Here is a 57,671-nt window from a genome sequence, read left to right as displayed (position 1 = left end):
ATTTTACCGCGCCTAGTTAACGCTCGTTCTGCGTCCGAGTTAGCAAAATGCTCTGCTTCACCGTGGCGCATTATGAATATTTTCATGTTCTGTCCTGTCTACGTAACATTTCGAAAGTCGATATATCCCATATCAGCGATACGCTACTTAGCGTTTGGCCCTCAATCCAGAGGGAGCCGCAGTCTATATAAATAATTATATCAAGTCACTTGCTAAAGAGTTCGACTTTCTTAACAATCTTGTTAAAAGAAAATAAATCACTGATAAAAATCGATAAAAGTGATTTAGAAGTCGCCAAAAAAGCACTTCATATCCCAAAATATGATCACAAGGTTTGCACGCCGAACCATCGGGTACATAATTTAAAAACCACCTTCTTTGGAGATGCTCCAGTGCATTTAAGCCCCAACGATGAACATCAATACCGTTACTTCACCTTACATAACGGATTGCGAGTGCTTTTGGTTCAAGACCATTGTGCTCAAAAAGCTGCAGCTGCACTCGCCGTTAATGTCGGGCACTTTGATGATCCTGCCGACCGAGAAGGTTTAGCGCATTACCTAGAGCATATGCTATTTCTAGGAACTGAAAAGTATCCAAAGGTCGGAGAGTTTCAGAGTTTTATCAGCCAACATGGTGGCAGTAACAATGCTTGGACCGGAACAGAGCACACCTGCTTCTTTTTTGACGTCGAATTGAATGCCTTCGAGTCCGCTCTAGATCGCTTTAGCCAATTCTTTACCGCCCCTCTATTTAACGAAGAAGCACTAGATAAAGAACGCCAAGCCGTTGATTCTGAGTACAAGATGAAACTCAACGATGATGCGCGACGCCTATACCAAGTTACCAAAGAGTTGGTTAATCACAACCACCCATTCTCGAAGTTTTCTGTCGGTAATATCGATACGTTAGGTGACAGAAATGGCGTTACTATTCGCGAAGAAATTCTCACATTCCATCAGCAACAGTACTCCGCTGACCTAATGACCCTGACACTGTCCGGCAATCAATCATTAGATGAGATGCAAAGCTGGGTTGAGGAGCGCTTCAGCTCAATCCCCAATCACAACCTTCAGGGCAAAAAGGTCCAGGTGCCCATTGTTGGCGAATTGAGTACTGGAGTTCAGGTACATGTAGAACCGATTAAGGATGTCCGCAAACTTACCTTAACCTTTCCTATGCCGAGCATGGATGAACACTACGGTGTCAAACCGCTGTCATTCTTCGCACACCTATTAGGTTACGAAGGAGAAGGCAGTTTGATGATGCAGCTCAAAGAGAAAGGCTGGATAACATCACTCTCTGCTGGCGGTGGCGCAAGCGGCAGTAACTACCGCGATTTCACGGTGAGTTGCTCACTAACTATCGAAGGCCTAACCAAAACAGACCACATCATCCAAGCGGTATTTCAATATATCAAGTTGATTGAACAACAAGGGATTGAAGAGTGGCGTTACCTTGAAAAACGTGCCGTTTTAGAATCCGCTTTCCGTTTTCAAGAGCCCGCAAGACCGCTTGATGTCGTCAGCCATTTGGTTATCAACATGCAGCACTATCAAGAGCAAGATGTGGTGTATGGCGACTATAAAATGTCGCATTTCGACGAAGATCTCCAACGTTCACTGCTTCCTTACTTAACCGTCGACAATATGCGTGCCACCATTATTGCCAAAGGCTTTGAGTATGACAGAGAGGCAAAATGGTACTTTACGCCCTACTCGGTTACTCCTTTTACGTCTGAGCAAGTTCAACGCTTCACCTGTATTAATCCCGGTTGGCAGTTTGAGCTACCCGGTAAAAACCCGTTTATTTGCTACGACTTAGACCCAGCAGAACTTGAAGGTGACGCTCAATATCCACAGCTATTGCAAGAGCTAGATGGTTTTAAGTTATGGCACCTGCAGGATCACCAGTTTCGAGTTCCTAAGGGTGTGGTGTATATCGCCATCGATAGCCCACACTCAGTAGCCAGCCCAAGAAACATCGTAAAAACACGCTTATGTGTTGAGATGTTCTTAGATTCTCTTGAAAAAGAGACCTATCAAGCTGAAATCGCGGGCATGGGTTACAACATGTACACCCATCAAGGTGGCGTCACACTGACACTCTCTGGATTCAGCGAAAAGCAACCACAACTGCTCAATATGATCCTAGAGCGCTTTCAGGCACGCGACTTTAGTCCAACACGCTTTGAAACCATTAAGCATCAACTTCTCAGAAACTGGAATAATGCGTCGCAAGACCGCCCAATTTCGCAACTGTTTAACGCGATGACGGGTATTTTACAGCCCAACAACCCACCTTATGCGGTGCTCATTGAAGCGCTCGAGACGATTGAAGTCGATGAACTATCTTCATTTGTTCAATCCATTTTAGCTGAGCTTCATGTTGAGATGTTTGTGTATGGTGATTGGCGACAAGCAGACGCTCACAAAATGGCTGAAACACTCAAGGATGCCCTACGAGTTCAAGATCAGGCTTATGAAGAATCGCTACGTCCACTGATCATGCTGGGTGAAAACGGTAGCTTCCAGCGTGAAGTAGTCTGCAATCAAGATGATTCAGCGATCGTGGTTTATTATCAATGCCCTGATATTTCGCCAAAGAATATTGCGCTATATTCGTTAGCCAACCATTTGATGTCCGCGACGTTTTTCCATGAAATACGCACCAAGCAGCAACTGGGCTACATGGTTGGTACCGGCAACATGCCACTCAATCGACACCCTGGGATTGTGCTTTATGTGCAATCGCCGAATGCAGCCCCTGCTGATTTGCTGGTCTCCATCGATGAGTTTCTCAACGCCTTTTATATGGTCTTATTAGAGTTAAACGACTACCAATGGCACAGCAGTAAGCGAGGCCTTTGGAATCAAATCTCAACACCTGATACCACATTGCGTGGAAGAGCTCAGCGCTTATGGGTCGCGATAGGCAATAAGGACTTGGAGTTCAATCAGAGAGAGCAAGTACTAGAAGAGCTCAAAGGGCTCACTCGTTCAGACATGATGCGTTTTGTGGTTAGTCAGCTTAAGCCACGTACTGCTAACCGACTGATTATGCACGCTCACGGCAACGCTCATAGCGAGGAAGGTAAGCTATCTGCAGGTGTCGAGATTGGTTCTATTGATGAGTTCCAGTTGCGCCCGAAAGATACCGAGCTTGGCTAATAAGCGTGTTAGAAAATTAAAAGGTTGATGTGAAGGCATCAACCTTTTTTATTAGGCAAAGTCAAAAGCAGACCTCCTATTACGCTCCTTCGTCGCTTTAGGAGATGACGTTAGTTTTGATTGAGGCACGTTTATCCAATGAACACCAATAGCTTAATCTCAACCTCTCATTTCTAGTTCCCAAGAAGGAGAAACAACTGAATCGAGAATCTCCCACACCGACCAACACTACCTGACACAACACATCACTCTCCGTCATTCCCGACAAGGAGGGACGACCGAGTCGGGAATCTCCCATACCGACCAGCTCTACCAAACAGAACACATAATTCCCCCGTCATTCCTGAGAAGAAAGAATGACAGAGTCGGTAATCTCACTCTTTTCACAATCATTAATAAAACAAAAAAGCCCGCATCAACTGCTTGATACGGGCTCAATAATTAGCGTACTAGAGAGTTACTTGTAAAAAGACTCATCCAAACCAGCTCGTGTCAGTAGGCCATCACATGGTGCGAAACGGTCACCGTACTTCACAGCAAAATCATTCATCATCTCAACCAGTGACTTAATACCAATTTGGTCCATGTAACGGAACGGACCGCCCAGGAATGGAGGGAAACCGATACCGAAAATAGCACCAATATCACCATCACGAGGACTACGGATAATGCCATCATCTAGACAACGAACCGCTTCGTTCAGCATAGGTAACACGCAACGCATTGCGATGTCGTTATCACTTAGCTTAGGCTCAGGTTGTAACTTAAGCAGCTTATAAACTGACTTATCGACTTCCTTCTTCTTACCTTTGTAGGTGTAGAAGCCTTTACCACTCTTACGACCTTTGCGATTGTCATTCAGAAGAATATCGAACACATCAGGACCTTGGAAACGGTCACCTAATTCATTCACTAGAATCGGGATGATCTTAGCACCGATATCCACACCCACCTCATCTAGCAAGGTAATTGGGCCAACTGGGAAGCCGAAATCCAATAAAGCACTATCCAGTTTTTCAATCGGCTCATTCGCGAGTAGCAGATGTGCCGCTTCATTCATGTACGGAGCAAGAATACGGTTCACATAGAAACCTGCCGTGTCTTTTACAACAATTGGTGTTTTGCCTTGTTTCTTCGCTAATGCTACTACCGTCGAGATAGTATCTTCTGACGTTGTTTCATGAGGGATAACCTCAACTAGCGGCATTTTTTCTGCAGGGCTAAAGTAGTGAAGACCGACCACGTTTTCTGGTCGCTGTGCCTTCTCTGCAATCTTATGGATTGGCAGTGATGAAGTATTCGTCGCGAAGATAGTCTCTGGCTTCGCATTTTGTTCAATGTCTGCAACCATTGACTGCTTAAGGTCAAGATCTTCAAACACCGCTTCGATCACAACGTCTGTGTGGTTGAAGCTTGTAAAGTCGATACCACCAGAAAGCTGAAGCATCTTACTTTCAAGACCTGCACGGCTCAGAATACGACGTTTGCGCTGCTTATCGAATAACTTGTAGTTGTAGTTAAGCGCGTTTAGGACACCATCATTTGATACATCTTTAATACGAACCGGTACTTTTGCTTTAGCTACACTCACATGGCTAATACCTGCGCCCATAAGTCCGCCGCCTAACACACCAACACGCTTAACCGCTTTTGGTTCTGCATCTGCGCCGTGTTCTTTCTTCATTTCTGTGGTTGCAAAGAAGATAGAGCGAAGTGCTTTTGACTCAGAAGTCATTACTAACTCAGAGAAACGCTTCGCTTCGTACTGAAGACCTTTTTCAAAGCCATTTTCTAGACCATAACGAATGACATCGAGAATCGCGTCAGCTGCTGGGTAGTTACCACGAGTTTTCTGATTGGTCTTCTTCGCAGCTTGTTCGAAAATCACTTTACGACCAAGGCTGTTACGAGAGATCAGCTTCTCTTTAGTCGAAGCTTGGCTCTTAGAAGCAAGGCGCTTACCTTTTTTACTACCCGTATTCTTTTCAACATAGCTTTTCGCTACTTCAAGCAAAATGGTATCTGGGACACAAGCATCCACAACGCCAAGTGATTTCGCTTTTTTAGCACGCAGCTGCTTACCAGTAAGAATCAGGTCGAGTGACGGTAGCAAACCAATTAAACGAGGCAGGCGTTGTGTGCCACCAGAACCTGGTAGTAAACCTAGCTGAACTTCAGGTAGACCAAGGCGCGTCTTATCTGAATCGGTACACACACGGTAGTCACACGCTAGTGCGAGCTCTAAACCGCCACCAAGACACGGACCATGAATTGCCGCAACAACTGGGTAAGGAAGATCAGACAATGCTTGGAACATCTCTTGACCTTGACGTGCTAGAGATTGTGCTTCATCAGCGGTTTTACACGCATCAAGCATTCGAACATCAGCGCCAGCAATAAAGTTATCAGGCTTAAGAGAATGAACAATTAGCCCTTTAACGCGGCTTTGCTTCTCTTTTAGCTGCTCAAAGATCGCTTTCATCTCTTCAGCAAAAGCCGCTTGTAGCGTGTTCATTTTCTCGCCTGGAACATCAATCGCTAACCAAGCAATGTCTTGGTCGTCGATGTTAAGAGAGAATGCGGTCGCTTTCTTTTTCGGTGCTTCAGTCACTGGAGTCGACTCCGCGTTAGTGACTGCTTCTTTTTCTGTTGTTGCATCAAGAGTCGTAGACATTATTCTACCTCCAAGATCATTGCTGCACCTAAACCACCAGCAGCACATGCTGTATTCAGTGCTAAGCCGCCACCGCGACGTTTTAATTCACGTAATGTTTGAGTCATCATACGCGCACCAGTTGCTGCGAACGGGTGGCCGTAAGCAATTGAACTGCCCAACACGTTGAACTTATCCATATCAATCTCACCGATCGCTTTATCACGGCCAAGGTTCTTCTGTGCGAACTCATCGCTGGCAAACATTTTCACATTCGCTAGAACTTGAGCTGCAAATGCTTCATGCATCTCGATAAGCGTAAGGTCCGATAGCTCTAAGCCAGTGTTTTTCAATACTTGCGAGGTCGCGTACGTTGGTCCCATCAGCATATCCGTTTCAACACCAATCGCTGAGAACGCATAGCCACGAATATAACCCAGTACTTCTAAGCCTAGCTCTTTCGCTTTGCCTTCGCGCATCAACATCACAGCTGCACCGCCATCAGTTAGCGGCGTTGCATTCGCAGCGGTCACACTGCCGTATTTTCTATCGAATGCAGGACGAAGCTTGGCGTAACCTTCGACCGTAGAGTCATGACGAATATTATTATCTTCCGCGAGGTACTTTTTGTACGGTGCCGGAAATGCCGTCATTACTTCGTCTTTAATCTTGCCTTCTTTCCATGCTTGAGAAGCCAAAGAGTGAGAACGGTGAGCAAGCGCATCTTGAGCTTCACGAGTAATACCGTGTGTCTTTGCCATCTGCTCAGCGGTTTGGCCCATCGATAAACCAGTCGAGTATTCAGCAACCGCAGGCGGAACTGGCATCAAATCTTTTACTGAAAGTGTTTTGAGAATTTTCAGTTTTTGGCCCATGGTTTTGGTTTTGCTCAGTGCTAATAAATTTGCAGCTAGCTTTTTGGAAACGCCAATAGGCAATACAGAAGAAGAATCCGCACCACCAGCAATACCGACATCAATCGTGCCAGCCATAATGCTTTCGGTCACGTTGACTGCTGCTTGAAAGCTGGTCGCACACGCTCGAGTCACACTGTAAGCATCGGTATTGATATCCATACCGGTACCCAACACGATTTCACGCGCGATGTTTGGTGCTTCTGGCATCTGAACAACTTGGCCGAACACGACTTGTTCGATTAGCGCAGGATCGACATCAGTTCTTGCGAGCATTTCACTCACAACCATTTTGCCTAAGTCGACCGCAGGCACTTGGCTAAATTCTGTGCTCTGACGAGCGAATGGGGTTCGTAATCCAGCGACAACGGCAACACGTTCTCCAGAACGCGTTTTGACTTCCTGTTTGCCCATGGTTTCTCCTTAAAGTTAAGAGGTCTGACCTGAAGCATTGTAAAGAAGTTGTTAATTAAATCAAACGAGCGTTTAAATAAACGTGATACGAGTATCTCACTGTTTGAAAATATAACTGCACATTCAGGCGAACCTTTTTGGGTGAAAGGTTGTCGTAAGAGACTAAACTATTGTAAGCAAAGACTGTTATAGCGGTGTAGGAGATTGGTTTTCTCGAGGCAAAAAAAAACCACACAAAGCTGTGTGGTCGGAATGTGTATAAAGCAATTAACTTGACGCCAATTGAAAATAATCAGTTTCCTGATTAGGAGAAAGTAAAGTCAGCCTTCAAAAGGAAGTGTCGTCTTGCTCAACATGCTAGCCACGAATGACTAACTAGACGACAAGGTGTACTATAACTTTTTCAGGGTCTTAGATTTTGAAGTAGATCAATTTTAATGTGATTTTACGAATTCCAGCCGCCGTTCGCTCTAAAGACGAAACAGACTATAAACGAAGCACAACGTATAGAGGACAGCTATACGCAGAGCAATTATGGAGGCTCGTGTGTCAATAATAAAAATGTTTGGAAAGAAAAAAGCCAAGCGTCCGGTCAACTCTGATATGGACAAACAAAGAAAATACGAAGCACTCGTACGTGCCTATCACCGTGACCTCTTTCGCTACGCCTATTGGTTATGCAAAGACAAAAGCATTGCCGAAGATTTAGTGCAAGAAACTTGCCTGCGCGCTTGGAAATCACTCGATAGCCTACAAGATGAAAAAGCCGCAAAATCTTGGCTGATTACTATCTTACGCCGCGAGAATGCTCGACGTTTTGAACGCAAACAGTTTGATCTGGTTGATATCGACGATCATGGTAATGATGCTAGTGTCAGTGATGACCCGCACCATCAACACCAATGGTTGCAAGTCCAGATCATGAAACTTGAAATTGATTACCGTGAACCTCTCTTCTTACAAGTGATTGGTGGTTTTAGTGGTGACGAGATCGCGGACATTCTCGATCTCAACAAAAACACGGTGATGACACGTTTATTCAGAGCTCGAAATCAATTGAAAGAGATGCTGGATACAGAAGAAGCAGAGAGGGGGCAACATAATGGATGATTTAGAATTTCGTCGTCGTGTATTGTCGGAACCTAAACAGCGTACACAAGATATTGTTGATGCAACCGCAAATAGCGAAGCCAACAGTAACTTTTTAGATGACGTACTATCGCTTGATAAACAGATCCACTCTGCAATGAATGTAGACGTGCCAGACGATCTTGCCGATCGCATTCTGTTCAATCAAACCTCAAGCGAAGAGAGCAAAGTAGTACGCCCTACTTTTGCTAGACGTGCAATGGCAATGGCCGCTTCCGTAGCATTTGTTGCTGGTCTATTAGTTGGCCAAGTAAACTGGGGAAATGCATTAGTGTCTCCAGCGCAAGCGAGCTTGGTTGATACGGCGATGAAACATGTTATCGATGAAAAGAGCTTTGTGAGCACCATCGATGAACAAGTTACATCACAGCAAATCAATGCAAAAATGAACCCATTTGCTTTTCAGTTTGATGAAGCTTTCCCATACCACGTCTATTACCTGAACCATTGTGGTTTTGGGAAGTCTAACGCAGTGCACATGGTATTCCAGGGTGAAAAAGGCAAAGTTACGCTATTTCTAACTAGCATCCCGACAGACAAACCGGTCGACTTTGACGAAAAAGGGATGTCAGGTTCGGTAATGCCGATTGATAACAGCAGTTTGATACTCGTCGGTGAGAATGGCGAGGATGTGTCTAAAATCTCAGAAAAGCTGACGAAAATGATCAAACCGATGAGCTAATCAACTCTCAAAGCCCCTCAATAAAAGGCCCAGCAATATACTCTTGATATTGCTGGGCTTTATTTATAAATAAAACACCAATCCATTCACAAAACCAATAACTCTAGAGTTAAAACTCTAAAAAACAGCATTTCGCACCATTTTCGTGCCAGATAGGCGTCATTTCCATAATTTTCCACTCAAATTTTCCAATGGTCGGATTTGTATATCGTATACTTGCGAATAGGATCAGCCACCATTGAGCAATTGCTCAAATTAATCGCCCTGTAGAGGCGGATATATAAAGGAATAAATGAATGACTACCAACAACACGCGTCTGTTTAAAAAGTCTCTTTTAGCAGTAACAATTACACTGGCGTCTTCGCAAGCGATGGCAGCAGGTTTCCAACTTAACGCACAATCAGCTACTGGCCTTGGCCGTGCTTTCGCTGGTGATGCAGTAATCGCAGATAACGCGTCAGTAATGGCACGTAACCCTGCAGCAATGGCACTATTTGACAAAACTGAGCTATCTCTTGGTTTTGAGACAATCACTACTGATATCAAAGTTAAGAACGCTACTTATACTTCAGTGAATGGCATTGGCGCAGCAGGACCAACGACTGGTACACAGTCTTCAAATTACGATGATGCTGGCGGCACATCTGTAGCACCAAATATCCACCTTATCGTTCCAGTAAATGAAAAATTTGCTTGGGGTGTGAACGCATATTCAAACTTTGGTACTTCTACAGATTTTGGTGATGATTTCGTAGCTTCAGAATACGGCGGCGAAACAGATATCATGAGCCTTAACTTTGGCTTAGCTGGTTCATACCGTTTAAATGAGCAATGGAGCTTTGGTGCTGGCCTTGACCTAATTTATGGTAAAGGTACTCTGAAACGTTCATTTAGTAACACAACTTATACAGGCCCAGTTCTTCCGCCTGCAGCTGATGGTGGTATTACTGGAGGCTTAAACGCGCTAAATGGTAGAAGTATTGTTGATATCGATGAAGCAGATGGTTGGGGTGTTGGCTTCAACATCGGTACGGTTTATGAGCTAGATGAAAATAACCGTTTCGGCTTGTCTTACCGTTACAGCCCAGAAATCACAGCTAAAGATGACAAAGGACAAGAAATCGTTCTTCCTCTACCAGATATGGCTGAATTCTCTGGTTTCCACAAGCTAGAAGATACTAAGTTCGCAGTACACTACTCTCTACAATGGGTAGGTTGGAAAGCATTCGATAAAATTGAATTTGGTGGTGCGGCAAGTGCTCTTCCTGACTCAGCATACGAGTGGAAAAATGCGGGACACATCTCAGTCGGTACTACGTACTACCTAAACAACAACTGGGATCTACGTGCTGGTTACATGTACGACATCGCTGCGCAAGATGACCTAAAATCAGTTTCTGTTCCAGATTCTGACCGTCAATGGTTCTCTGCAGGTTTTACTTACCACATCGATACAGCATCTAACGTAGACTTTGGCTTTACTTACCTACTAGGTGAAGACGTAGACAACGTAAACGAGAGCTTAGGCGTTACATCTATCAGCGCAACAACTCGTGCAGATGCAATCCTACTAGGTCTACAATACAGCCGCAGCTTCTAATATAAGCTAGGTTATAAATCCCGAAGGGTCGCTTTATGCGACCCTTTTTTATTGCCTAAACTACTGACTTGCATCCATTTAAGCTTACAACTGTAGCCTGCACGGCACATATATAGCTACAAGTGTACGCTCAAACTTCGCAACACAGTCGAAACATTCAGACTATTTACCTAATAATCAGTCACATTTGATCATTTAATCCCTAAAACACTGTTTTATTCGAATTTCATTTTTAAAGTAATGACTCTAAAAGTAGAATCACGCCACTAAATACTTATGATTCAGCGAACATAATAATGAAAATGAATAAGACTCTTCTATCTACTGCAGTGGCAGTTGGACTACTTTCAACTTCTACTGTGACTCAAGCTGCAGGCTTTCAACTAGCAGAATACTCAGCAACAGGCCTGGGCCGCGCATACGCTGGTGAAGCAGCAATGGCTGATGGTGCAGACGCACAATGGCGCAACCCTGCAATGCTGACTTACCTAGAAGGTACTCAGGTTTCTGTTGGTGCTATCTATGTTGACCCGAACATTGATATCGACGGTACTTCTACGTCAATGATGGGACAATCTACTTCGTCAAATTCTAGCGATTTTGCGCACAGTGCAGTAATCCCAAACTTTTATGTTTCTCATAAGTACAACGACAAGTTCGCGTTGGGCTTTGCTGCCGGCACTAACTACGGCATGGAAACAGACCTAGGTAAAGACTTCGGTGGCGCAAACCATGGTAACGAAGCAAGCGTTACTACAATGGAGCTAAACCTAAACGCAGCGTACCAAGTACTTGAAAGCGTATCTATTGGTGGTGGCATTCGTTACATCATGGCTGAAGGTAGCTTTGGTGCGGTATCTACTGCAAACTCTCTAGTTCCTCTTCCTCAAGGTACAGCTTTAAAATACATGGAAGGCGATGACGCAGCGTGGGGCTGGCAAGTTGGTACAGCGTGGCAAATCAATGAAAGTAACCGCCTAGGTTTCACCTATAAGTCAGAGGTAGACCTAACGCTAGAAGGTTACGCGAAAGGCTTCGGCTTTAACCAAGCAAACCCAACAGCCCACAAAAATGGCTCGATGGATCTTGCTCTTCCAGCAACAGCTGAACTTGCTAGCTTCCATCAATTAACAAATAAAGTAGCAGTTCATGCGAGCATTAACTGGACAAACTGGAGTAGCTTTAAGGAGCTTGTTGCTGATTTCCCAGGTGAAAATAGTGTAGAAATCAAGCAAGAAAACTGGGAAGACAACTACCGCTTTGCGATTGGTACTACATACCAAATGACACCTAAGTTGGCTCTACGTTCTGGTATTGCTTACGATACATCAGCAGTAAGCGAAGAACACCGCACAGCAACGATTCCAGAAACAGACCGTACTTGGTTAAGTATTGGTGCAGGTTACCAATGGTCTGAGCAACTAACACTAGACGCTGGCTTCACTTACATTCTAGCGAAAGACGCTAAAATGCATGAAACAGACCCAGGCTTCGGTGGTGCTGATATGTTTGGTGGCAGCTTCGAAGGTGAAGTGACTGGTAGCATCTGGCTAATTGGTGTACAAGCTAACTACCGCTTCTAATCTTTTTGACTTAACCTAAAGTAATAAGCAATAAAAAGGCTCGATGTTGTTTTCAACATCGAGCCTTTCTTTTATCGGTTTCCTAAATCGTGTTTCTAGTAATCTTCTAGATAACCATCGATGAAATCTTCTTCTTCGAGATCCACTTCTTCTGGCTCAATCTCAGCTTTAAAGTCACGACGTTGGATGTAGACATCACGTGTTAGCGCGTATGGGTCTGGAGAATCGTTCAGCAGCGCTTCTTGCGAAACTAACTGAGCACGTGTTTCCATACCTTCGAAAGCCCATTTACCTAAGCTCGCCCAAAAGTTCAGGAAAGACAGAGGAACATACAGGCCATCAACGGTTTCAGTCACTTCACGTGTCGTTAAAGGACCATAACCTGGCACCATAAAGTACGGACCATTCCCTACTCCGTAATGACCAATTGCATCAGAGAAAGACTTGTCATCGTATTTGGTGATTCCTGCTTCACTGGCAATATCGATTAAGCCTAACAGACCAAAAGTCGAGTTAATCCAAAACCGGTTAAAGTGGTCGAGCGCTTTCTCACCATTACCCATGATGAGGTTATTCACCATGCTTGATGGTTCGTCTAAGTTGGCTAAAAAGTTGGAGATACCAGAACGCACTGGCACAGGGGTGTAGTCAACATAAGCGAGAGAAACAGGGCGAACCAAATAAGGATCTAAATATTCGTAGTTGATATCCCACATCGCACGGTTGAAACCTTCAAAAGGATCATTCGGGTGGGATTCTTCGACGTATTCAGAGGTTTCGAGATTATCATTATTGCTATCATCTGGCGCGCTAGAACAGCCCACCGTTAAGCTTGCGATAAAGAGTAAACTTGAGAGTCTTAAAACACTGATAGACATATCACCTTTTCCATAAGGAATAATAAAAAAGGCCAGCAATCGCTGGCCTCAATTGTTTGCGTAAGTCTATACCGTTTGTTTATAAATCGGAATAGCTAACACCTATGCAAAATGATGATTAATATTGCTTATTGATATTAATGGTCACAGGTTCACCCAATTCAACCACTTCACTCTCACCGTACCAATCACCATCGCGAGTTGAAACGTTACCATCTGTATCAAGCCTAGCCCTAACCATCAGAGTTTCAAGACTAGACAACTGTTGACCTTGCATCATGCTATTACCGTCATCAAGTACAACAGTACGAGGGAAAGAACCCAATGGGTAGCGAGCCGCAGCAACTGGCATTGGCGAACCATCTGCTCGGTGTACCGAAACTACCAACACTGCATTGGGATCAGCATTCACATCAGCAGCTAGATCAAGCGTTACTGCAACACTCTTGCCTTGGTCAACACCCATCGCGTCACCCATTTTCTTCTGAGCACTTTCGATGCTGCGAGAAAGCATTTCATAACGGCTGTCTTGTGGGCCGATCATCTGTTGCATGATACTCCAGTACTTAACCGCACTTGGGTAGTCTTGACGCTCAAATGCATCAAAAGCAAGTAGTGAGAACACACGAAGGTCTACGTAATCGTTTTGAACCAAACGGCTTAGAAGTAGACGAGCTTGGTTTTGCTCTGCCTCATCTGGCGATAACATCAGTGCTTGTGCAAAGCCAAGTTGAACATCTTCGTCCTTAGGCTCTAGCTTATAAGCACGTTCCATCGCATCAATCGCAGTTTGTGCATCACGATTAGCCAGAGCAATGCGACCTAGCAGCAGCCAACCCGTTGAATCTTTAGGTTGGTAGTGCAAGCGCGTACGCAGTGCTAACGTCAAATCTTCTAGTTCGTCGTCCGTTAACGTGCCGCCTTCTGAAGACATTAGCTTTTTAGACAACTCAGGAAGATTAGAACTCACTTCTTGCCAATGTTGAACTTTGTCTAGCGCACCAAACTTGAAGTACATACCGTAAGTAACGACCACAACAAGAATGATAGAGGGTACAACAACACCCACTGTTGAGATGTGAGTTTTCTTCATCTCTTGCTTAGCCGGAACGTCATCAAGTAGAGACTGTTTCAGATCAGCGATCAGCTCCTGTTGGTTATCAACAAGGCCTTCTTCAGCTTCTACTTCTAGCTCATCGAGACGGTCTTTATAGAATGCTTTATTCAGCTCATCACGAAGCACATCGTCATTGTTTGCCTTTTTATTAATGAAAGGCAGAACAATCAACAAGATTGCTGCTAGCGAAAGGATAATGGTAGAAATCCAAAATAGAGTCATTACTGTTTATCTCCGTCGTTCTCTTCATCGAGTAACGCTTTTAAACGTGCTTCTTTATCTGCATCCCAGTCTTGATCTGACTCTGTTGCTGCTTTCGATTTTGACTTTCTGCTTCGTAAAATAATCAAACCAAATCCAAACACAACCACTGCAAATGGACCGACCCAAAGGATCGACGTCGCAAGTGTTAATGGCGGATTGTAAGTAACGAAGTTACCGTAGCGAGCAATCATATAATCAATGATGTCTTGCTTCGACTTACCATCTTTGGTCATCTCATACACTTTTTGGCGCAGGTCGACCGCAAGTTCTGCATTCGAGTCACCAATAGTGTTGTTCTGACACTTAGGACAACGCAGCGTATTGCTCAGCTCTTTAAACTGTTGCTCTTGATCTACAGTATCAAATTCATGAAATTCGATTGGCGCGGCAGAAACCGTCGCTGATATTGCAAACGTAGCGAATAGAGTAATCAGTGCCTTCTTAATCATTTCGCTTCCTCCAACAGGTCGTTGTACATCGGCTCAAGCGTCGATGCCCAGTTCGTTGGATTTACATCACCCACATGGCGATAGCGAACCACACCATTAGCGTCGATTAGGAAAGTTTCTGGAGCGCCATACACACCAAGATCTAGACCTAACATGCCGTTGCCATCAAAAAGACTGATTAGATACGGGTTACCTAGCTCTTTTAACCAACCAACCGCTTTGTTGCGATCATCTTTGTAGTTAAGACCAATAATCTTAACGCCCTTATCAGCCAACTTATTCAGGTAAGAGTGCTCTGCATAACAAGTAGGACACCAAGTCGCCCACACGTTAAGAAGCAGTGGCTCACCTTTAAAGATCGCTTGGTCATGCAGCTTACCCGGTTGCTCTAAGTCTTCGAGATCAAACTCAGGCACTGGCTTACCAATCAATACCGATTCAAGTTTAGTCGGGTCATCGCCCGACTGGTTACGCACCAATTGCGTTGCAAAGATTCCCGCTAGAACCATGAACGCAATCAATGGAATGAATAAAATCTTTTTGTTCATTCGAGTTAAGCCTCCTGCTCTTGAGCCGACTTTTTGGTTGGCTTACGGAAACGGTAACGACGGTCACTGATAGCGATAGCGCCACCAAGAGACATGATCAAAGAACCGGCCCAGATCCAACGTACAAATGGTTTGTAGTAAATACGTACAGCCCAAGATTTGTTGTCGTCTAGACGCTCACCCATTGCGATGTAAAGGTCGCGCGTTACACCACGGTCAATCGCCGCTTCTGTCATCATAGACTTAGCCGTCGTGTAGAAGCGTTTTTCTGCGTGAAGCGTATTGATGTACTTGCCTTCTTTTGTGATTTCAAAATCAGCAATGTAACCATCGTAGTTTGGACCATCTTTGTCACGAACACCTGTGAATAGGAAGTCGTACTCTTCAAGCTGGTAGCTCTCGCCAGGTGCCAGACGAACATCACGTTCAATACTGTAGTTCTGTACCATTGCGATACCAATTACAGTTACGGCTAAACCGATGTGACCACATACCATCGCCCAGTGGCTACGAGGTAGCTTGGTTAGACCTTTCATAAAGCTATGACGGTGAGTCGCACGCTCATGCAGTTCAAAACCGTGCATGAAGATGATCCAGAATGCCATTACCCAGCCTGCAAACGCAGTACCGCTAAAGCGGTCAGCTAACAGAGTCACCATTAGCGCACTCAAGCCTAACGAGAATACGCCTGAAATAATCATCGGCTTAACAAGCTTAGATAAATTGTCACGCTTCCAACGGATAAGAGGACCGATACCCAATAGGAACGAGAACGGGATCATTAACCAGAAGAACAACATGTCGAAGAATGGTGCACCGATAGATACCGAGCCCAGACCTAACTGTTTGTGAACCAGTGGTAATAATGTACCTACTAATACAACCACTAGCGCTGCAATCAGAAGAACGTTGTTACCAAGTAGCGCATTTTCACGAGAGACTAGATCGAAGTTACCACGAACACGAACTGATGCACCTTTCACTGCGAACAGTAATAGTGAGCCACCAATAACAAAAACTAGGAAACCTAGGATGAACATACCACGAGCCGGATCAGACGCGAACGCGTGAACCGAGACCAGAATGCCTGAACGAACTAAGAAAGTGCCCAACAAGCTTAATGAGAACGCAGAGATAGCCAGCAATACTGTCCAAGCTTTAAATGTGCCACGCTTTTCGGTTACCGCTAGTGAGTGCATCAGTGCAGTACCAGCCAACCAAGGCATAAATGAAGCGTTTTCTACTGGATCCCAGAACCACCAGCCACCCCAGCCAAGTTCGTAGTATGCCCACCATGAACCTAGTGCGATACCTACCGTTAGGAATAACCAAGCTGCAATTGTCCAAGGACGAGACCAACGAGCCCATGCCGTATCAAGACGACCACTCATTAGAGAAGCAATCGCGAAAGAGAATGCAACAGAGAAACCTACATAACCCATGTAAAGCATCGGTGGGTGAATAATCAAACCCGGATCTTGCAACAGCGGGTTCAAGTCACGACCATCAACAGGGAAGAAAGGCAGTGTACGTAGGAATGGGTTAGACGTTACGATAATGAACAGCAAGAAGCCGACAGTGATCAAACCCATGATAGCCAATACGCGAGCCACAGACTCTTGAGGCATACCACGGCTGAATGTCGCTACTGCTACCGTCCAACCTGCTTGGATAAGTACCCAAAGCAGTAATGAACCTTCGTGTGCACCCCAAACGGCCGTAATTCGGTAGTACCAAGGTAGTTGGCTGTTTGAGTTGCTTGCAACGTATTGAATCGTAAAATCATTTGTGTAAAACGCGTAACACAAGATAAAGAACGAAATCGCTAAGAATCCGAACATACCCCACGACAACGGTCGTGCGCTGTTCATCAATAATGTGTTATTTCGAGCGGCTCCATACAATGGGAGCACGCTTAACAGCAATGCAAGTCCCAAGGACAGGATCATCGCAAAATGGCCGATCTCGGCTATCATTGAGCATTTCCTTCTTTTTGTTCAGTCGTGTATTGCAAAGGCTCATGTGTTTTCTTCATTGCTTCCGCAACTTCAGAAGGCATGTACTCTTCATCGTGCTTTGCCAACACCTCAAACGCTTCGATTGTCGTCGCATCTTTAAGGACACCTTGAGCAACAATACCTTGGCCTTCACGGAAAAGATCAGGAAGGATACCATCGTATAAAATTGTTACTTTAGGACCTACATCTGCCAAATCAAAGCTTACTCGTAGTGATTCGTTGTCACGGCTTACAGAGCCTACGACAACCATGCCACCAATACGTAGGCGTTGGCCAACCTCAGGTTTTTTACCATCTTTACCGTTTACCAGCTCAGTTGGTGTGTAGAACAGATCCATGTTCTGGTTAAGTGCGTAAACCATTAATCCAACAGTTGCACTGATACCAAAAAAGATCGCTAAGACAATGCCCAGCCTCTTTTTGCGTCTTGGGTTCATAGAGTGTTCTCCATATTTTTTGCTGCATCGATACGAGCTTGGCGATCAACCTTAGCTTGTACTTCAGTTAGTAATTGCTTACCACGACGAACGCTTACCACCAGTAAGATGATCATCGAGAGAAATGTGATTCCAAATGCACTCCATACGTATGACGCGTAACCGCCCATGGCAAAGAAATCACTCAAAGATTCAAAATACATAAATACCTACCCTACTACGCTTTATCAGCCGCAAGCTTGCGAACCCATGGACGATGACTTTCTTTGCTGATGATTTCGTTGCGGAAACGAATCATGGTCAAAGCGCCAAAGAAGAAAGCGAAACCGAAGATGTTGAGAAGAAGCGGCCATAGCATGTCACTTGAAATCGAAGGTTTTGCGAACTTAGTGATCGTCGCGCCTTGATGAAGTGTGTTCCACCACTCTACCGAGAAGTGAATAATAGGGAGGTTAATCACGCCGACGATAGCCAAAATACCCGCCGCTTTTGCTGCTGTTTTTTGGTCATCAAACGCGTGGTGAAGTGCAATTACACCTAGATATAAGAATAGAAGAATCAGCTCTGAGGTTAGGCGTGCATCCCAAACCCACCAAGCGCCCCACATTGGCTTACCCCAAACTGCGCCTGTTAGCAGAGCAATGAAAGTAAATACAGCACCAATCGGCGCCATCGCCAGTGCAGCCATATCAGAAAGCCTTACCTGCCATACTAAACCGATAAACGCGGCAATAGCCATCGACATGTATACGCCCATCGACCAAATGGCAGAAGGAACGTGAATATAGATAATTCGGAAACTATCACCCTGTTGATAATCAGAAGGTGCGAACGCGAGGCCCCACACCGTACCAACGGATAGACACAATAGCGCTAGGATTGAGAACCACGGCAGAAGTTTACCAGCAAGCTGGTATGACGTTTCTGCTTTGGCATAGGGATGGAGCCATTTCCACATGTTGTAATCTCACTCTTACTTCATATTGCTTACAGCTACTAAAGCTATAATTATAATAATATATTTGTTCTGCTTTCTGTTTTGCTGACTCTATGAGTCTCATCGAACACTTTGGTTCACTTTAGCTATACGATACTGGTACCGTTATCAGTTCACACTCACGCGAAGTGCGGCACTGATCGCAAAAGGCGTTAGCGTCATCGCGCCCATCAACATGGCGCCGAGAATCGCTAGTTGGCCATTGTAGGCAACGCCCAACGCCGCAGCGTCAATCGCTGACGTTGCGAAAATCAAAATAGGGATGTATAGCGGCAAAATTAACAGGCTCAGTAACACCCCGCCCTTCTGCAACCCAACCGTCAAAGCAACACCAATCGCCCCAATAAAGCTCAAGGCAGGCGTTCCGACAAGCAAAGTCATCACAACAGAGAGCCAAGTGTCAAAATCCAATGACAACAAAACAGCCAACAATGGGCTAATTAAAATTAATGGTAACCCGGTCAATAACCAGTGTGCTATGACCTTGGACAATACTACCAACTGCAACGGGATGGGCATCAGCATCATCTGTTCAAGGGCACCATCTTGAAAATCATCGCGAAATAGACGCTCAAGAGACAGTAACGCAGAAAGTAAAGCAGCAACCCAAACAATACCCGCCGCAATACGTGCAAGTAGGTTTGGCTCAGGGCCGATACTTAATGGGAAAAGCGTGATAACAATGATGAAGAACCACAACGGGTTAAAGATATCAGCCTGACGTCGAAAAGCGATAAGTAGCTCACGTCGGATAATGGTGGTCATAGAAGAGATCATATTACTCACCCAACTTTATTTTTCTTAGTTTCGGGCTATCAGCAAACATATCTTGGTGCGTTGTGAGTAGTACAATCCCACCGTTATCCGCATGCTGAGAAAAAAGCGATTCAAGAACTTTAACACCCTGCTTGTCAATCGCAGTCAGTGGTTCGTCGAGAATCCACAACATCTGCTTACTCAACCAAAGACGAGCTAAGGCAACACGGCGCTGCTGACCAGCAGAAAGCTGCCCAGCAGGCACATCTTCTCTACCAGCTAGTCCAACCTGAGCAAGCGCATGGTAAAGCTCTTCCTTATTGGTTCCGCCACAATGAATTGACTGATAGAAACTGAGGTTCTCATAGGCACTAAGCTCGCGCTTTACACCTGTTTGATGACCAAGAAAAAGTAAATTTTGATGATAAACATCTCGACTCGATTCAATAGACTCACCATCCCAAGAGATAGTGCCTTCGTCACGATCACCTAAACCAGTGATGATCCTAAGGAGTGTCGTTTTTCCTGTACCGTTACGCCCTTCAACTTGAACCAACTCTCCTGGTTTCAATTGAAAAGATAACGATTCAAACAGAACCCTTTCGTCACGAATAGCAGTTAAATTTGAGACTTCTAGCATAGGTAAATTTAGTCGAGTAATGAGAGGGCTATAGTAGCACACCAATATGGTGACAAAACAGGACTAGGCGTTTTCAGTAGAACAAAGTCGGTAAGAAACTGTTACTACTGCATCACAATTTACACATTTTGACCAAAAATGAGATATTGCTGTAGTAACAAGCACTTATAAACATCGTTCTATAAACAGTTATACAGGCACAAAAAAAGAAGCCGAAGCTTCTTTTTAAAAGAGTGTGCGACAAACATGGTGTGTTTATCCACGAATAGCGCTCAATTTAACGACGTCGAGGTGGATCCCTGCGATCACGAGAGGCAGTAGGATGCTCATCAAACGAGGAAGGGTCGCTTCGTAATGAAGGAATTTTCTCTTTACCAGCAAGCTTGTTCTGCAGAGACATCATCAGCTCAGCTTCTGCTTTGGGTAATTCACATTCTTCAATTAACTCGTTAATCCCAGCGCCAAGCTGAACCATTTTCGTTGCACGCGTGTACAAACGTCCATCGGTATCCGCATGTTCCAGCTCAACAATACGTTCATTCAAATGTTTGATAAGATCTTGTTGTTCAGTCACTTTCTGGCCAAGGCCAACCACAACAGAGCGAACTTCTAGCAATTGCTTGCTCGATTTTTGCAGCTCTTTATCCAAGTTACGAACCTGTAGGCGTGACTGATCCAGTTGCTTTTGAATCGCACTTTTTACTTTGCTTATCAAAATCAAGATGAATAACGTAAAAACCCCAACTCCAGCAATCAGTGCAGCAGGGCTTAAAGGAAGCGCTTCAAACATTATAGGTGAGCCATCTCATCCCATTCGTCTTCGCTTAGTAGTTTGTTTAGATCTACTAAGATAAGCAGCTTGCCATCGCGGTTGCTAACGCCCTGGATGAACTTCGCGCTTTCGTCAGTACCAACACTTGGTGTTGTATCGATTTCAGAAGAACGTAGGTAAACCACTTCAGCAACGCTATCAACCAGGATGCCAATAACTTGACGCTCAGATTCAATAACGATGATACGAGTGTTATCCGTGATTTCACCTTGCATCAAACCAAAGCGAGAACGAGTGTCGATAACAGTAACAACGTTACCACGTAGGTTAATAATACCTAGAACGTAATCTGGAGCACCCGGTACTGGAGCAATTTCGCTGTAACGCAGTACTTCACGTACTTGCATTACGTTGATGCCGTAAGTTTCTTCTTCTAGCTGGAATGTTACCCATTGAAGTACTTCGTCATTCGTTTGATCTTTTCTTACTTCAACTTCACTCATTTGAGACATAGATAATCCTCTTGCCGTCGTTACCGACCACTATTATTAACTTGATGCTTTTGTTGTACCAATCTTGGTACTAGCTCAATGCTTTTACATCTAGCCCTGCATTTAGCATGGCGATTAATGCTTCGACATGGATCAAAGCACACATTTTTTCTTTTACCATACCAGCGAGCCATGGGCGTTTTCCTGCCATTTCTCGCCAACGTACTTTATCAGTATTAAGCAGCTCGGTGCCTTTAAGCTCTGTGCTCGCAAGCCCCCATAAGCTTTCTCCAAGCATTACTATATATTGATAGTTTTCTTTGTATTCGTCACTGGCTAACTTCTCGGCCATCACCCATTTTGCGGTGTCGACCACATCTAGCTGACTGTCTCGGTTGGTTTGTAACCCCAAATACCAAGATGGTTTGCCAATAATGTGATTGACCTCTTCAAGGCGGTGGATACCACCCAGTTCATCCAGTGGTACTGCAAAGGTCACACCATTGACATCAAAATACAAAACTTGGAAGTCTTCTGTTCGAGCCGTACTTTCCCAAGAAGTAAACTGCCCTGCACCACCCGCTTGTGTTTCTGGATCAATAGCGGACTCAATGTCAGGAACATCGGCTTCGATCTCAGAGACTGGTTGCTCAACCGTTGGAAGCACAGCTTCTACTGTTGATTCTTCAATTGGCTGCAGTTCAACCAGAGGTTCTGCCGCCATCGATAAATCAGATTCAGGAAGGTTCCAATCTTGAATCTCTGGCTCTAGCGAGACTTGAACCGACTCAACCGCAGCATCAAACATTTGCATGTCTGCTTGCTGAGCAATTTTCTGCGTGTTCTGGTCCATCAGTTCGTCAAGATTCAGGTCCTCAACAACATTGGTTGCCTCTAATCGGCTCAGTAGCTTCTGAACGTCCTCTAGGTTAGGTACTTCAAACTCAGCTGCACGTATTTCGGCGTAGCTTGAGTAATGACTCGCTAATTGACGCTCTGGCTCTGGCTCTGGCTCTGGCTCTGGCTCTGGCTCTGGCTCTGGCTCTGGCTCTGGCTCTGGCTCTGGCTCTGGCTCTGGCTCTGGCTCTGGCTCTGGCTCTGGCTCTGGCTCTGGCTCTTCAGATTGTGACTCATCATCAGACTCGTCAACTAAAAATTCTTCAGTTTCAAAGCTTTCATCACCTAATAGCGCAGTAAAATAGTCATCCAGTGCTTGTTCACTTGATAGGCCTGATCGCGCTATTGTTGAATCTTTATTCTCGCTCATTTATCGCCAACCTTTCGAGATAAATAAGCAGCTGTTTATAAGCAAATACACCACGGCTTCCCGATGCAAAGTGAGAGGCAGGCAAGCGCTTTAAGCTTGCGTCTCTAAACTTGGTATCAATTGGTACCGCTGAGGTCCAAACTTGGTTTGGGTAGTCCTCTTTCAGCTGCGTAAGTGTTTGCAGTGATGCCTTGGTTCGCTTGTCGTACATGGTAGGAACAATCGTCACCTTAAACGGTGTTTTGCGAGATTTCTGCATGATGGTTAGTGTACGAATCATACGCTCTAGCCCCTTCATCGCTAGAAACTCAGTCTGTACCGGAATCAAAATACGGTCACTCGCTGCCAATGCATTCACCATCATCACACCAAGAATTGGCGGACAGTCGATCAACACATAGTCGTAATCTTCTTTCAACGCCGCCAAAGCACGCTTCAAGATCAACCCCATGCCGCTTCGATTTCCCATCACACGGTCAAGTGTTGCTAATGACATGTGTGCTGGGATGATATCGATGCCTTCAACTTCGGTTTGCAACGTCAGCGGTCTTACCGCCTGCGCAGAAAACTCACGAAGCTGAAACAGATCGAACAAGCTCGACTCCACCGTATCTGAGTCGTAACCCAGATAGGTGGTCAGTGATGCATGTGGGTCAGTATCCACCAACAACACGCGGTGTCCTTTTAAAGCAAGCAGGCCTGCCATGGTCACTGTCGTGGTTGTTTTACCAACACCACCTTTTTGGTTTGCAACACTCCAAACAATCATCTCGATTTACCTAAGCTAACCCAACTTCAACCAAGATCCGTTCCGCGATGCGGTCCAGAGGTAGGTCTTCAGTAGAAATGCCAGCTTTTGCTACAGCTTGAGGCATACCATATACAACACAGCTATCTTCATCTTGTGCCCAGATTGTCGAGCCTGCGGTTTTCAACATGCGTGAACCTTCTCGACCATCGGCACCCATACCTGTCAGTATCATAGACAACACTTTGTCGCCGTAGATCTTCGCAGCAGAGCCGAAAGTCACATCCACACAAGGTTTGTAGTTCATGCGATCGCCGCCATCGATGATTCTTAGGCGAGCCGATCCAGCACGACCATCAACCATCATCTGCTTGCCGCCTGGAGCAAGATAAGCAACGCCAGGCTTCAACACGTCTCCGTCTTGAGCTTCGCGAACTTCGATCTTACACAAGGTATTCAAGCGGCTAGCAAAAGCCGCTGTGAAAGTCGCAGGCATATGTTGAACTAGCACAATAGGGTGCGGGTAGTTCGCAGGGATACGCGTTAAAATCTTCTGCAGCGCAACCGGACCACCAGTCGACGTACCAATTGCCGTTAGCTGATACTTCTTACCCGAAGCTCTGAATTTCGCAGCGGATGCGACCGCAGGTCTGGCGGCTGGAGCAGCATTAGAAACAGGTTGACGCAATGGCGTGGATGTTGACGTAGTTGCTGTCGCTCTCGGTGCAATTGGTGCACGGCGCATGAAAGCACGTTTAGCCGCAATCTGAATCACACGCTGTTGAAGTAACGCAACGGCATCATCGCGGTTACGTGCAATGTCTTCGAACTTCTTAGGTAGGAAGTCTAAAGCACCCGCATCCAGAGCATCTAATGTCGCTTTAGCACCGTCATGCGTTAGCGATGAAAACATCAAAATAGGCGTTGGAGACGCCGCCATAATTTCACGAACGGCTGTGATACCGTCCATGACAGGCATTTCGATGTCCATGGTAATCACGTCAGGTCTTAGCTGTTTCGCTTTCTCTACCGCTTCCTTACCATTTACCGCAACATCGATGACTTCTAGGCGAGCCTCTGAATTGATGATCTCGCTTACTCGACGACGAAAAAAGCTCGAATCATCAACGACTAATACTTTAATCGCCATATTTATCCTTAAATTAAATTCTTGACGCAGCTGCGTACTGCTTCAACAAGTCCGGCACATCTAAAATCAATGCAATGTGACCATCACTCGTAATTGTTGCGCCTGCCATGCCTGGCGTACCTTGCAACAATTTATCAAGCGGCTTAATCACCACTTCTTCTTGACCGATAAGCGTATCAACAACAAAGCCAACACGTTGGCTGCCAAGTTGTACGATAACCACATGACCATGCCCTTTACGTAGCTCAACATCACCTGCTTTCGGTGCAAGCCAGTTTTGCAAGTAGAACAGTGGAATCGATTTATCGCGAACGATGATCGTCAACTGACCATCAACCACGTTGGTACGGCTTAGATCTAAGTGGAAGATCTCGTTAACTGAAGCCAAAGGCAGCGCAAATGGGTGACCAGAAACACCAACCATCAAGGTAGGTAGAATCGCTAGCGTCAGTGGTACCTTGATCGTAATCTTGGTGCCTTGTCCCATCTCAGAATCGATATCAATTGAGCCATTCAGTGTGTTGATCGCCGTTTTCACAACGTCCATACCTACACCACGACCAGAGATATCAGAGATCTGCTCTTTACTTGAGAAGCCTGGCGCGAAAATTAGGTTGAAACACTCTTTGTTTGATAAACGAGAAGCAGCATCTTCATCCATCAGACCACGTTTAACCGCAATAGCACGAAGCTTATCGGGGTCCATACCGCCACCGTCATCAACGATAGCCAGCTCAATGTGATCACCCTCTTGAGAGGCAGACAGAATCACTTTACCGGTTCTTGATTTACCCGCCATCACTCGGTCTTCCGGCATTTCTATACCGTGGTCAACTGAGTTTCTAACCAAGTGAATCAGTGGATCAGCAAGTGCTTCTACTAAGTTTTTGTCTAGATCCGTTTCTTCACCACGCATCTCAAGAACGATGTCTTTTTTCAGGCTACGTGCAAGGTCGCGGACAACTCGAGGGAAGCGACCAAATACTTTCTTGATCGGCTGCATACGAGTCTTCATTACCGCACCTTGTAGGTCTGCAGTAACAACATCTAAGTTAGAGACAGCTTTCGACATTTCTTCGTCGTTACTGTTTAAGCCAAGGCTAACGAGTCGGTTACGAACCAATACCAATTCGCCGACCATGTTCATGATGGTATCCAGCGTTGAGGTATCAACACGAACGGTTGCTTCCGCTTGCTGCTTCTTAGCCGGTGCTTTCACTTCCGCTTTTGCCGGTGCACTTGGTGCAGGTTCAGCTTTTACAGCAACTGGCGCTGCGGGTTGCGGCTTAGGCGCAGCTTGAGGTGCAACTGGCTTACTTTCAGCTGGCTTAGTCGCGGCATCGAGTTCTTCAACTGATGGGCCATTGCCAGAGCCGTGTAACTGATCAAGTAGCTTCTCAAACTCTTCATCAGTCATCAGATCGTCGCCCTCAGACATCGCCGATACTGGTGCTGCAGCAGGTGCTGGCGGTGGAGGCGGCGTTGAATCAGCACTTGTCGGGCTATTACCCGCACCATGCAGTTCGTCCAATAACTTTTCGAATTCGTCGTCAGTGATATCACCACTATCAACCACAGGTTGTGGTGCAGCTGGTGCTGGCGGCGGTGTTGGTGCCGCAGATGACGTTGGTGAGCCACCTTTACCATGAAGTTCATCGAGCAGACGTTCAAATTCATCTTCAGAGATATCGTCTACTGAAGAGGCGCTAATGCTCGGGCTTTCGACAACCGGTTCAGGTTCAATAGCGATAGGCTCAGGGGTAACAGGTGCAGGCGCTTCCACTGACGCAACTTCATCCGCTGACTCTGGCTTACAGAGACGGTGAAGCTCATCCAATAATGCTTGATCTGCTGGCACTAAAGGTTCCTGATCTTGCACGGCTTGGAACTGTGTATTAACAGTATCTAGAGCCTGCAGCATGGTATCCATCAAGCCTGATGTTACGCTGCGTTGGCCGTTGCGTAGAATGTCGAACACATTCTCGGCACCATGACAAGTATCCACCAGCTCAGTTAATGCTAGGAAACCAGCACCACCTTTTACTGTATGGAAACCACGGAAAATAGCATTTAATAGGTCTTTGTCGTCAGGGTTATTCTCAAGCTCTACCAGCTGCTCTGATAGAAGCTCAAGGATCTCTCCTGCTTCGACTAAAAAGTCCTGAAGAATATCTTCGTCTAAATCGTAGCTCATACGTTACCTTTAAAATCCAAGACTGGATAACAAATCGTCGACTTCATCCTGAGAAGCAACAGCGTCTTCGCGCTCTTCTGGATTCATGATTGGCCCTTCTGGAGCAATCGATGCTTTCTTCTCTGATGTTGGAGTTGGCTCAACCTGATTCGCACCAAATACGGTGAGAATCTCGACTAAGCGCCCTTCAACCTCATTCACCAAGGTAATAACTTTGCTAATAATTTGCCCAGTTAAATCTTGGAAATCCTGAGCCATCAAGATTTCAGTCAGTTGCCCACGTAGTTCGGTACTATCGCCCTCTACTTGGACAAGCAATCCATCAATGCGGTGACATAAAGCTTTAAATTGTGCCAGCTCAATGCGGCCATGCATCAGTTCATTCCATTGAGGCCTTACTTGAAGTAAACACTCGTGTAGGTTGTCTGCGATTGGCATACAGCGATCGACAGCGTCCATCGTTTTATTTGCCGCAACTTCCGTTTTATCAATGACATACTGAAGGCGATCCCTTGCATCAGGGATTTCATCATTTGCGATAACGCTAATGCGCTCGTCAAAGTTGAATTGTGTCAAAGAGTCATGGAGTTCGCGAGTCAGACTACCTATTTCTTGAAGCATTGGATTGTCTTGAAGACTAAAGTTGTCTTCATAAATGCTTCTAACAAGAGAATCAGCATCTTGCTGCTCATCGTTTTCAAGCAGCTCTACTAATTTTTTTGCTTGTTCTAATGAAATCATCCTGAGTTCGGCCTTACTCCGCATATTTGTGACGCTTCAACGTTTGAGAAAAACGGGAAACTAAAAAGTTAATGTCTCTCTAGAAGCGCCTAAAAACAGGTTATTTTTAATGCTTATAAGCGCTCAAAAATCTTATCTAGTTTTTCTTTAAGAGTTGCGGCAGTGAAAGGCTTCACAATGTAACCATTTACACCCGCTTGCGCTGCTTCGATGATCTGCTCACGCTTCGCTTCTGCTGTGATCATTAGCACTGGAAGGTGCTTCAGTTCAGCGTCCGCACGAATGTGTTTTAGCAGGTCGATACCTTGCATGCCCGGCATGTTCCAGTCAGTTACCACGAAATCAAATTCGCCTTTTTTCAGCATAGGTAACGCGGTCAAGCCATCGTCTGCTTCTTGTGTGTTGTTGAAACCTAGGTCGCGAAGTAGGTTTTTAACAATTCGGCGCATCGTTGAAAAATCATCAACAATGAGAATTTTCATGTTTTTGTTCAAATTAGCCTCCACTGAATAAAAATCAGTGTTGTTAGTCGTTCTGTGTCCAAGCACTTAACTTAGTGCGTAAACGCTGCATAGATTGGCTCAATATTTGGCTGACACGAGATTCGCTGACACCTAATACTTCCCCAATCTCTTTTAAATTGAGTTCTTCGTCGTAATAAAGAGAAAGCACTAAGCCTTCCCTTTCCGGAAGCTGTTTTATCGAATCGATCAGAGCTTGGCGGAATGACTCATCAGCAACCCCTTGAAAAGGCGCGTTATCTTGAGAGTCTTCATTCGGAGATATTACATCATCTGAGACGCCTAAATCTTCGATCCCGACCAATCTTGAGCAATTAATATCAGTTAAAGCGCTATGATACTGCTCTAAACTGAGTCCCATGTGCTTTGCCACTTCGGCATCGCTTGGGTCGCGGTTGAGAGTACTCTCTAGTTCCGCAATTGCACTGCTGATTTCTCGATTGTTTTTATGAACCGATCTCGGCACCCAATCCCCACGGCGAATGTCATCCAACATTGCACCACGGATTCGAATACCGGCATACGTCTCAAAGCTTGCGCCTTTGGTACCATCATAGTTTTGCTGCGCTTCAATCAAGCCGATCATGCCCGCTTGAATCAAGTCATCAACCAATACATTAGGCGGTAATCGCCCCAACAAGTGATGAGCGATACGTTTAACCAACACAGAGTACTTCTCAAAAAAAGCCTGTTGGCTATTGTGATTAGCGTGTTGGTCGTAGGTAAGCGCTTTATTCACCAAATGGTTCCTCTACAAATTCAGTACGGTTCAGCAGCCTTTCAACAAAGAACTCCAAGTGTCCACTTGGTGTTTTTGGTATTGGCCAGGTCAATGCTTTATTTGCCAGTGAGCTGATTGCCAACGCAGCTGGAGAGCGAGGAAACGCGTCGACTACGATTTTCTGTCTCTTGACTGATTGACGTACTTTATCATCTAAAGGAATACATGCTACGAGTTCGAGGCTCACATTCAAGAAGCGCTCTGTGACCAAAGTCAATTTTGCAAATAATTCTCGGCCTTCACGGTAGCTTCTGACCATATTTGCAACAACTTTAAATCGCTGAACTTGGTGTTCTCTACTCAGAAGCTTAATCAACGCATATGCATCAGTGATTGAAGTAGGTTCATCACAAACCACGACCACCACATCTTGCGCCGCTCTTGAGAAACTGATCACCATGTCCGAGATTCCAGCAGCGGTATCCACTAGCAAGATGTCCATCTCGTCTTCAAGGGTACCAAATGCGCGAATCAAACCAGCGTGTTGTGCGTGTGATAGCTCTGTCATGCTCTGCGTGCCCGATGTCGCAGGAATGATTTTAATTCCGTGCGGACCTTCAACAATCGCATCTTTGAGTTCACATTCACCCGCTAACACATGCCCAAGGTTTCGCTTAGAGCGAATTCCTAGCATGATATCAACGTTCGCAAGGCCTAAGTCGGCATCAAGCACCATGACTTTTTTACCTTGGCGCGCCATACAAATAGCCATACCTAACGTCACATTAGATTTACCAACGCCGCCTTTACCACCGGTTACCGCAATAACTTTGGTGATTGAAGGCTTGGTTAAGCGACGGAGGCCGCTAGCTTGATCGTGTATCATATTTTCATTCATATTTATCCGCCGCCTAGAGCCCTTCAGAATCGCTGTTCCAGTAATGAGGTTCATTCTCTGTAGATTTCTCTAATAACTCATTTGCCTTAGCAATCATGTACTTTGGTTGAGCTATAACGATATCTTCAGGAACTCGTTGACCATTTGCTATGTAAGCAACTGGTAATGCATTTTGTATTACGACACTGATGAATTCACCAAGACTGAGAGATTCATCCAATTTAGTCATGATGCATCCCGACAACGGGATTCTTCTAAAGTGTTCAATTGTTTCTTGTAGTACTTTGCGCTGCGCTGTAGCCGGCAAAACAAGGTAGCTATTGATAACGGAACCACTCTCTTGCATCAATGTGTCTAACTGCTCAGATAGGCGAACATCTCGTTGTCCCATACCCGCAGTATCGACCAGAATCAGGCGACGATTACGTAACTGATAAATTACATCGGCCAGTTCGCTAGAATCTTTAGCAACTCTTACAGGACAACCCATAATTCGACCATAAATCGATAACTGCTCATGTGCACCTATACGATATGTGTCCGTTGTCACTAGTGCTACGTTGTCTGCGCCATATTCCATGGCAGCACGAGCCGCAAGCTTTGCAACCGTCGTCGTTTTACCCACGCCGGTTGGGCCAAGTAGAGCCACAATTCCGCCGCGTTTTAAAATATCTTTCTGTGTCACGGAGATCTGGTCAGCAACCAAGGCTAACAACGCCTTCCATGCACGAGCTGGTTTGGTATCTTCAGGAATGTAACAAGCCATCTGATCAGCAAGTTCTGCCGATACACCCATGCGTTCTAGACGTTTGATAAGCATGGCTCTCAGCGGTTCACGGCGCTCAACTTCTTGCCACATCAACCCAGAAACTTGATGCTCTAACAGACGACGAATTGAGGTCATCTCTTCACGCATCGTTTCCATTTCGGTATCAGAACCTTTGGATTGACCACTGTCACGACCGCGATCATAGCGAGTCGGATCCAAGCGAGGCGCAGGGCGCTCAACTCGGCGATCTTCAGCAATCAATTTAGAGAGGCCAGTTTCGCGAGCAAATGCTGAATCTAGGCTACCACTCGATGGCTGGTTATTTTGCGACAGGTGACTGTTGCTAGATTGACGATTGAGTAACGCTGACAGGGAGTCTTCGTTTTCAGCGCGGTGCTGCGGCTGATCGTCTGCGCCATGACTGTATTGCTTGAGCATGTTTGCAAAGCGCTTGGTCATTGAGCGTCCACCTTCAGAGTTTGACTGAAGGCTTACCTTGTCATCATCTAATTCGCGACGCCCTGCTGGAGCTGAGGGAGCGGCCATTTGCGTGTATTGGCTATGCGCAGGCTGCTGAGGTTTGTTGAGTCTTGGGCTCGCTGCTGACGGGCTAGATTCGCCATCAATAGCGGCAACAATTTCCACGCCACCTGCGACCTTTTTGTTAGACATGATCACTGCGTCCGAACCAAGTTCTTCTTTAACTTGGAGCAGAGCAGTCCGCATGTCTTTTGCAAAAAATCGTTTAATTTTCAATTCGATCGTCCGTTCTAATTAGGCGGCTTAATTACCAACAGCTTGTACTATACGTATCTGCTTTTCATCCGGTATTTCTTGGTATGACAGTACTCTTAAGCTTGGGATCGTGTTCTTCACGAATTTAGCTAGAGTCGAACGCAACACGCCTGAAGTCAGTAACACTGCAGGCTCCCCTTTCAGCTCTTGCTCTTGAGTCGCTTGGCTAAGAGAGGTCTGTAAACGTTCCGCTAAACCAGGTTCAATACCAGCAGATTCTCCGCCGGATGCCTGCATGGTTTGATGCAAGATTTGTTCCAGCTCAGGAATTAGGGTTATTACAGGCAATTCCGGCTCTATCCCATTGATTTCCTGAACAATTAGTCGTTTCAATGAGATACGAACTGCCGCCGTTAATATGTCAGGTTCTTGACTCTTGCTCGAGTACTCCGACAAAGTTTGGACTATGGTTCGGATATCACGGATTGGAATGGCTTCATTAAGCAGATTTTGTAGCACTTTCACTACCACACCAAGCTGCAGTTGATCCGGTACAAACCCTTCAACCAACTTAGGTGTTGAGCGACTAAGCATCTCAAGTAGATTCTGAACCTCTTCATGACCAATAAGCTGCGACGCATTGTTAGTAAGCAGTTGGCTGAGATGAGTTGCTAGTACGGTCGACGAGTCAACTACGGTGTAGCCAAGAGCCTGAGCGTGTTCACGTTGCTCTTCACGAATCCATACCGCTTCGAGACCAAATGCCGGATCGATAGTCGGCTCTCCGTCGATCATCCCGTACACTTGGCCCGGGTTAATCGCAAGTTCCATATCAGGCTTTATCTCAGCCTCACCTACCGCAACACCCATTAAGGTGATTCGGTAGCTGTTTGGTGTCAGCTCTAGGTTGTCACGGATGTGTACTGCAGGGATCAAGAAGCCGAAATCTTGAGACAACTTCTTACGCACGCCTTTTACGCGCTCTAGTAGTTCGCCGCCTTGGTCCCTATCTACCAGAGGAATCAAGCGGTAGCCTACTTCTAGGCCAATAATATCAACAGGTTGAACGTCATCCCAAGAGAGCTCTTTTTGTGAACCCGTCTCGCCACTGGCTTCAACAGCCGCAGGGAGATTCGGCTCCAATGCCTTCTTCTTCTGTTTCTTATCGATGTAATAAGCCGCACCGCCAGCTATTGCAGCCAGGCTCAAGAACGAGAAGTGTGGCATGCCCGGAACAATACCCATCACACCGAGAATCGCCGCAGTGATCATCAAGGCTTTTGGATTGTCGAACATCTGGAAGATGAGCTGCTGGCCCATGTCTTCATCGGTATTTTGACGCGTTACCATCATCGCAGCAGCGATCGACAGTAATAAAGATGGAATTTGTGCAACCAGACCATCACCGATAGTCAGTAGGGTGTAGATTTCGATAGCCTCACCGAAACCCAAACCAAATTGAGCCATACCGATACTCAAGCCACCAATGATGTTGATGAACAGGATCAAAATACCCGCTATCGCATCACCTTTAACGAACTTCGAAGCACCATCCATCGAACCGTAGAAATCGGCCTCTTTGGTTACTTCAAAACGTCGCAGACGCGCCTGATCTTGATCGATCAAACCCGCATTCAAATCGGCATCGATTGCCATCTGTTTACCTGGTAAGGCATCCAAGGTGAAACGCGCACTTACTTCCGAGATACGGCCTGCACCTTTGGTAACAACCATGAAGTTGATGATCATTAAGATCAAGAACACCACTAAACCAACCGCGTAGTTACCACCGATAACCACGTTACCGAAGGCCTCAATCACGTTACCCGCCGCATCGCCACCTTCGTGACCATGCAGTAGAACCACACGAGTAGATGCAACGTTCAAAGCCAATCGAAGCAGAGTCGCAATAAGAAGAACGGTCGGGAAAGCGGCGAAATCTAAAGGTCTTCGTGTGTAAACCGACACCAGTAACACAACCATAGCGAGTGCGATATTGAAGGTGAAGAACATATCCAGCAAAAATGCAGGAATTGGTAACACCACCATCGCCAGCGTGGCAAGTACCATAACGGGCGCACCAATTGCAGGCATGGCACGGTTAGGGATTTTTGGTAGCTTGTCCGCAAAAGGCAGGGAGAATTTCATAAATCTAGATAGTTTCGCTATGTTGTCGCCTCTCGCCAAGTAAATCGGGCTCAGGGCTAAGCTATGTTGCCAACGTTTTAGCAACAAGGTTTATAGTGATCAGGTTTACCATGATCGGCTTATAATGTTCGGGATTGATATAGCAAACACTGTACCAATATCTAACGTCAAATTATCAGCGCTTTGTCGGTTAACAGAAGCTAATTAATCTCCCTATTATCAAGCTTCATAGGGCTGAGCTCAAGTAATTGATCTAATGACGTAAATCAGGTGGGATCGGCATATTAGAATCTTGCAGTTTTGGCCTCTCGCCACCGCGTTTTCGATACTGTTTTAGCTGGAACACATATGCAAGCACTTGAGCTACGGCGGTAAACAGACCGTCAGGAATTTGTTGTTCAAGCTCTGTAGTGTGATAAAGCGCCCTCGCCAGCGGTGGTGCTGGAACAATATAGATATCATTTTCACGGGCAATTTCACGGATCTTCATCGCCATGTGATCTACACCCTTGGCGACCACAATGGGCGCTTTATCTTGATTCTGCTTATAACGCAAAGCCACCGAGAAGTGTTCCGGGTTGGTGACAATCACATCCGCTTGAGGCACATCTGCCATCATACGACGCTGAGCCGCTTCTCTTTGCAACATACGAATTCGACCTTTCACTTCAGGCTTACCTTCGGTGTCTTTGAATTCGTCTTTCACTTCTTGCTTAGTCATCTTTAATTGATCGGCGTGTTGCCAGATCTGGAATGGAATATCAATGGCCACCACAATCAGCAGAGAACAACTGATCAAGAGAATGAAGTTAAGCAAGATATCCAAAGCATGAAAGATATTCTGTGGATAGACATCCATGCTCAGCTGCATCAAGTCATGTTGAGAGGCTTGAATCAGATAAACCGCCATCCCCGATACCAACGCCACTTTCAAAATCGATTTAATCAGTTCGACCCAGCTTTGCAGGCCAAACATACGCTTGATACCACTGAGTGGATTGAGCTTTGACACCTTTGGCATCGCAGCTTGCATCGAAAAGTTAATCCCACCAACCCCTGCCGCGCCAATAACAGCCGCAACAAACAAAGTGATCAGAATTAAGAACAGCGGAAACAGCAAGTTCACCAACGCGCCGCCAGCGATTTCCAGCAGCTTGTTGGTATCAAAGATTTCGTCGCGGCTCAAAGAGAACAGGCGTTGCATGGCCTCGAACAGCGCCTTCGCCATCGATTCACCAAACCACATTAGTGCAACGGCACCGACAATTAATACCGATGCTGACGCCAGCTCTTTTGACCTTGCAACCTGCCCTTTCTCTTTGGCCTGTTGCAAGCGTCTGGGCGTGGCGTCTTCTGTGCGTTCTTGACCGTCTGACTCTGCCATTTCAGTCTCCTAGCAATCTAACCGGATTAGACGACATATCTGTTGCTCGCCTTGCATCCAATATAGCTCATAATGACTATACAAGCCGCCAAGGATGTACCAACAAAGTAACAGACCTACGAGTAGCGCAAATGCAAAACCCAAAGAAAAGATATTTAGCTGAGGCGCAGCACGTGTCATTACACCGAATGACAGGTTTATCGTCAGCAGCGCGATAATTCCCGACAGCGACATCGCCAATGCCGCTTTGAACATAATGCCGAGCCATAATGCTAGCTCGCGAAAATCGACCGAAGTCAGAGATCCACTGCCAATCGGCAGAGTTTTAAAACTGAATACCACCAGCTGCAACATCTTCAAATGACCATCGGTCGCCAAGAAGAACATGGTCGCAAGTAACATGAAGAGCTGACCCAATACCGGCGTGTTCTGGCCGTTTGCAGGGTCGACCATAGAGGCGAAACCCAAGCTCGATTGCATACCGAGGATTTGACCGAGCATAACAAAGGTTTGAATCATGAACTGGGTGACAAACCCCATCGCCACACCAATCACAATTTGCTCAAAGACAGTTAGGAAGCCTTGGAAAGAGAGCAGTTCAATCTCTTTTGGAACCGCGGGAATCGCAGGCATCACTGCGAAGGTGATTGCTAAACCTAAATACAAACGAATACGCGGCGACACAAAACGTGCACCGGTGACCGTCATCACCATCAGCATTGCTGAGATGCGAGTGTAAGGCCAAAAATAATTGGCTAACCACTCTAGTACAAGGCTCGTTGGGTATTCCATATCGGTTTAATACAGAACTTGAGGTAAACGTTCGATGAGCTCAAAGAAGAACTCCATCATCATCTGAGTCATCCAGTGCGCAAACAGCATCAAGGCCAATAAGGTCACAATCAAACGCGGCAGGAAACTCAATGTTTGTTCGTTGATCGAGGTCGCTGCTTGGAAGATAGCCACCACCAAACCGATCAGCAAGCTGGGAATAATGATGGCACAAACCATGATTAGCACCATCCAAAGCGCATCTCGGAACAACTCTACGAATATTTCAGGATTCATGATTTCCCCCAGCTACAAGGCAAAACTGCCGGCGAGTGTGGAGAGTATTAAGTTCCAACCATCAACAAGAACGAACAGCATTAACTTGAACGGCAAAGATACAATCATTGGTGACAACATCATCATACCCATCGCCATCAATACTGACGCCACCACTAAGTCGATGATCAAAAACGGCAAGAACAGCATAAAGCCAATCTGGAAAGCCGTTTTGAGCTCGGAGGTGATAAATGCAGGAATCAGCACCGCCATTGAAACGTCTTCAGGATTGGTCACTTCCGAACCGGAGATCTCAACAAAAGTCTCTAAATCTTTGATTCGAGTCTGTTTTAGCATGAATGATTTGATCGGCCCTTGAGCAACATCAAATGCTTGTCGTGCCGTGATCTGTTCATTCAGATAAGGTTGAACCGCTTGCTCATTCACCTGATTGATCACCGGTGACATGATGAAGAAGGTCAAGAATATCGCGATACCTATGATAACTTGGTTCGATGGTGTTTGTTGCAAACCCATTGCCTGACGCAGGATAGACATCACCACCACAATACGGGTGAACGAAGTCATCAGAATGACCATTGCCGGCAAGAAGCCAAGCATAGTCATCAACGCAAGAATTTGCAGGTTGATCGAGTAGTCTTCCCCCCCGTTGGCATTGGTCGTCATGGTGAAAGCAGGAATACCGCCCCCATTCCCAGTCAAACTGCCGGTGGTCATGGTGGTCGATTTGGCTTGGTCTTGTTCCATCGTGCTGATAGTCACCGACTCTGAACCCGTAGTGTTGGCAGGAATAACAGTGCCGTCTTCAGCCTGTGCAAATACCGACACACTAAACAAAAGGGTACAGAGAAGAGTTAGCTGAACCAGCAGCACCTTCACCGCTCGGAAAGCTCCGGCTTGGCAAAAGTAAGATGAGTTCAAAAGTCCGTTATTTGTTTGCATCTTTTTTCATGAGCTGGGAAAGCTGACTTGAGAATGTACTTTTTTCCAGCATCTCCTGAGTAAGAGGTTTATCAAGCTTAGAGATCAGCTGAATAGATTGGGTGGTAATGCCCACCAAAAACTGTTCATCGCCCGCTTGCACAATAGCGATACGCTCTTTTGTGCCGACAGGGATTTGCCTAACAATCGCCAAACCTTGTTGATTGGACATCGCTGGCACTTGCATGCGCTTAAGCAACCAAGCAATAAATAAAATGAAGGCTATAACGAAAATTAGCGACCCAAAAGTGGTCGCTAAATCAAGAGAAGGCGGCGTCGCTGCAAAGGCAACAGAAGGAATTGAGAGTAGCCCCATTCCGACTATTGCTCGAGATAAGCTCTTCAACCCTTGAGGAAAGTTCGTCAACCTTAGAGACGATAAGCGCATTAACGTAGCTTCTTAATACGTTCTGTTTGGCTAATTACATCGGTCAAACGAATACCAAATTTATCGTTCACCACAACAACTTCGCCATGAGCAATCAGAGTACCATTAACCATCACATCCAGTGACTCACCAGCAATACGGTCTAGCTCAACAACCGAACCTTGGTTCAATTGCAGAAGGTTGCGGATACTGATCTGAGAGCGACCCACTTCCATAGAAATGGTGACTGGGATATCCATAATGGTATCCAGCTTACGGCGCTCGTCTTCAGAAATCGGAGACGATGAATCAGTTAGCTCATCAAGTGGTGCCGCCAACACGTCATCAACATCAATTGACGGTGCAGAAGGGTCTTCACCAAGTGCTGCAGCCCATTCGTCTGCTAGCTTTTGATCTTCACTAGGTTCCATTACCAATTCCTATACTTTTATCTATTTTGCTATTCGTTATCATCGCTATTTTCTAGTTCGGACATTAAGTCTTTACCCAGAAAGGCGAGATCAGTTTTGACCACATGAGGTCTTTGAATTTTTTCAGAAATCTGAACCGCGAGTTTTTCACCCGAGCGACCCATCTTCACACGGTAGGTCGGTAGCTCTTCCACAAACATGGTCGCGTGCTCAGGCATGTTCATAGGAATGACGTCACCAGGGCGCAGCTCCATCAAATCACGTAGTGAGATATCTTGCTCTAGAAGGTTGACGCGGAAGTTAACCGGCACGTCCATGATTTCATCACGCAGTGCTGTGCTCCAACGAACATCGGTTTCCATTTTGTCGGATTGAACACCCGCATCAAGCAGCTCACGGATCGGCTCAACCATGGAGTAAGGCATAACTACGTGGAAATCACCACCGCCGCCATCCACTTCAATATGGAATGAGCTCACTACGATCACTTCGGTTGGGCTCACAATGTTCGCCATACTCGGGTTCACTTCAGAATCCAAATATTCAAACTCAACCCCCATAACTGGTGACCAAGCTTCTTTGTAATCTTCAAATACAATCTTCAGCAGCAGCTGGATAATACGTCTTTCCGTTGGCGTAAATTCACGGCCTTCAATCTTGGCGTGGAATCGTCCATCGCCACCAAAGAAGTTTTCTACGAGAATGAAAACAAGACGTGCTTCCATGGTGATCAGTGCCGTACCTTTAAGCGGACGGAAACGCACCATGTTTAAACTGGTTGGTACGTACAGGGTGTTTTGGTATTCACCAAATTTCATCATCTGTACGCCGTTGATCGACACTTCAGCCGTTTTACGCAACATATTAAACAAACTAATTCGCATATGACGTGCGAAACGCTCGTTAATAAGTTCAAGGGTCGGCATTCGACCACGGACGATTCGATCTTGAGAGGAGAAGTCAAAATTGACCGCACTGTCATTGTCGGTCTCTAAGACATCTTCAACTTCTTCAACATCGTCAACGCCGTGTAACAGCGCATCAATTTCGTCTTGGCTTAATAAATCGGTCACAAATTACCTATTGAATTACGAAGTCAGTGAATAACACTTTTTCAATCACAGGCTGGCCAACAGCTTGAGCCAGACTTGCTTTAATATCTTCTGTCGCTTTATCACGCAGTTCCACTCGCCCTGTTGGTGAGCGAAGTTGGTCAACCGTTGCCGAAGCGAACGTTGCGAGCAATGTGCTCTCTACTAGTGGAGAGTGGTAACGTGCCAGGTCTTCATTTTTGCTACCACGCACCATCAGTTGTGCTTTTATCTGAACTAGGCGATCTTTTTTATCACCTGTTACATTGAACAAGAAGGGCTGAGGGATGTTCACATACATAACAGGCTCTGCTGCAACCACAGCAGTGGCTGGCTGAGACTGAGATTCTGAGGCACTATCATCGGAGCCTAAGAAAAAGAACAGCGCACCACCAATACCAAGTAGTAAAACAACAACCGCTATAATGATAATAAGGAGCTTACTCTTTCCTTTAGGTGCATCTTGTACTTCTGCCATATTTTACTCTAACTTCCTGTTCTTTCGATTAACTGACGGTTCTGTCTATCAGCTGGTTCTATCTATCAATTAAGTGTGCTCAGCCTGATATTAGGCATAATAACTAATTCCATCACGCTTTGATGCGACATTCAATTCAAGATTGCTGCCACTATCAAGGTTTTCATCACCTTGCGTATCATTTGTGCGGTTAGAGCCTGATTGTTGCTCACCACTGTTGTATCTGTCTTGTCCCTGACCTGAACTTTGCTGTTGAACGGATGAATCGGCAAGCTGCATACCCTGTTGAGCAAGCATCTCTCTCAATCGAGGTAAGGTTTGTTCAATCACATCCCTCGCCTGTTGACTGTTCACCGTAAAGTGCACGTTCGCCACATCATTATTCATGGTCATGCGGATCTTCATTTGCCCCAACTCTGGTGGGTCGAGTCGAATGTCTAAGTTCTTAAGGTTTTTAGACATCATCATTTGTACTTTTTCAGCGACCTGTTCGTTTGCTAGCTCTTTAGTCAGCTGCAACGGTGCCTGTTGAGCGGCTTGAATCTCGGCTCGTGTTGGCGCCGAACCAGCGTTCGCTGCACCTTGCACGCCAGCCGCAGAAGCGATCTGCTGAGCAAATGTGGTGTCTTTCGAATCTTCCTTAGCACCGGCTTTACCTAAGCCAGAAAGAGTAACCGCACCAGCTCCGGCCTTAAGTAACATATCTGTTGAACCCGCTTTGGTCGCGGCAGGTGTTGCATTCAGCGACACACCTTGCGCGGTTAACGCCGGATCCAACGCAGCTTGTGGCTGTTGTGCTGCGACATTAGCTTGTTGAGCCACTGCCTGTTGGGCTGCATGCGTATTGTTAGTGTGCAGCATTGCTGCTTTATCCGTCGCTGCATGAGCGGCAGCCGCGTTACTCGTCGATTGCGCTGCCGCTTGCGCCTTAGTTTGCTGCGCAGCCGTCGCAACCGCTGCTGTTGATGCTGCCGCTGCTAAGACTTTCGCTTCATCTGAATCTGTGTTGTCCCAATCAATCGCAACAGGCTCAGCAGAGGCGCTGTTTGTGCCCGGAGCTTGGCTCAATAAAGCCGTTGCTTGTTGCTGAACGTTTACGAGTTGTTTATTCAAAACGTCTAACTCAGCGGTCGTTTTAGCCAGCATCGCTTGTTCATCTGTTGTCAAACTTGCGCCACTTTGCTGCTTCTGCAGTAAACCATCAACAACAGACTGTTTTGACTCAATCTGAGCATTCAGCTGATTGAGCGCTTTGGTGTGCGCATCTACCTGTTTTGCCAACTCAATATCCGCTGGAGACAGTGCTTGGCTTTGCCCAGCAACTTCTGCTTGTGCCGCATTTTTCTGGCTGAGCTCTCGGCTCATACTTGCTTCAATCTGCTCGGGAGTAACGCCTTTATCCATCAACTGGCGAATTTCATCATCTGTCAGTTGCGAGACACCTTTTCCGCCAGTAAGCACAGCAATTTCAGAGTCCACTTCTAGAGTGCTACCTTGATTCGCTGAGTTGGTTTGCTGGAGTTGCTTACCCGCGTCACCTTCGACAGAGAATCCTTCAACAGAAGCTCCTGGAATATTACCTTGAGCTTGATCCAACTGAGCCTGTTCTAACTGAGACTGCTGTGGCAAGGCTTTGCCGTTCGGCGTCTGATTCAGCGTTTTATTTGCCTCATCCAACTGGCCTAATAACTTGTTTCCTTCATTCATCGCAGCCGCCGCTTGCGATGCTTGGGTCGATTCGTTTACCGCAGATGAAGCTTGGCCTTGGGGTTGAGCTGTCTGCTCCGTAGAGCCGTTGTTGTTTGGCAACTCATCTTTCTCACCCGTCTTGTTAGCGGTAGCTGTAACATCAGCTGAATTCGCTTTAAGTTGCGACTCTGAGCTAGAGACAGCCTCTACAGGAGTTTTGTCTGTGGCTTGCTCACCCTCAACTTCTGAAGCGACTTGCTTACTTTGTGCTTGGCTTGACTCATCCGTAGTCTCAGCTGTTGAGTTCGTTTTCTTTGCTTCATCTGAAGCTTCACTTTCCGTAGAGGCTTGTTTAGCATCAGATTTTGTAGTGCTGTCTGCTTCTTTTTCCGTTGCTTGGCTACCACTTTCTTCAAAGCCGAGCGCTTCTTTGAAAGATTCAAAGAAACCTTTTGAGTCGCCGGTTTCCTCTACCTTTGAAGCGGCAGAACCGGTGTCCAACAACGAAGACGTTGTGTTGGTCGCTGAATTTGAAGAAGGACTAACGTTCATATATACAAGCTCTATCTACTAGCTTTGCCACCATAAACAGGCAACAAAAAGAAAGTCGGATGCTTTTCATACCTTTGGCAGGCACAAGGCGCAATTTTATATAAAACCGAGCAAGAAACATGCCTAGAAAACTCGGCTAATCACAATGTGAACAGCGACAGTAGGATTCATGGCTCGGGATCACATCTTCTTACGGCTATAAAGCAAAGTCGAAAACTCATCCATCTGCTTTTGTTCTCTTTGGTCCTGCAGTTTGGCTTTCTCTTTCTGCTTCTTCTCCATCAACCACTCATAGGATTTACGTTTCTTACGCAGTTCCATCCAGTAGTTTTGGCAGTTATCGACGTGATTTTTAAAGTGATGCTCCGCTTCTCGTTGTTTAGAAAGCGTTTCATCCAATTGAGTTAAGAAGCGATTCAAATGCCCATATTGACTGGCAGTTAGCCCTGCCTTGCCTCTATCGACAAGTTGCTGGCAATAATCCAGTCGATACTTTTCAATCTGCGCAACCTGTTCGTAATAACCTTGCAGCTCCGCATTGGCTTTGTTGAGCGCCAAGACCGCTTGATTTTCTTGGTCTTTTGCTTGGTCGAGAAGAAACTCTAATGCATTATCCATGACTAACCTTAATCACCCGTTAGCCACCCAACACATGCTTCAACATGTTGACGCACATATCGTAAGGAACCGTTTCTTTCATCTTCTGCTGTAAGTACTCATCCAACTTCGGCTTCAAGGTGAAGGCGCTATCAATCGCAGGGTCGGTACCCGGCTTGTAAGCACCAATCGACACCAAGTCTTGGTTCTTACGGCAGATAGAAAGCACTTGTCTTACCGCTTTCGACATCAACACATGTTCTTCGGTGGTGATTTGAGGCATCACACGGCTGACGGACTTCTCAACGTCAATCGCAGGATAATGACCCGCATCTGCCATTTCACGTGACAACACAACGTGACCATCGAGAATCGCTCGTGAAGCATCGGCAATTGGATCTTGTAGATCATCACCTTCGGTCAGTACGGTAAAGAAAGCGGTGATGGAACCTTGCTCATCATTGCCGTTACCTGCACGTTCAACCAGCGCTGGCAACTTAGCAAATACCGATGGCGGGTAGCCTTTGGTCGCTGGCGGCTCACCAACAGATAATGCAATTTCACGTTGAGCCTGTGCAAAACGGGTCAGTGAATCCATCAGGAGCAGAACATCTAAACCTTGGTCACGGAAATATTCCGCCACCGTTAGCGCCGTTTGACAGCCTTTCAATCGCATCAATGGTGATGAATCGGCAGGCGCAGCAACCACAACCGATCGCTTACGGCCGTCCTCACCAAGAATCTCTTCAATAAATTCTTTTACTTCGCGTCCACGCTCACCAATCAAGCCCACCACAACCACTTGCGCGGTGGTACCTCGTGTCATCATACCTAGTGTTACGGATTTACCGACACCAGAACCTGCGAACAGACCGATACGTTGCCCTTTACCTACCGTCAGCAGGCCGTTAATCGCCTTTAAGCCAACATCAAGCGGCTCAGAGATCGGCTTACGCGCCAGAGGGTTAATTGGTTCGGCACTAAATGACGCACGTTGCTCAGTATAGATTGGGCCAAGCCCATCCAGTGGGTTGCCAACACCGTCAATCACACGACCAAGCAGTTCCATCCCGACAGGAATGCCGCTTTCAGAGGTCATGGGGGTGACACGAGCGCCGGGTAAGATCCCAGTGATTTGTTCACTCGGCATCAGAAATAAGTTATCGCCAGAGAAGCCAACCACTTCAGCTTCCATCTGACCAGACATGGTTTCAACTAAGCACAAGCTACCAATCGGGGCTTTACAGCCCGTTGCTTCAAGGGTTAGTCCGACTACCCGTACCAACTTACCAGAGGCAACGGGGCGTGATTTTAGCCCTTCGACTTTGTATTGGCTGAGACGATTCGCTAACTCAAGCATTACGCATGACCTTGATGGCGATTAGCACCACAGAAGCTCTGGATCACGTTCTTCACACGCTCTTCCATTCGATAATTCACACTCGATTCACCCGCTTCAATTTGTACATCGCCACGGTTGAGCGCAGGCTCGGAAACTAATGTCCAATTGCGGCAGTCCAGTTCCGTATCCCCATACGCAGAGCGAATGATCGTGACGTCTTCCGGGTTAAGCTTCAACGTAATAGCGTGACCAGAGATCGGCAGCGACTCTACTGACTCTTTCACGGTATCTAGGATGATTTGTGGATTGGTCTGAACTTCAACGTGCACCACTTCTTTAACCATGGTCAGCACCATGTCCACCAGCTGCTTTTCAACCTGAGCATTCATCAGCTCCAAAGGTTGAGCAAACTGGTTCGCGAGCCCCATGAAAATAGCCACTTGTTGTTGAATATATTCTTGACCTGCGGTGACACCTTCGAGCTTACCAGCTTCATTGCCTTCTGCGTGGCCTGCGGCAAAACCTTCTTCTTTGCCTTTTTCATAACCTTGCTTGAAGCCAGCTTCCTGACCTTGATGCAGACCTTCTTGGTAAGCGCCTTGCTTGATCAGCTCGATTTGCTCTTCGGTCAGAACAAGCTCTTCATCTTCAATAGCTTCTTCAACTGTCGGCATCCAACCTGGGTCGTAGTTAAACGCCGTTTCTTTAGCTTGTTTACTCACATCAGAGGTGTAGTCAGGCAACCCCCATTTCTGAGGTTGGGCAACCGTATTATCTTCTTCAGGGCGAAGGAAGCCGCGTTTTCTATCACCTGACATATCAGTACCTATCTATGAGTGAGTTCAACTGTTTTAAATTCAAACAGCTAAACTGTAATTAATCTGTGGTTCGAGGTTGGATAAAGAAAAGCCCCAACGGTGTGGGGCTTTTGAGGTTTCTGTATTAAAGGAACTCGTCGGCGCCACCAGACAGCATAATCTCGCCACTGTCTGCCATCTTCCTCGCAATACCCAAAATCTCTTTCTGAGCCGCTTCTACGTCAGAGACTTTCACTGGCGGCATCGCCTCAATATCGTCTCTCATCATATCGGCAGCACGTTTAGACATGTTCTTGAAGATCTTCTCACGCAGGCCTTCATCAGCACCTTTAAGTGCTTTCTGTAGAACGTCTTGTGGTACGTCACGCAGCAGTTTCTGAACGCCTTGGTCATCCACTTCAATAAGGTTTTCAAAGACAAACATAAGATCTTGAATCTGCGTTGCCATGTCTTCGTCTTGATCGCGGATTTGGTCCATCAAGACACCTTCTACGTTGTTGTCCATGTAGTTCATGATCTCTGCCGCTGCTTTCAGGCCGCCAATTTTGGCCGCTTGCGCACCAGCTTGACCCGCGAACTGTTTCTCCATGATTTCGTTCAGCTCAGCAAGCGCCGAAGGTTGAACCTCTTCAAGGTTAGCAATACGCATCATCAGATCCAGACGCACACGCTCAGGGAACTGGGACAAAATCTCAGCAGACTGATCGGCTTCTAGGTAAGACAACACGATGGTTTGAATCTGTGGGTGCTCGTTGATGATAATACTTGCCACCTGACGAGGGTCCATCCACTTAAGAGAATCCAAGCCTTTAGAGCCCGTACCAAGAAGGATTTGGTCAACAAGGTTGTTTGCCTTGTCTTCACCCAGAGCAGCCACCAACGCATTACGCATGAAGTCTTCACTGCCCATACCGATGTTGGTGTACTTCTGAATATCATCCAAGAAAGCACGGTGCACTGCGCCTACCTTCTCTTGTGATAAATCCGTTGCACGCGCCATGGCACTACCCACACGTTGAACCTGCTTAGGTTCTAGGTGGCGAATAATACCCGCCGCATCCTCTTCGTTTAAACTCAACAACAAGATCGCTGCGCGCTCATCACCTGAAATAGAGGCGATATCCACACTCGCGACATCAAGCACTTCACCGCCTTCAGCTTGTTGTGGAACAATTTCGTTAGCCATCTGCCATCCAATTCTTAACTACTTGAGCTGCTAGCTCTGGTTCATTCGCTACAAGTGCACGTACTGCTTTCAGCACGTCTTCATCTTTATGAAGGTTTGGTAAGTCGATGCTTGAACCAAATTCAAACAACTCGCCACCTTCAATATCACCACCAATTAGGCTGGTCTCGCCATCGGCACCAATTGGCATGCCATCAGGGCCGTACATCTGTTCATCGTTGTCTGCAGCTGGGTTGAGCAGTTTCTTCATTGCTGGGCGAACAAGGACTAACACCACAACAATAATAACCAATGCACTCGCAAACCAACGTACCCAATCATTGAAGTTAGGGTGCTCCCAGATAGGCACATCAGGAACTACGTCCGTGATTTGTGGTGCGAACTGCATGCTTAATACATTCAATAAGTCACCGCGGCTTTCATCAAAGCCGACCGTACCAATCAGCACTTGGCGGATCGCGTTGATTTCACTGGCTGGAATTGGCGTGTGCACCACTTCACCGGTATCTGGGTTGATGGATTGACGATCTTTAATCGCGACCGATACTGTTTGACGGTTCACCGTGCCAGTTTGCTTACGCTCATGACTGATGGTGGTGTCTAATTCGAAGTTTCGAGTTGCTTCTTTATGAACCGAGCCCTGGCCTGTCATCGCGCCATCTTTCATCTGAGCGACATCCTGAGGGATAGACGCATCTGATGGAGGCTGGTTACTCAGCGCCCCCGGAATACCCGCGACAGTGTTGCCGTTATTGTAATCTTCTAAGGTGTATTCGCTTCGCGTTGCCGGCGTGTTCGGATCAAAACGTTTTCTGGTTTGTTCTACTGCGCTGAAGTCGAGCTGAATATCAACTTGAGCTGTGTAGTTTCCAAATCCAAGAATAGGAATAAGGATAGAGTCAATTTTCTCACGCAGTGCTTGCTCTTGATTACGCTCTAGCTCGTGCTCTTTACGACGCGCCGCTGACATAGGGTCTTGAGAGCCGGAGCTCAGCAGTCGGCCATGTTGATCAGTAACGGTAATACGCGACGTTTTCATTCCCGGAACGGCACTCGCCACCATATCGACAACAGAGTCAACCTCTTGCTGCTTAAGGTTAGTACCCGTTTTGAGGGTTAGAAATACAGAGGCAGAGGCTTCTTGATTATGACGAACAAAAACACTTTGCTTCGGCAGCGCCAATAAAACCTGCGCTTTACGCACCTGCTTCATCTGCTCAATGGCTTTCGCAAGCTGTCTTTCGCGGCTTAATTTGAGGCGCTCTTGCTCTAAACGTTGTGATACACCAAAACCCATGTCTTGCATGAGGATGTCATCACCTGCGTTTCGCTCTTGGTTCAAACCAGCGCGAACCATATTAAGCTTCAGGGAGTTATATTCACTTGCTGGCACCGAGATGGTATTACCCTCAAGCGAGTACTCGATCTTTTGCTGATCTAAGTAATCCAGAACTGGGATCAACTCTTCGGTTTCATAAGCCCCTAATGGACGCATTTCTGGCTCTTTAACCCAGAAAAACAGCATTACAATAAGCGCGACACAGATTGAGATAGATAGCACTAAGACGACCTGACGAAGTAAATCGAGGTCACCTACGGCCATATCAAATTTAGATGAACTACGTTCACCTAGATCCGGGTTTTGCCCTTCTCCGTCCAGCTCAGCACCCGCAATGAGTGCGTGGTCATTACCATCGCTCACGGTTAAATCTGTTGTTTGACTATTATCTGCCACTACTTAACTACCCAACTTATACCGGCATATTCATCAGCTCTTTGTACGACTCAACCAATTTATTTCTAATTTGGATTGTCGCTTCAAAGGCCACACTAGATTTATTACGAGCAATCATCACATCAGACAGCGACACACTTTGGTCACCGCTATCAAAACGAGTTTGTAGATCCCCTGAGGTCTTTTGCAATGAGTTCACATTGTTGATGGCTTGCGTCAGCATGTTGCCGAAGTCTGCACCGACCGTTTGCCCTGTCGCAGCAGGACGCGCGCTCGCAGCTTCAACCATCATTGCCTGCATTTCGCCTTGTAAACCATCTATTCTCATTTACTACCTCAAGGAGTCAAATTTATGACTATCTATTTTGCTGTATTATTGACAGAGCAATTAGCGTGCCATACCTAAAAACGACTAGATATCGTATTACACTAGTCAGAAAGCTGACACTACTAATCTGTGCTTAGTTTGGGATATCTATTCCAGCATCGCGCATTTTTGCTAACTTATAGCGCAATGTGCGAGGGCTAATACCGAGTTTCTCAGCCATATCTTTACGTCGGCCGTTACATGCGATCAAAGTTTCAAGGATGATCGCATACTCTTGATCTCTAAGCTCATTCCCCAGACCTTCACTGCTTGAAGCGATTTTGTTGATTGGGTTTGCTTCCGCAATAGGCTTAATATCTGGTGTTGCCACATCGCTACCTTCCACAATCTGCTGTAGGCCACTAGCGTCTTGCCAATCCACCCCTTCAAGTAGGATATGCTCACCAGAAATTTTTTCTTCTTCGCTCAGAATCAACGCACGCTGCACGACATTATCAAGTTCACGCACATTACCCGGCCACGGATAATTGACGAGTTTGCTGATCGCTTGAGGTGACATAACCGGAACTGGCATACCCAGTTTGGTACAGTGGCGCTCAACTAAGTGCTTCGCCAAAGGCTCAATATCACCTTTACGTTCACACAGTGGAGGCCAAGAAATTGGGAAAACATTCAAACGGTAGTACAAGTCTTCACGGAAATTACCTTCCGAGACATACTGCTTGAGGTCTCGGTTACTGGTGGCGAGTACACGAACATCAAGTTTAATGCTCTTACGGCTACCTAAACGCTCAACTTCACGCTCTTGCAGCACACGCAACAACTTAGCTTGCAGGCCAAGATCCATTTCACTGATCTCATCAAGTAAAATTGTACCGCCTTGAGCTTGTTCAAACTTACCTGGACACGCCTGAATAGCGCCAGTAAATGCACCTTTCTCATATCCAAATAGAGTCGCTTCCAACATATTGTCAGGAATTGCCGCACAGTTAATCGCGACGAACGGACCATCTTTACGGTTTGAGGCGTTATGGATGTAACGCGACATCACCTCTTTACCAGAGCCGCTCGGGCCCAAAACCATGACATTAGCGTCCGTTTTTGCCACTTTATCGGCCAGCATCATTAGCTTAATGCTTTTTTCATCAGCAACGATGGCATCACCATTGTCGTCCGATTTTACGGGAGCATAACGGCTCACCATGTTTAGCAATACTTCCGGCGCAAATGGCTTTGCCATATAGTCGATAGCGCCCTCTTTCATTGCAGCGACGGCGTCTTCGATGTTGGCATAAGCTGTCATCAACAATACAGGGAGATTTGGCCAGTGCTGCTTGATGTTTCTTAACAGCGCTAAGCCGCCCATGCCTGCCATTTGAACGTCAGAGACAACGATATCAACGGAGTTCGATTTTAGTTTGACCAGAGCATCTTCTGCGCAATCTGCTTCTAGCCATTCATAGCCAGCAAGCGCGAGTGTATCGACAAGGGCCTCGCGTAGACCTTCATCATCTTCGACGATTAACACTTTGCTTTGAGCCATAGGATTCTCCAGTGTAAATTCAGTTAAAACTTATTAGCCTTCAGTAGAAGCGCTTCTTTCTAGTGGCAAGCACATGGTAAAGCATGCGCCATCACCTTCTTCTGATATCAATTCCAGTCGACCTTCATGTGCTCGACATACCATTTGTACAACCGCCAAGCCTAAGCCTGTCCCTTGCGAGCGAGTGGTAAAGAATGGTTCCATGATTTTACCTTGAAGCTCTTTCGGTACGCCGGGACCACTGTCTTGTACTGATATCTTAAGCTCGCCGTTTACCGGCCTAAAAAACACATCTATCTGTGATTCTTTGCCGGCAATATGAACCGCGTTCAAAACCAGATTACTTAAAGCAGAGGCAATCGCGTTGGCATTGCCGAACATTTGAGTCTGTTCGCCTTCTACTTCTTGGCAGTAATCAATTTGGTTTGATTTCAACGCCGCTTCAACCATGGGCTGAAATTCTGTGATCAATTCAGCCACAGTAAAAGGTTTCACCACCTTATTATCGCCGCCCTTAGCAAACAGCAGCATGTCATTAACTTGCTTCTCTAAGTCATGAAGTCTATCCATAAGCTTAGATTGAAAACGTGTCTTCGTTGCCGGTGGTAAATTCGGTGCGGCAAGGTTTGACGCATACAACATTGCACTAGAGAGCGGTGTACGAACCTGATGAGCAAGTGACGCCACCATTCTACCTAATGACGACAGACGCTGGAGATCACTAACTCGTGATTGCAGCAAACGCGTCTCGGTCAGATCGGTAATCAAAATCAGCTGACCCGTAGTCGAAGCAGAAATCGCCAAACGTACCTTTCGACCATTCTTTAATGAGATCTCATGACCATCATCGTCTTTGGGATCAAAAGCACTTTGGATAACAGAAAACCACTTCTCTCCAACCAACTCGACGCCAAGAATGCGGTGCGCTTCGGGGTTTGCTTCTCTTACTTCACCATGGGTATCTAACAAGATGACACCAGCAGGCATAACATCGAGCACTTGCTTATAGCGCTCAACCTGTTGTTCAACAGAATCTAGGTGTGATTGATTTTCTGGTTCGTTAGATACGTGCATGTCAAAAATTTGCCTCAAATACTAAAACAGCCTGACACGCACAAAACGAGTCAGGCTATTTGCTATATTTATCACATAGTTAAGCAAGCAACAACTCGACTATGGTTTATCTTATCGCTTAGCTAAAGTGAACGATTAGCTAAAAATTTCGTGTGTGTTTTTCCGTTTTTCGAAAAGCAGAACACTAACGCTGCAGATTGTATTTACGCATTTTCTCAACCAGAGTGGTTCTGCGCATGCCTAACATGTCTGCCGCTCGAGCAACAATACCGCCTTGAGCTTCCAAGGCTTGATTGATCATATTCACTTCCATATCAGCGAGCAGCTCTTTCAGGTTTACACCTTCCGGTGGTAATTCCTGAGGTGCATTCGCATTATCAGTCATATCATCTTGCTGATCGAAGCTGAAATCTTCCGAGAACAGGTCAGCTAAAGCGTCACGCTCTTGCTCTTCCTCAGACACAAAGCTATTAAACTCTGGTTGGAATTCAGGGATGTCACTGTACCGATACTTAGTTGGCAGATGGTTTACGTCCACTAAGCTATTCGGATAGAGAATAACCATGCGCTCCACTAAGTTCGCCAATTCACGTACGTTACCTGGCCAATCGTGCTCCATCAAAGAGTTAATCGCACGAGGCGTAAAGCAGATAGGCATACTGCCTTCCGCTTCCATTCTCGTCATAAGCTCTTGAAGTAGAAGAGGGATATCTTCTTTACGCTCTTGTAATGCCGGCATTTCAATCGGGAATACATTCAAGCGGTAATAAAGATCTTCACGGAATGAATCATCGTCGATCATATCTTCAAGGTTACGGTGTGTAGCCGCAATTACTCGAACATTCGCCTGAATAGTGCAATTGCCACCTACACGTTCAAAGCATCGCTCTTGTAGTACGCGTAACAACTTAACCTGCATCGCCATTGGCATATCGCCAATTTCATCAAGAAATAGTGTGCCACCTTCAGCTAACTCAAAACGTCCTTTACGTGCCGTAATTGCACCTGTGAATGCGCCCTTCTCATGACCGAAAAGTTCACTCTCAAGCAAATCTGGTGGAATTGCACCACAGTTCACTGGAACAAAAGGACCAGTGCGACGTTTTGAATGGTAATGAATGTTACGAGCAACCACCTCTTTACCGGTACCAGATTCACCGAGAATCAGTACGTTGGCTTCGGTAGAGGAAACTTGTTCAATCAAGTGACGAACTTCTTGAATGCCAGCACTTTGACCCACTAGACTGCGAAACAGTGTGTTCTTACGGGCTGAAGAGACAACCTGAACACCTTTGCGTCCTAAGAAATCTTTACAGTGTCTTAATGCATCACTTAATTGGGGATAGTTAAGAGGCAGCTCGAGTTCACCAACAAAATTGGTGAGCTCGTCAACCGGGTGGTTGTTTTTGCCAATCACAAGCAGAGGGATGTGATTCGCGTGAACAAGCTTATCATTCAGTAATGCGTTGAAGCCTTTACCTTTTATTGAGCCAATAATACAACCAGCCCACTGTAGTGACCAGTCGACTTTGCGCGCTTGTTCAGAGCTGATTACTTCGCAGCTCTCTCCTACAAACTCTAATATTGTGCTTAAATTGTGACGATCTTGAGCGTTATCGTCGACCACAAGCAGTTTTGCCAAACCTTGCATAAGTAGGAATTATTGCCTTTATTTTGGTGCGATGCGGAAAAACGGTGAGCAACGTATTCCATAAAATTAAGAATTCTATCTATGATTATGGTTTACGAGGACAAATTTATGAAATCAGCAACGAAAAAAAGCCATTAGGCTATCTAATGGCTTCTATTTTATTTGATTAAAAAAATAAGGCAACCAACCAATTAGCGGATCTAAGGTTAGTTAAAACTGCAATTTTTCTTTAAATACCGACTTCAGCAGACGTCAAGTTGTGATATTCATTCGGAATTTGGTCCCAAGCGCTCTTAATTTCGCGGATAATATCGATAACATCATCAATAGGCTGTGGGTCATTTTTGTGATTTGCCGCAGAAATTTGCGTGATCATGAACTCATAAAGTTGATCTAGGTTTTTCGCAATATCACCACCATCGTCCATAGAAAGGCAGCTACGAAGGCTAATAATGATGTCTAGAGCCTTACCTAGTCGCTCACCTTTCACCGGTATATTGCCCGCTTGCATTGCCGCTTTACCTTGGATCAAACGCTCGATCGCGCCAGCCATTAGCATTTGCACAATCTTATGCGGTGAGGCAGCCGTTAGCTGACTATCCACTGATACCTTTTTATATGCCTGTAAAGAACCGCGCATAGTAAACCTCTTCTATAAAAACTTTTTGTATTGTTGAACTGACTTGGCACCATGTCGGTACTTGTGCAGGGTTTTCCCTACCCGGCCAGTTTCAGACTGCATCAATTCGACTAATTTTCTTGTTCTCGAAATGGCTTCAAACCACTCCGAACTTTGCTTAACGTCAGGGTGTGAATCGATGAATTGAAGCACGTTTTGCAATAACTGTTCTCTGTTATCGACAAGCGTCGCTATTTCTTCAGCATTAATTTCACTAAATTCGAGCTTAGAGATAATTAATTGATCTAGTTCACAAAGCTCTTGAAGCTGACTGGTCATCTATTAACCCAACGCATTCATCATGCTACCAAGCTGAGACTGCATCTTACTGGTTGCATCTTGCATGGCGGTGAACTTAGAGTGAGTACGACTTTCAAGACTGTCCATACGGCGGTCTAAAGCGTTTTGGTCGTCTGCTAAGCGGTAGTTTTGCTCAACCAGACTCTTTTCTCGAGTACGAATTGACCCAGTAATACCAGTGATGCCCTGAATCGCATCTTCGACTTTTTTAGCAAAGCCATTATTGCCGCCAAAAAACTCGCCAAGCTTATCAAAGTTATTGTTTAGCTGTCGGTCGAGCATGTCGTAGTTGATCTCTAGCGAGCCTTGTCTGGTAGTCGTGATACCAAACTCAGTTAAAGACTTAAGGTTCTCTGGCGCCCCTTCGATGCTTGAAGAGAATACGCCTTTCAATCGTGAGTCGGCGTTACGGACCGTGCTGTCACCAGAAAGCGGGCCTTTTTGTCCAGTCGCAGGATCGACACCTGCCAAGTTTTTAGACACTTGGTAAAACTGGTTGTAAGAATTCACAAAGGCTTCGATGTCTTGACGAACACTATTACGGTCGTACTCAACTCCAATTTCTGCTGGCGGCTTATCTTTTGGCGTCTTTCCTTTCACCGTAATATCAATGCCTTCAACGGCATCTTCAATCACATTGTTATTACTAGAGAGCTGAGCGACACCATCCAGTACCACCATTGAATCTTGACCAGCTTGGACTTCGGTCATGCCGCTGTAACTATCAAAAGATTGTTGAGCAAGCGCCAAATCAGCTTGCGCTTTGTCGACTTTCTCTAAGCGCTCTCGCTCTTCAGGCTCTAATTTGGCACGCTCGATATTTTTTGCTTGCTCTGCGGTCAATTCACCGTTTTCTACTTTCTTGGCCAGATCCGCTTTTTCTTGAGCGATCTTCTCTTCGATACGTGCTTGCTCTGCCTCTAGCTTTTGCTGAGCTTCTTTCGGTGTCACATATGAATCAGTCAAGGTACCAGAGGCCGTGTTTGACCACCCAGGAACATCAGGCGCCTTCTCGATCGCTTTTTCGTCAAGCTCAAGTTCTGGTGTGTAATAAGAATCTAACAGCGTGCCAGAAGCCGTTTCCGTCCAACCTGGGATATTGTCTTCAGGCATGACAGATTTTGCCGCCTGAGCTGCATCTAGTGCAGCTTGACCATCAGCAGCAGCTTGCTCGCCATAGCTAAGGTTTTGAGAGCCATCTTCTGCAGGAGACACTGAGTCCGCTTGTGAACCTGGAATGATTTTGCCGTCTTCGTCGACAGCTTCATCAGCTTTCGGGACATCGTCAGAGATAGCCTCATCGATAAGATCAACGGCTTTTCCAGCAGGTGTGAGACCAAGTACGTCTTGAGCGGCAATACGAGCTTTCTCTAGCGCTTCAACACGTTCTTCAAGGGTTTTGTATTCGAGTTTTTTGAGAGGGTTAGACGCATCAGAGTCGACACTGATACTGATTTGTTGATCGGCACCCGATTGGTTGGAGGCGACGATAAGTCGTGGGCCTTCGACATCATTGATAATAGACGCGCGAACGCCTGGGTTTCTTTCTGCACCGTTTATGCTGCGAACAACATCGATGAGCTTTGATCTATCACCAACTTGCACATCAAAGCTATCATCACCAAGCGAAACCTGCAGCTTACCTGGGCCAAATTTCATGTCATCAGATAGAACATCTGACGCTACTTTATGACTCTGGGCAAGCTGCAACACATCGATGGCGTATTTGCCAGCGATCGCTTCAGTAGTCGCGGTTGCAGAAACAAGCGCTTCATCAGTACTTTCTACTGTACGTACAGCGAAAGCTTTTTCCTGACGAAAGTTTGTCATCAGGTTTTTCATCGAATCGAGAGATTCCCTGAGTCTTCCATAGGCACTAATGCTGGTATCGATTCGCGCTCTTTCATTGTCGATTCGTTGCTGTTTAGGTACACGCTCCGAATCCACAATTTTGCTGACCATGGAATTGATATCCATGCCAGACGAAATCCCCATTGGGCCAAAACTCATTAAACCACCTCAATAATACGACTTAGACCTTCACCTCAAATATTCTACTATTCGAGTTTTGGGCTGCTAGGCGTCTTAGAATTTCAAGCATTTCTTCATCGGGTATCTGACGAATAATATCGCCGGTTGTGGTTTCATAAATAGTCACCACATCCCTTCCCGATTCTTCATCGACCTTAAAGGCAACCCCCTTGTTAAGAGAGGAGATAAACTCGTTTACCTTCTCCACCATCTTGACTCGCTCTTCATCATTTAACTCTTTTCTCTCTTGAGCTAATTGAATCGCAGCTTCGGTAGCTTCTTCTTTCGATTTCTCTACCTTGCCATAAGAGGTTGCTTCTTTCAGCCGTGAAATGCTCGACGCACTACTACCTTCATCGCTTGCAATTTTAATGCCATTAGGTGAGCCATAAGGCTGGATGTTCGATGCGTTAGATGGTATTTCCATAACACTCTCCCTCCATCCTTCATGAGCCAACAGTAAAACTCCACGTAAAGCGGAGTTTACCGCTACTTACCGAGGTAAGTTTAGCCCAATAAGCTTAAAGCTGCTGATGGTGATTGTTTTGCTTGAGCTAGGATAGAAGTACTCGCCTGTTGTAGGATTTGAGACTTCGTCATTGCTGTTGTTTCTTTCGCGTAATCGGTATCTTTGATACGGCTCTTAGACGCATTAACGTTTTCGTTGATGTTTTCTAAGTTGCTGATTGCGTGGTCAAAACGGTTTTGGAAAGCACCAAGAGATGCACGTTGGCTATCTACAGATTTTAGAGCGCCATCGATGATAGATACCGCTTCGTTTGCACCGGCAACTGATGTTACGTCGATGTCATTTACGGTTACATCTTTGCCTGCGCCAATACCTAGCTCACTTGCAAGGCTGCCACCAAACTCAACATCACCTTCAACTTTTTGGCTGGAAGCGAAAAGTTGTAGTTTACCGCCTTCACCTACCGACGCTTTAACGTCTTGGCTTTGACCGTTGATGTAAGTTGCTAGCTCTTCGATATCGTTGCCTTCTTTAGCAGAGATAGATAGCTCTTGAGCTTCACCGAACTTATCGTTGTATTTGATAGTCAGGTCAGCACCAGCGCCTACACGCCAAGATGCATCTTTACCTTCAGTAACACCGTAGCTCTTACCACCCATGTCTTGAGTGTCAGTACGCATGTTGCTCATAGAAAGCATTACCGCTTCACCTGAGTCAGCACCGATTTGGAAAGATTGGCTACCGTAAGTACCGTTAAGAAGCTTGTTACCACCAAAAGAGGTTGTTTCAGCGATACGGTTAAGTTCTGTGTTTAGAGCAGATACTTCTTCTTGGATAGCAACACGCTCAGACTTGCTGTTTGAACCGTTTGCAGATTGAAGAGAAAGGTCACGCATACGTTGCAGAATGTTGGTTGACTCATTCATCGCACCTTCAGCTGTTTGTGCAATAGAGATACCGTCATTCGCGTTTTTCACAGCCATATCTAGGCCACGGCTTTGCGACGTTAAGCGGTTAGAGATTTGTAAGCCTGCAGCATCATCTTTTGCGCTATTGATTTTATAGCCAGAAGACAAACGCTCCATTGATTTTTGAGTACCTTCAGCCGCGTTATTTAGGTAACGCTGAGCCGTCATTGCAGACACGTTAGTGCTTACATTAATCGCCATAGTTGATCTCCTTTAGGCATTTTTTTAATGCACCCATGTGACTCTCACCTCACACAAATACATATCAATTTGTTTACGCACCACTGTCTCTCTCACCTTACATTGGTACATATCATTTCTCTCAATCCCTTTAACGGCGCCTTAATTAGAAGCTTTAATAAAAAATGTGTTTTTTTTCGCATTATTTTCAATAACAAAGAAAAATGTGATCGCCATTCAATTAATCGACCGATATGCGCTAAAGTTTCCCGCTCGCTTAGATTAATAAGCATATGGTTGAATACAAAGGACAACTGAGATCCCTGATATCTCGTTCTACTCGATTCTGGGATGACGAATTACTGTTTTAGTCCTTTGCACAACTCCATTCCCTAGGTAACTCTGCATTTCTGTCTGTGGTAAACAAAAACTAAAGAGACCTCTCCCTCGAAAAGCTAGATTTCTGCTATCTCGTTCCACTCGATTCCGGGATGACGGCTAATTACCTCACCGACATACAGATAGCTCTTCATTTCTGACAGTGGTAAACCAAAACTAAAAAATCACTTCCTCGAAAAGCTCGATTCCTGACACCTAGTTCTAGTCAGTTCTGGAATGACGATAAAATATTTGGTCTAACTGAGTCGTTAATTACTCTAGCCATTTGTAATGCTATTAAAGAAATGCAGGGATCATCATCGCTTGGTTCCCGTCATTCCCTACAGTGAGGCACGAACGTGATAGGGAATCTCGCTTGTCATCCACACCTTACTTAGCAATTCCCCTACACATTTTTGCGATTCGTAGAAAAGCAAAAACCCAGCCGAAGCTGGGTTTGTTTAGCGCTCATCTCTCACCACGAGCTAATTTGTGGAAGCCTTACGTTAACGCTTTGTTTCAACAACACTTATAGTCAACGTGGCTTTTTAATCGATTAACCTAGTAGGCTAAGTGCCGAGTTCGGTGCTTGTTTCGCTTGAGCAAGAATCGAGCTTGAAGCTTGAGAAAGGATCTGAGACTTAGTCATCTGAGTCGTTTCTTTCGCGAAGTCGGTATCTTTAATACGGCTCTTAGATGCATTAACGTTCTCGTTAATGTTGTCTAAGTTGCTGATAGCGTGGTCGAAACGGTTTTGGAAAGCACCTAGCTCTGCACGGTGGCTGTCTACGTACTTAAGTGCTGCATCGATTACTGCTACAGACTCTTGCGCGCCGCCAACAGACGTTACGTCGATAGTATCAACGGTTACGTCTTTACCCGCTTGAATGCCTAGCTCACCAGCAAGACCACCAGAGAAAGACACG

The 57,671-nt window shown here is 45.9% G+C and carries 54 protein-coding genes (1 of these 54 running past the window's edge); 5 read left to right on the top strand and 49 right to left on the bottom strand.

Annotation, left to right across the window (positions count from 1 at the left end):
* On the bottom strand, positions 1-86 hold the 5' end (the start) of the coding sequence (gene sixA / locus OH460_RS04405; RefSeq protein WP_269995438.1) for a phosphohistidine phosphatase SixA. It extends 379 nt beyond the left edge of the window; only the first 86 of its 465 coding nucleotides appear in the window; it begins with the start codon at positions 84-86; the stop codon falls past the left edge of the window.
* 306 nt (positions 87-392) lie between these two features.
* Here sixA and OH460_RS04400 point away from each other — a divergent pair, with 306 nt between their 5' ends.
* A complete protein-coding gene (locus tag OH460_RS04400; RefSeq protein WP_269995436.1) occupies positions 393-3,170 on the top strand; it encodes an insulinase family protein in 2,778 nt (925 codons plus the stop codon).
* Between the two features lie 457 nt (positions 3,171-3,627).
* Here OH460_RS04400 and fadJ read toward each other — a convergent pair whose 3' ends face one another.
* Both fadJ and fadI read right to left on the bottom strand, forming a co-directional pair.
* Positions 3,628-5,844: a fatty acid oxidation complex subunit alpha FadJ gene (gene fadJ / locus OH460_RS04395; protein ID WP_269995434.1), complete on the bottom strand. Its 2,217-nt coding sequence runs from the start codon at positions 5,842-5,844 to the stop codon at positions 3,628-3,630.
* Positions 5,844-7,151, bottom strand: coding sequence for an acetyl-CoA C-acyltransferase FadI (fadI, locus tag OH460_RS04390; RefSeq protein WP_019824831.1), 1,308 nt, complete (start codon positions 7,149-7,151; stop codon positions 5,844-5,846). The genes fadJ and fadI overlap by 1 nt, the downstream gene beginning before the upstream one ends.
* Before the next feature lie 561 nt (positions 7,152-7,712).
* Here fadI and OH460_RS04385 point away from each other — a divergent pair.
* The 4 genes from OH460_RS04385 (at position 7,713) to OH460_RS04370 (ending at position 12,166) form a co-directional block, all read left to right on the top strand.
* On the top strand, positions 7,713-8,261 hold the full coding sequence (locus OH460_RS04385) for a sigma-70 family RNA polymerase sigma factor (RefSeq protein WP_004739895.1): 549 nt from the start codon (positions 7,713-7,715) through the stop codon (positions 8,259-8,261).
* Positions 8,254-8,982: a DUF3379 domain-containing protein gene (locus OH460_RS04380; RefSeq protein WP_061033678.1), complete on the top strand. Its 729-nt coding sequence runs from the start codon at positions 8,254-8,256 to the stop codon at positions 8,980-8,982. Before OH460_RS04385 ends, OH460_RS04380 begins: the two co-directional genes overlap by 8 nt.
* A 296-nt stretch (positions 8,983-9,278) precedes the next feature.
* Positions 9,279-10,583 (top strand): outer membrane protein transport protein, encoded by a 1,305-nt coding sequence (locus OH460_RS04375; protein ID WP_269995429.1) that lies wholly within the window; start codon positions 9,279-9,281, stop codon positions 10,581-10,583.
* A 296-nt stretch (positions 10,584-10,879) separates the two neighbouring features.
* On the top strand, positions 10,880-12,166 hold the full coding sequence (locus tag OH460_RS04370; RefSeq protein ID WP_269995427.1) for an outer membrane protein transport protein: 1,287 nt from the start codon (positions 10,880-10,882) through the stop codon (positions 12,164-12,166).
* A 95-nt stretch (positions 12,167-12,261) separates the two neighbouring features.
* Here OH460_RS04370 and OH460_RS04365 read toward each other — a convergent pair whose 3' ends face one another.
* The 46 genes from OH460_RS04365 to OH460_RS04140 all read right to left on the bottom strand — a co-directional run.
* On the bottom strand, positions 12,262-13,044 hold the full coding sequence (locus tag OH460_RS04365) for an MlaA family lipoprotein (RefSeq protein ID WP_269995425.1): 783 nt from the start codon (positions 13,042-13,044) through the stop codon (positions 12,262-12,264).
* A 118-nt stretch (positions 13,045-13,162) separates the two neighbouring features.
* The gene (gene ccmI, locus OH460_RS04360; RefSeq protein WP_269995422.1) at positions 13,163-14,383 is read right to left on the bottom strand and encodes a c-type cytochrome biogenesis protein CcmI; all 1,221 of its coding nucleotides are present in this window, start codon (positions 14,381-14,383) and stop codon (positions 13,163-13,165) included.
* On the bottom strand, positions 14,383-14,874 hold the full coding sequence (locus tag OH460_RS04355; RefSeq protein ID WP_105059172.1) for a cytochrome c-type biogenesis protein: 492 nt from the start codon (positions 14,872-14,874) through the stop codon (positions 14,383-14,385). The genes ccmI and OH460_RS04355 overlap by 1 nt, the downstream gene beginning before the upstream one ends.
* Entirely contained in the window at positions 14,871-15,422 is a 552-nt protein-coding gene (locus tag OH460_RS04350) for a DsbE family thiol:disulfide interchange protein (protein ID WP_008218327.1), read from the bottom strand. The genes OH460_RS04355 and OH460_RS04350 overlap by 4 nt, the downstream gene beginning before the upstream one ends.
* A 5-nt stretch (positions 15,423-15,427) precedes the next feature.
* A complete protein-coding gene (locus OH460_RS04345) occupies positions 15,428-17,398 on the bottom strand; it encodes a heme lyase CcmF/NrfE family subunit (protein WP_008218325.1) in 1,971 nt (656 codons plus the stop codon).
* The gene (gene ccmE / locus OH460_RS04340) at positions 17,395-17,877 is read right to left on the bottom strand and encodes a cytochrome c maturation protein CcmE (RefSeq protein WP_008218324.1); all 483 of its coding nucleotides are present in this window, start codon (positions 17,875-17,877) and stop codon (positions 17,395-17,397) included. The genes OH460_RS04345 and ccmE overlap by 4 nt, the downstream gene beginning before the upstream one ends.
* Positions 17,874-18,080 (bottom strand): heme exporter protein CcmD, encoded by a 207-nt coding sequence (gene ccmD, locus OH460_RS04335; protein WP_008218322.1) that lies wholly within the window; start codon positions 18,078-18,080, stop codon positions 17,874-17,876. The genes ccmE and ccmD overlap by 4 nt, the downstream gene beginning before the upstream one ends.
* A gap of 14 nt (positions 18,081-18,094) precedes the next feature.
* A complete protein-coding gene (locus tag OH460_RS04330; RefSeq protein ID WP_004739880.1) occupies positions 18,095-18,835 on the bottom strand; it encodes a heme ABC transporter permease in 741 nt (246 codons plus the stop codon).
* 147 nt (positions 18,836-18,982) lie between these two features.
* Positions 18,983-19,651 (bottom strand): heme exporter protein CcmB, encoded by a 669-nt coding sequence (ccmB, locus tag OH460_RS04325; protein ID WP_004739878.1) that lies wholly within the window; start codon positions 19,649-19,651, stop codon positions 18,983-18,985.
* A gap of 1 nt (position 19,652) precedes the next feature.
* Positions 19,653-20,270, bottom strand: a complete 618-nt coding sequence (gene ccmA / locus OH460_RS04320; RefSeq protein WP_102424046.1) for a cytochrome c biogenesis heme-transporting ATPase CcmA — start codon at positions 20,268-20,270, stop codon at positions 19,653-19,655.
* 277 nt (positions 20,271-20,547) lie between these two features.
* Positions 20,548-21,060: a DUF2802 domain-containing protein gene (locus OH460_RS04315; protein WP_008218316.1), complete on the bottom strand. Its 513-nt coding sequence runs from the start codon at positions 21,058-21,060 to the stop codon at positions 20,548-20,550.
* The gene (locus tag OH460_RS04310; protein ID WP_004739873.1) at positions 21,060-21,554 is read right to left on the bottom strand and encodes a chemotaxis protein CheW; all 495 of its coding nucleotides are present in this window, start codon (positions 21,552-21,554) and stop codon (positions 21,060-21,062) included. Before OH460_RS04310 ends, OH460_RS04315 begins: the two co-directional genes overlap by 1 nt.
* A 70-nt stretch (positions 21,555-21,624) precedes the next feature.
* Positions 21,625-22,800: a chemotaxis protein CheW gene (locus OH460_RS04305; RefSeq protein WP_269995412.1), complete on the bottom strand. Its 1,176-nt coding sequence runs from the start codon at positions 22,798-22,800 to the stop codon at positions 21,625-21,627.
* Positions 22,787-23,569, bottom strand: a complete 783-nt coding sequence (locus OH460_RS04300) for a ParA family protein (RefSeq protein WP_008218313.1) — start codon at positions 23,567-23,569, stop codon at positions 22,787-22,789. The genes OH460_RS04305 and OH460_RS04300 overlap by 14 nt, the downstream gene beginning before the upstream one ends.
* A 10-nt stretch (positions 23,570-23,579) precedes the next feature.
* Positions 23,580-24,698 (bottom strand): protein-glutamate methylesterase/protein-glutamine glutaminase, encoded by a 1,119-nt coding sequence (locus tag OH460_RS04295; RefSeq protein ID WP_186170944.1) that lies wholly within the window; start codon positions 24,696-24,698, stop codon positions 23,580-23,582.
* A gap of 13 nt (positions 24,699-24,711) precedes the next feature.
* On the bottom strand, positions 24,712-26,892 hold the full coding sequence (locus OH460_RS04290; RefSeq protein WP_269995408.1) for a chemotaxis protein CheA: 2,181 nt from the start codon (positions 26,890-26,892) through the stop codon (positions 24,712-24,714).
* 9 nt (positions 26,893-26,901) lie between these two features.
* On the bottom strand, positions 26,902-27,633 hold the full coding sequence (locus OH460_RS04285; RefSeq protein WP_269995406.1) for a protein phosphatase CheZ: 732 nt from the start codon (positions 27,631-27,633) through the stop codon (positions 26,902-26,904).
* Between the two features lie 113 nt (positions 27,634-27,746).
* Positions 27,747-28,115, bottom strand: a complete 369-nt coding sequence (gene cheY, locus OH460_RS04280; RefSeq protein ID WP_008218307.1) for a chemotaxis response regulator CheY — start codon at positions 28,113-28,115, stop codon at positions 27,747-27,749.
* 43 nt (positions 28,116-28,158) lie between these two features.
* Positions 28,159-28,893: an RNA polymerase sigma factor FliA gene (locus OH460_RS04275; protein WP_004739861.1), complete on the bottom strand. Its 735-nt coding sequence runs from the start codon at positions 28,891-28,893 to the stop codon at positions 28,159-28,161.
* Positions 28,886-29,773 carry a MinD/ParA family protein gene (locus tag OH460_RS04270; RefSeq protein WP_008218303.1) on the bottom strand — a complete coding sequence of 296 codons (888 nt, stop codon included), beginning with the start codon at positions 29,771-29,773 and terminating at the stop codon, positions 28,886-28,888. The genes OH460_RS04275 and OH460_RS04270 overlap by 8 nt, the downstream gene beginning before the upstream one ends.
* A 13-nt stretch (positions 29,774-29,786) precedes the next feature.
* Positions 29,787-31,298 (bottom strand): flagellar biosynthesis protein FlhF, encoded by a 1,512-nt coding sequence (flhF, locus tag OH460_RS04265; RefSeq protein WP_269995400.1) that lies wholly within the window; start codon positions 31,296-31,298, stop codon positions 29,787-29,789.
* A 27-nt stretch (positions 31,299-31,325) separates the two neighbouring features.
* On the bottom strand, positions 31,326-33,425 hold the full coding sequence (gene flhA, locus OH460_RS04260; RefSeq protein ID WP_061033690.1) for a flagellar biosynthesis protein FlhA: 2,100 nt from the start codon (positions 33,423-33,425) through the stop codon (positions 31,326-31,328).
* A gap of 253 nt (positions 33,426-33,678) precedes the next feature.
* Complete coding sequence (gene flhB / locus OH460_RS04255) at positions 33,679-34,809, bottom strand: flagellar biosynthesis protein FlhB (RefSeq protein WP_269995397.1); 1,131 nt, start codon at positions 34,807-34,809, stop codon at positions 33,679-33,681.
* Between the two features lie 9 nt (positions 34,810-34,818).
* Positions 34,819-35,601: a flagellar biosynthetic protein FliR gene (fliR, locus tag OH460_RS04250; RefSeq protein ID WP_269995395.1), complete on the bottom strand. Its 783-nt coding sequence runs from the start codon at positions 35,599-35,601 to the stop codon at positions 34,819-34,821.
* 6 nt (positions 35,602-35,607) lie between these two features.
* Complete coding sequence (gene fliQ / locus OH460_RS04245) at positions 35,608-35,877, bottom strand: flagellar biosynthesis protein FliQ (protein WP_004739854.1); 270 nt, start codon at positions 35,875-35,877, stop codon at positions 35,608-35,610.
* Between the two features lie 12 nt (positions 35,878-35,889).
* The gene (gene fliP / locus OH460_RS04240; RefSeq protein ID WP_269995391.1) at positions 35,890-36,819 is read right to left on the bottom strand and encodes a flagellar type III secretion system pore protein FliP; all 930 of its coding nucleotides are present in this window, start codon (positions 36,817-36,819) and stop codon (positions 35,890-35,892) included.
* Complete coding sequence (fliO, locus tag OH460_RS04235) at positions 36,806-37,246, bottom strand: flagellar biosynthetic protein FliO (RefSeq protein ID WP_171730072.1); 441 nt, start codon at positions 37,244-37,246, stop codon at positions 36,806-36,808. The genes fliP and fliO overlap by 14 nt, the downstream gene beginning before the upstream one ends.
* Entirely contained in the window at positions 37,246-37,656 is a 411-nt protein-coding gene (gene fliN, locus OH460_RS04230; RefSeq protein ID WP_004739851.1) for a flagellar motor switch protein FliN, read from the bottom strand. The genes fliO and fliN overlap by 1 nt, the downstream gene beginning before the upstream one ends.
* Positions 37,657-37,685: 29 nt before the next feature.
* Positions 37,686-38,729 carry a flagellar motor switch protein FliM gene (gene fliM, locus OH460_RS04225; protein ID WP_004739850.1) on the bottom strand — a complete coding sequence of 348 codons (1,044 nt, stop codon included), beginning with the start codon at positions 38,727-38,729 and terminating at the stop codon, positions 37,686-37,688.
* Between the two features lie 7 nt (positions 38,730-38,736).
* A complete protein-coding gene (gene fliL / locus OH460_RS04220) occupies positions 38,737-39,225 on the bottom strand; it encodes a flagellar basal body-associated protein FliL (RefSeq protein WP_004739848.1) in 489 nt (162 codons plus the stop codon).
* 90 nt (positions 39,226-39,315) lie between these two features.
* Positions 39,316-41,466, bottom strand: a complete 2,151-nt coding sequence (locus OH460_RS04215; RefSeq protein WP_269995383.1) for a flagellar hook-length control protein FliK — start codon at positions 41,464-41,466, stop codon at positions 39,316-39,318.
* A gap of 180 nt (positions 41,467-41,646) precedes the next feature.
* On the bottom strand, positions 41,647-42,084 hold the full coding sequence (fliJ, locus tag OH460_RS04210; RefSeq protein ID WP_269995381.1) for a flagellar export protein FliJ: 438 nt from the start codon (positions 42,082-42,084) through the stop codon (positions 41,647-41,649).
* Between the two features lie 19 nt (positions 42,085-42,103).
* Positions 42,104-43,423, bottom strand: coding sequence for a flagellar protein export ATPase FliI (gene fliI / locus OH460_RS04205; protein WP_061033695.1), 1,320 nt, complete (start codon positions 43,421-43,423; stop codon positions 42,104-42,106).
* On the bottom strand, positions 43,423-44,223 hold the full coding sequence (gene fliH, locus OH460_RS04200; RefSeq protein WP_061033696.1) for a flagellar assembly protein FliH: 801 nt from the start codon (positions 44,221-44,223) through the stop codon (positions 43,423-43,425). The genes fliI and fliH overlap by 1 nt, the downstream gene beginning before the upstream one ends.
* Before the next feature lie 124 nt (positions 44,224-44,347).
* Positions 44,348-45,409, bottom strand: coding sequence for a flagellar motor switch protein FliG (fliG, locus tag OH460_RS04195; protein WP_008218275.1), 1,062 nt, complete (start codon positions 45,407-45,409; stop codon positions 44,348-44,350).
* Complete coding sequence (fliF, locus tag OH460_RS04190) at positions 45,402-47,144, bottom strand: flagellar basal-body MS-ring/collar protein FliF (RefSeq protein WP_061033697.1); 1,743 nt, start codon at positions 47,142-47,144, stop codon at positions 45,402-45,404. The genes fliG and fliF overlap by 8 nt, the downstream gene beginning before the upstream one ends.
* Positions 47,145-47,160: 16 nt before the next feature.
* Positions 47,161-47,472, bottom strand: a complete 312-nt coding sequence (fliE, locus tag OH460_RS04185; protein WP_061033698.1) for a flagellar hook-basal body complex protein FliE — start codon at positions 47,470-47,472, stop codon at positions 47,161-47,163.
* A 133-nt stretch (positions 47,473-47,605) separates the two neighbouring features.
* On the bottom strand, positions 47,606-49,015 hold the full coding sequence (locus OH460_RS04180) for a sigma-54-dependent transcriptional regulator (RefSeq protein ID WP_105059164.1): 1,410 nt from the start codon (positions 49,013-49,015) through the stop codon (positions 47,606-47,608).
* A gap of 33 nt (positions 49,016-49,048) precedes the next feature.
* A complete protein-coding gene (locus tag OH460_RS04175) occupies positions 49,049-50,089 on the bottom strand; it encodes a sensor histidine kinase (RefSeq protein WP_269995373.1) in 1,041 nt (346 codons plus the stop codon).
* A 184-nt stretch (positions 50,090-50,273) separates the two neighbouring features.
* Positions 50,274-51,740 (bottom strand): sigma-54 dependent transcriptional regulator, encoded by a 1,467-nt coding sequence (locus OH460_RS04170; protein ID WP_008218264.1) that lies wholly within the window; start codon positions 51,738-51,740, stop codon positions 50,274-50,276.
* Positions 51,741-51,969: 229 nt separating this feature from the next.
* Positions 51,970-52,380, bottom strand: coding sequence for a flagellar export chaperone FliS (fliS, locus tag OH460_RS04165; protein WP_008218262.1), 411 nt, complete (start codon positions 52,378-52,380; stop codon positions 51,970-51,972).
* A gap of 12 nt (positions 52,381-52,392) precedes the next feature.
* Complete coding sequence (locus OH460_RS04160) at positions 52,393-52,698, bottom strand: flagellar protein FliT (RefSeq protein ID WP_004739828.1); 306 nt, start codon at positions 52,696-52,698, stop codon at positions 52,393-52,395.
* 3 nt (positions 52,699-52,701) lie between these two features.
* Positions 52,702-54,729, bottom strand: coding sequence for a flagellar filament capping protein FliD (gene fliD, locus OH460_RS04155; RefSeq protein WP_269995366.1), 2,028 nt, complete (start codon positions 54,727-54,729; stop codon positions 52,702-52,704).
* A gap of 22 nt (positions 54,730-54,751) precedes the next feature.
* Complete coding sequence (gene flaG / locus OH460_RS04150; RefSeq protein ID WP_008218257.1) at positions 54,752-55,177, bottom strand: flagellar protein FlaG; 426 nt, start codon at positions 55,175-55,177, stop codon at positions 54,752-54,754.
* 80 nt (positions 55,178-55,257) lie between these two features.
* Positions 55,258-56,388: a flagellin gene (locus tag OH460_RS04145; protein WP_061033702.1), complete on the bottom strand. Its 1,131-nt coding sequence runs from the start codon at positions 56,386-56,388 to the stop codon at positions 55,258-55,260.
* Positions 56,389-57,301: 913 nt separating this feature from the next.
* Positions 57,302-57,671: flagellin (locus tag OH460_RS04140; RefSeq protein ID WP_269995361.1), on the bottom strand; the 370-nt coding region annotated here is incomplete at its 5' end.

Origin of the sequence: Vibrio sp. Makdt, from assembly GCF_027587015.1 — a bacterium.
GTDB classification, from domain to species: domain Bacteria; phylum Pseudomonadota; class Gammaproteobacteria; order Enterobacterales; family Vibrionaceae; genus Vibrio; species Vibrio chagasii_B.
The sequence above is the reverse complement of the archived record's forward strand: the minus strand, read 5'-3'. Positions and strand labels throughout refer to the sequence as shown.

Bases quoted from the DNA above. Each gene is read 5' to 3' on its own strand.
- fadJ (WP_269995434.1), bottom strand. From the start codon at position 5,844: ATGTCTACGACTCTTGATGCAACAACAGAAAAAGAAGCAGTCACTAAC.
- fadI (WP_019824831.1), bottom strand. From the start codon at position 7,151: ATGGGCAAACAGGAAGTCAAAACGCGTTCTGGAGAACGTGTTGCCGTT.
- OH460_RS04385 (WP_004739895.1), top strand. From the start codon at position 7,713: ATGTTTGGAAAGAAAAAAGCCAAGCGTCCGGTCAACTCTGATATGGAC.
- OH460_RS04380 (WP_061033678.1), top strand. From the start codon at position 8,254: ATGGATGATTTAGAATTTCGTCGTCGTGTATTGTCGGAACCTAAACAG.
- OH460_RS04375 (WP_269995429.1), top strand. From the start codon at position 9,279: ATGACTACCAACAACACGCGTCTGTTTAAAAAGTCTCTTTTAGCAGTA.
- OH460_RS04370 (WP_269995427.1), top strand. From the start codon at position 10,880: ATGAAAATGAATAAGACTCTTCTATCTACTGCAGTGGCAGTTGGACTA.
- OH460_RS04365 (WP_269995425.1), bottom strand. From the start codon at position 13,044: ATGTCTATCAGTGTTTTAAGACTCTCAAGTTTACTCTTTATCGCAAGC.
- ccmI (WP_269995422.1), bottom strand. From the start codon at position 14,383: ATGACTCTATTTTGGATTTCTACCATTATCCTTTCGCTAGCAGCAATC.
- OH460_RS04355 (WP_105059172.1), bottom strand. From the start codon at position 14,874: ATGATTAAGAAGGCACTGATTACTCTATTCGCTACGTTTGCAATATCA.
- OH460_RS04350 (WP_008218327.1), bottom strand. From the start codon at position 15,422: ATGAACAAAAAGATTTTATTCATTCCATTGATTGCGTTCATGGTTCTA.
- OH460_RS04345 (WP_008218325.1), bottom strand. From the start codon at position 17,398: ATGATAGCCGAGATCGGCCATTTTGCGATGATCCTGTCCTTGGGACTT.
- ccmE (WP_008218324.1), bottom strand. From the start codon at position 17,877: ATGAACCCAAGACGCAAAAAGAGGCTGGGCATTGTCTTAGCGATCTTT.
- ccmD (WP_008218322.1), bottom strand. From the start codon at position 18,080: ATGTATTTTGAATCTTTGAGTGATTTCTTTGCCATGGGCGGTTACGCG.
- OH460_RS04330 (WP_004739880.1), bottom strand. From the start codon at position 18,835: ATGTGGAAATGGCTCCATCCCTATGCCAAAGCAGAAACGTCATACCAG.
- ccmB (WP_004739878.1), bottom strand. From the start codon at position 19,651: ATGATCTCTTCTATGACCACCATTATCCGACGTGAGCTACTTATCGCT.
- ccmA (WP_102424046.1), bottom strand. From the start codon at position 20,270: ATGCTAGAAGTCTCAAATTTAACTGCTATTCGTGACGAAAGGGTTCTG.
- OH460_RS04315 (WP_008218316.1), bottom strand. From the start codon at position 21,060: ATGTTTGAAGCGCTTCCTTTAAGCCCTGCTGCACTGATTGCTGGAGTT.
- OH460_RS04310 (WP_004739873.1), bottom strand. From the start codon at position 21,554: ATGTCTCAAATGAGTGAAGTTGAAGTAAGAAAAGATCAAACGAATGAC.
- OH460_RS04305 (WP_269995412.1), bottom strand. From the start codon at position 22,800: ATGAGCGAGAATAAAGATTCAACAATAGCGCGATCAGGCCTATCAAGT.
- OH460_RS04300 (WP_008218313.1), bottom strand. From the start codon at position 23,569: ATGATTGTTTGGAGTGTTGCAAACCAAAAAGGTGGTGTTGGTAAAACA.
- OH460_RS04295 (WP_186170944.1), bottom strand. From the start codon at position 24,698: ATGGCGATTAAAGTATTAGTCGTTGATGATTCGAGCTTTTTTCGTCGT.
- OH460_RS04290 (WP_269995408.1), bottom strand. From the start codon at position 26,892: ATGAGCTACGATTTAGACGAAGATATTCTTCAGGACTTTTTAGTCGAA.
- OH460_RS04285 (WP_269995406.1), bottom strand. From the start codon at position 27,633: ATGATTTCATTAGAACAAGCAAAAAAATTAGTAGAGCTGCTTGAAAAC.
- cheY (WP_008218307.1), bottom strand. From the start codon at position 28,115: ATGAAAATTCTCATTGTTGATGATTTTTCAACGATGCGCCGAATTGTT.
- OH460_RS04270 (WP_008218303.1), bottom strand. From the start codon at position 29,773: ATGAATGAAAATATGATACACGATCAAGCTAGCGGCCTCCGTCGCTTA.
- flhA (WP_061033690.1), bottom strand. From the start codon at position 33,425: ATGAAATTCTCCCTGCCTTTTGCGGACAAGCTACCAAAAATCCCTAAC.
- flhB (WP_269995397.1), bottom strand. From the start codon at position 34,809: ATGGCAGAGTCAGACGGTCAAGAACGCACAGAAGACGCCACGCCCAGA.
- fliR (WP_269995395.1), bottom strand. From the start codon at position 35,601: ATGGAATACCCAACGAGCCTTGTACTAGAGTGGTTAGCCAATTATTTT.
- fliQ (WP_004739854.1), bottom strand. From the start codon at position 35,877: ATGAATCCTGAAATATTCGTAGAGTTGTTCCGAGATGCGCTTTGGATG.
- fliP (WP_269995391.1), bottom strand. From the start codon at position 36,819: ATGCAAACAAATAACGGACTTTTGAACTCATCTTACTTTTGCCAAGCC.
- fliO (WP_171730072.1), bottom strand. From the start codon at position 37,246: ATGCGCTTATCGTCTCTAAGGTTGACGAACTTTCCTCAAGGGTTGAAG.
- fliN (WP_004739851.1), bottom strand. From the start codon at position 37,656: ATGGAACCTAGTGAAGATCAAAAGCTAGCAGACGAATGGGCTGCAGCA.
- fliL (WP_004739848.1), bottom strand. From the start codon at position 39,225: ATGGCAGAAGTACAAGATGCACCTAAAGGAAAGAGTAAGCTCCTTATT.
- OH460_RS04215 (WP_269995383.1), bottom strand. From the start codon at position 41,466: ATGAACGTTAGTCCTTCTTCAAATTCAGCGACCAACACAACGTCTTCG.
- fliJ (WP_269995381.1), bottom strand. From the start codon at position 42,084: ATGGATAATGCATTAGAGTTTCTTCTCGACCAAGCAAAAGACCAAGAA.
- fliI (WP_061033695.1), bottom strand. From the start codon at position 43,423: ATGCTTGAGTTAGCGAATCGTCTCAGCCAATACAAAGTCGAAGGGCTA.
- fliH (WP_061033696.1), bottom strand. From the start codon at position 44,223: ATGTCAGGTGATAGAAAACGCGGCTTCCTTCGCCCTGAAGAAGATAAT.
- fliG (WP_008218275.1), bottom strand. From the start codon at position 45,409: ATGGCTAACGAAATTGTTCCACAACAAGCTGAAGGCGGTGAAGTGCTT.
- fliE (WP_061033698.1), bottom strand. From the start codon at position 47,472: ATGAGAATAGATGGTTTACAAGGCGAAATGCAGGCAATGATGGTTGAA.
- OH460_RS04180 (WP_105059164.1), bottom strand. From the start codon at position 49,015: ATGGCTCAAAGCAAAGTGTTAATCGTCGAAGATGATGAAGGTCTACGC.
- OH460_RS04175 (WP_269995373.1), bottom strand. From the start codon at position 50,089: ATGCACGTATCTAACGAACCAGAAAATCAATCACACCTAGATTCTGTT.
- OH460_RS04170 (WP_008218264.1), bottom strand. From the start codon at position 51,740: ATGCAAGGTTTGGCAAAACTGCTTGTGGTCGACGATAACGCTCAAGAT.
- fliS (WP_008218262.1), bottom strand. From the start codon at position 52,380: ATGCGCGGTTCTTTACAGGCATATAAAAAGGTATCAGTGGATAGTCAG.
- OH460_RS04160 (WP_004739828.1), bottom strand. From the start codon at position 52,698: ATGACCAGTCAGCTTCAAGAGCTTTGTGAACTAGATCAATTAATTATC.
- fliD (WP_269995366.1), bottom strand. From the start codon at position 54,729: ATGAGTTTTGGCCCAATGGGGATTTCGTCTGGCATGGATATCAATTCC.
- flaG (WP_008218257.1), bottom strand. From the start codon at position 55,177: ATGGAAATACCATCTAACGCATCGAACATCCAGCCTTATGGCTCACCT.
- OH460_RS04145 (WP_061033702.1), bottom strand. From the start codon at position 56,388: ATGGCGATTAATGTAAGCACTAACGTGTCTGCAATGACGGCTCAGCGT.